At 71.5% G+C, this 55337-nt stretch carries 58 protein-coding genes and 2 pseudogenes (2 of these 60 running past the window's edge); 38 read left to right on the forward strand and 22 right to left on the reverse strand.

Annotation, left to right across the window (positions count from 1 at the left end):
- Positions 1–278, reverse strand: partial view of a thioredoxin family protein gene (locus IEX31_RS07760; RefSeq protein ID WP_188742858.1) — the 5' portion only. The gene continues 121 nt to the left of window position 1, outside the view; the window shows 278 of its 399 coding nt (coding positions 1–278); it begins with the start codon at positions 276–278; its stop codon lies beyond the left edge, outside the window.
- A 152-nt stretch (positions 279–430) separates the two neighbouring features.
- On the opposite strand from IEX31_RS07760, the gene IEX31_RS07765 reads away from it, so the two are divergent.
- Positions 431–1288, forward strand: a complete 858-nt coding sequence (locus IEX31_RS07765) for an alpha/beta fold hydrolase (protein WP_229662200.1) — start codon at positions 431–433, stop codon at positions 1286–1288.
- A gap of 33 nt (positions 1289–1321) precedes the next feature.
- Here IEX31_RS07765 and IEX31_RS07770 read toward each other — a convergent pair whose 3' ends face one another.
- Positions 1322–2113, reverse strand: coding sequence for a glycosyltransferase family 2 protein (locus IEX31_RS07770; protein WP_188742859.1), 792 nt, complete (start codon positions 2111–2113; stop codon positions 1322–1324).
- A gap of 66 nt (positions 2114–2179) precedes the next feature.
- On the opposite strand from IEX31_RS07770, the gene IEX31_RS07775 reads away from it, so the two are divergent.
- From IEX31_RS07775 to IEX31_RS07785, 3 genes are all read left to right on the forward strand, one after another.
- Positions 2180–2947: a fructosamine kinase family protein gene (locus IEX31_RS07775; protein ID WP_188742957.1), complete on the forward strand. Its 768-nt coding sequence runs from the start codon at positions 2180–2182 to the stop codon at positions 2945–2947.
- 73 nt (positions 2948–3020) lie between these two features.
- Complete coding sequence (locus tag IEX31_RS07780; protein WP_188742860.1) at positions 3021–4241, forward strand: LLM class flavin-dependent oxidoreductase; 1221 nt, start codon at positions 3021–3023, stop codon at positions 4239–4241.
- Positions 4238–4867 (forward strand): FMN reductase, encoded by a 630-nt coding sequence (locus IEX31_RS07785; protein WP_188742861.1) that lies wholly within the window; start codon positions 4238–4240, stop codon positions 4865–4867. The genes IEX31_RS07780 and IEX31_RS07785 overlap by 4 nt, the downstream gene beginning before the upstream one ends.
- 33 nt (positions 4868–4900) lie before the next feature.
- Here the strand turns inward: IEX31_RS07785 and IEX31_RS07790 are convergent, their stop codons facing one another.
- Positions 4901–5503, reverse strand: a complete 603-nt coding sequence (locus IEX31_RS07790) for a DedA family protein (protein ID WP_188742862.1) — start codon at positions 5501–5503, stop codon at positions 4901–4903.
- Positions 5504–5546: 43 nt separating this feature from the next.
- Complete coding sequence (locus IEX31_RS07795) at positions 5547–5753, reverse strand: dodecin family protein (RefSeq protein ID WP_188742863.1); 207 nt, start codon at positions 5751–5753, stop codon at positions 5547–5549.
- A gap of 204 nt (positions 5754–5957) precedes the next feature.
- Between IEX31_RS07795 and IEX31_RS07800 the strand changes: the two genes are divergently transcribed.
- Positions 5958–7958, forward strand: coding sequence for a glycosyltransferase (locus IEX31_RS07800; RefSeq protein WP_188742864.1), 2001 nt, complete (start codon positions 5958–5960; stop codon positions 7956–7958).
- Positions 7959–7967: 9 nt separating this feature from the next.
- Here the strand turns inward: IEX31_RS07800 and IEX31_RS07805 are convergent, their stop codons facing one another.
- Positions 7968–8159, reverse strand: a complete 192-nt coding sequence (locus tag IEX31_RS07805; RefSeq protein WP_188742865.1) for a DUF5302 domain-containing protein — start codon at positions 8157–8159, stop codon at positions 7968–7970.
- Between the two features lie 397 nt (positions 8160–8556).
- On the opposite strand from IEX31_RS07805, the gene IEX31_RS07810 reads away from it, so the two are divergent.
- The gene (locus IEX31_RS07810) at positions 8557–10839 is read left to right on the forward strand and encodes a polyribonucleotide nucleotidyltransferase (RefSeq protein WP_188742866.1); all 2283 of its coding nucleotides are present in this window, start codon (positions 8557–8559) and stop codon (positions 10837–10839) included.
- Positions 10840–11079: 240 nt separating this feature from the next.
- On the opposite strand, the gene IEX31_RS07815 is transcribed toward IEX31_RS07810, so the two are convergent.
- The 3 genes from IEX31_RS07815 to IEX31_RS07825 all read right to left on the reverse strand — a co-directional run bounded on the left by IEX31_RS07815 (position 11080) and on the right by IEX31_RS07825 (position 13176).
- Positions 11080–11748: an ArsR/SmtB family transcription factor gene (locus IEX31_RS07815; protein ID WP_188742867.1), complete on the reverse strand. Its 669-nt coding sequence runs from the start codon at positions 11746–11748 to the stop codon at positions 11080–11082.
- Positions 11749–11815: 67 nt separating this feature from the next.
- Positions 11816–12706, reverse strand: coding sequence for an ATP-grasp domain-containing protein (locus tag IEX31_RS07820; RefSeq protein WP_188742868.1), 891 nt, complete (start codon positions 12704–12706; stop codon positions 11816–11818).
- Positions 12707–12711: 5 nt separating this feature from the next.
- Positions 12712–13176, reverse strand: a complete 465-nt coding sequence (locus IEX31_RS07825; protein ID WP_188742869.1) for an Lrp/AsnC family transcriptional regulator — start codon at positions 13174–13176, stop codon at positions 12712–12714.
- 166 nt (positions 13177–13342) lie between these two features.
- Between IEX31_RS07825 and pdhA the strand changes: the two genes are divergently transcribed.
- From pdhA to IEX31_RS07845, 4 genes are read left to right on the forward strand one after another with little or no spacing between them, the layout of a single operon-like run.
- Positions 13343–14491: a pyruvate dehydrogenase (acetyl-transferring) E1 component subunit alpha gene (gene pdhA / locus IEX31_RS07830; protein WP_188742870.1), complete on the forward strand. Its 1149-nt coding sequence runs from the start codon at positions 13343–13345 to the stop codon at positions 14489–14491.
- Positions 14488–15507, forward strand: a complete 1020-nt coding sequence (locus IEX31_RS07835; RefSeq protein ID WP_188742871.1) for an alpha-ketoacid dehydrogenase subunit beta — start codon at positions 14488–14490, stop codon at positions 15505–15507. The genes pdhA and IEX31_RS07835 overlap by 4 nt, the downstream gene beginning before the upstream one ends.
- Positions 15504–16904: a dihydrolipoamide acetyltransferase family protein gene (locus IEX31_RS07840; protein ID WP_188742872.1), complete on the forward strand. Its 1401-nt coding sequence runs from the start codon at positions 15504–15506 to the stop codon at positions 16902–16904. The genes IEX31_RS07835 and IEX31_RS07840 overlap by 4 nt, the downstream gene beginning before the upstream one ends.
- 28 nt (positions 16905–16932) lie before the next feature.
- Positions 16933–17241 carry a 4a-hydroxytetrahydrobiopterin dehydratase gene (locus tag IEX31_RS07845; protein ID WP_188742873.1) on the forward strand — a complete coding sequence of 103 codons (309 nt, stop codon included), beginning with the start codon at positions 16933–16935 and terminating at the stop codon, positions 17239–17241.
- 92 nt (positions 17242–17333) lie between these two features.
- On the opposite strand, the gene IEX31_RS18795 is transcribed toward IEX31_RS07845, so the two are convergent.
- From IEX31_RS18795 to IEX31_RS07855, 3 genes and pseudogenes are all read right to left on the reverse strand, one after another.
- A complete protein-coding gene (locus IEX31_RS18795) occupies positions 17334–17462 on the reverse strand; it encodes a GNAT family N-acetyltransferase (protein ID WP_229662189.1) in 129 nt (42 codons plus the stop codon).
- Between the two features lie 73 nt (positions 17463–17535).
- A pseudogene (locus IEX31_RS19540) lies at positions 17536–17814 on the reverse strand (GNAT family N-acetyltransferase); the annotation flags it as partial.
- The gene (locus IEX31_RS07855) at positions 17793–18428 is read right to left on the reverse strand and encodes a TetR/AcrR family transcriptional regulator (RefSeq protein ID WP_188742874.1); all 636 of its coding nucleotides are present in this window, start codon (positions 18426–18428) and stop codon (positions 17793–17795) included. The pseudogene IEX31_RS19540 and the gene IEX31_RS07855, both read right to left, overlap by 22 nt.
- 102 nt (positions 18429–18530) lie before the next feature.
- Here IEX31_RS07855 and IEX31_RS07860 point away from each other — a divergent pair, with 102 nt between their 5' ends.
- Positions 18531–20138: a carboxyl transferase domain-containing protein gene (locus IEX31_RS07860; protein ID WP_188742875.1), complete on the forward strand. Its 1608-nt coding sequence runs from the start codon at positions 18531–18533 to the stop codon at positions 20136–20138.
- Between the two features lie 7 nt (positions 20139–20145).
- Here IEX31_RS07860 and IEX31_RS07865 read toward each other — a convergent pair whose 3' ends face one another.
- Positions 20146–20874 carry an MBL fold metallo-hydrolase gene (locus tag IEX31_RS07865; RefSeq protein WP_229662190.1) on the reverse strand — a complete coding sequence of 243 codons (729 nt, stop codon included), beginning with the start codon at positions 20872–20874 and terminating at the stop codon, positions 20146–20148.
- Between the two features lie 124 nt (positions 20875–20998).
- Here IEX31_RS07865 and IEX31_RS07870 point away from each other — a divergent pair, with 124 nt between their 5' ends.
- The 5 genes from IEX31_RS07870 to IEX31_RS07890 all read left to right on the forward strand — a co-directional run bounded on the left by IEX31_RS07870 (position 20999) and on the right by IEX31_RS07890 (position 26255).
- Positions 20999–21583 (forward strand): TetR/AcrR family transcriptional regulator, encoded by a 585-nt coding sequence (locus IEX31_RS07870; protein ID WP_188742876.1) that lies wholly within the window; start codon positions 20999–21001, stop codon positions 21581–21583.
- 92 nt (positions 21584–21675) lie between these two features.
- Entirely contained in the window at positions 21676–23718 is a 2043-nt protein-coding gene (locus IEX31_RS07875; RefSeq protein ID WP_188742877.1) for an acetyl/propionyl/methylcrotonyl-CoA carboxylase subunit alpha, read from the forward strand.
- Between the two features lie 10 nt (positions 23719–23728).
- Positions 23729–24892 carry an acyl-CoA dehydrogenase family protein gene (locus tag IEX31_RS07880; protein WP_188742878.1) on the forward strand — a complete coding sequence of 388 codons (1164 nt, stop codon included), beginning with the start codon at positions 23729–23731 and terminating at the stop codon, positions 24890–24892.
- 11 nt (positions 24893–24903) lie between these two features.
- A complete protein-coding gene (locus IEX31_RS07885; RefSeq protein ID WP_229662191.1) occupies positions 24904–25443 on the forward strand; it encodes a MaoC family dehydratase in 540 nt (179 codons plus the stop codon).
- Positions 25440–26255 carry an HpcH/HpaI aldolase/citrate lyase family protein gene (locus IEX31_RS07890; protein ID WP_188742879.1) on the forward strand — a complete coding sequence of 272 codons (816 nt, stop codon included), beginning with the start codon at positions 25440–25442 and terminating at the stop codon, positions 26253–26255. Before IEX31_RS07885 ends, IEX31_RS07890 begins: the two co-directional genes overlap by 4 nt.
- 62 nt (positions 26256–26317) lie before the next feature.
- On the opposite strand, the gene IEX31_RS07895 is transcribed toward IEX31_RS07890, so the two are convergent.
- From IEX31_RS07895 to IEX31_RS07905, 3 genes are read right to left on the reverse strand one after another with little or no spacing between them, the layout of a single operon-like run.
- Positions 26318–27115, reverse strand: a complete 798-nt coding sequence (locus IEX31_RS07895) for an efflux permease Rv1217c-related protein (RefSeq protein WP_188742880.1) — start codon at positions 27113–27115, stop codon at positions 26318–26320.
- Positions 27112–28056 carry an ABC transporter ATP-binding protein gene (locus IEX31_RS07900; protein WP_188742881.1) on the reverse strand — a complete coding sequence of 315 codons (945 nt, stop codon included), beginning with the start codon at positions 28054–28056 and terminating at the stop codon, positions 27112–27114. Before IEX31_RS07900 ends, IEX31_RS07895 begins: the two co-directional genes overlap by 4 nt.
- 50 nt (positions 28057–28106) lie before the next feature.
- Complete coding sequence (locus tag IEX31_RS07905; RefSeq protein ID WP_373285511.1) at positions 28107–28835, reverse strand: TetR/AcrR family transcriptional regulator; 729 nt, start codon at positions 28833–28835, stop codon at positions 28107–28109.
- Between the two features lie 191 nt (positions 28836–29026).
- On the opposite strand from IEX31_RS07905, the gene IEX31_RS07910 reads away from it, so the two are divergent.
- The 3 genes from IEX31_RS07910 to IEX31_RS07920 are packed head-to-tail and all read left to right on the forward strand — an operon-like array spanning position 29027 to position 32213.
- The gene (locus tag IEX31_RS07910; RefSeq protein WP_229662192.1) at positions 29027–30130 is read left to right on the forward strand and encodes an aldo/keto reductase; all 1104 of its coding nucleotides are present in this window, start codon (positions 29027–29029) and stop codon (positions 30128–30130) included.
- A gap of 60 nt (positions 30131–30190) precedes the next feature.
- A complete protein-coding gene (locus tag IEX31_RS07915; RefSeq protein WP_188742883.1) occupies positions 30191–31576 on the forward strand; it encodes a M16 family metallopeptidase in 1386 nt (461 codons plus the stop codon).
- Between the two features lie 34 nt (positions 31577–31610).
- Entirely contained in the window at positions 31611–32213 is a 603-nt protein-coding gene (locus tag IEX31_RS07920) for a histidine phosphatase family protein (protein ID WP_188742884.1), read from the forward strand.
- Here the strand turns inward: IEX31_RS07920 and IEX31_RS07925 are convergent.
- Complete coding sequence (locus tag IEX31_RS07925) at positions 32201–32689, reverse strand: GNAT family N-acetyltransferase (RefSeq protein WP_188742885.1); 489 nt, start codon at positions 32687–32689, stop codon at positions 32201–32203. The two genes, IEX31_RS07920 and IEX31_RS07925, sit on opposite strands and share 13 nt — an antisense overlap.
- 68 nt (positions 32690–32757) lie before the next feature.
- On the opposite strand from IEX31_RS07925, the gene dapB reads away from it, so the two are divergent.
- The gene (gene dapB / locus IEX31_RS07930) at positions 32758–33510 is read left to right on the forward strand and encodes a 4-hydroxy-tetrahydrodipicolinate reductase (RefSeq protein WP_188742886.1); all 753 of its coding nucleotides are present in this window, start codon (positions 32758–32760) and stop codon (positions 33508–33510) included.
- Entirely contained in the window at positions 33507–33956 is a 450-nt protein-coding gene (locus tag IEX31_RS07935; RefSeq protein ID WP_188742887.1) for a hypothetical protein, read from the forward strand. The genes dapB and IEX31_RS07935 overlap by 4 nt, the downstream gene beginning before the upstream one ends.
- Here the strand turns inward: IEX31_RS07935 and IEX31_RS07940 are convergent.
- The 4 genes from IEX31_RS07940 to IEX31_RS07955 are packed head-to-tail and all read right to left on the reverse strand — an operon-like array spanning position 33922 to position 36215.
- The gene (locus IEX31_RS07940) at positions 33922–34833 is read right to left on the reverse strand and encodes a TIGR01777 family oxidoreductase (RefSeq protein WP_188742888.1); all 912 of its coding nucleotides are present in this window, start codon (positions 34831–34833) and stop codon (positions 33922–33924) included. The genes IEX31_RS07935 and IEX31_RS07940 overlap by 35 nt on opposite strands.
- Before the next feature lies 1 nt (position 34834).
- Positions 34835–35257, reverse strand: a complete 423-nt coding sequence (locus IEX31_RS07945; protein WP_188742889.1) for an OsmC family peroxiredoxin — start codon at positions 35255–35257, stop codon at positions 34835–34837.
- Positions 35258–35314: 57 nt separating this feature from the next.
- Positions 35315–35773, reverse strand: a complete 459-nt coding sequence (locus IEX31_RS07950) for a DUF4395 domain-containing protein (RefSeq protein ID WP_188742890.1) — start codon at positions 35771–35773, stop codon at positions 35315–35317.
- A complete protein-coding gene (locus IEX31_RS07955; protein ID WP_229662193.1) occupies positions 35760–36215 on the reverse strand; it encodes a TlpA family protein disulfide reductase in 456 nt (151 codons plus the stop codon). Before IEX31_RS07955 ends, IEX31_RS07950 begins: the two co-directional genes overlap by 14 nt.
- 115 nt (positions 36216–36330) lie before the next feature.
- On the opposite strand from IEX31_RS07955, the gene IEX31_RS07960 reads away from it, so the two are divergent.
- From IEX31_RS07960 to IEX31_RS08000, 9 genes are all read left to right on the forward strand, one after another.
- A complete protein-coding gene (locus IEX31_RS07960) occupies positions 36331–37140 on the forward strand; it encodes a thymidylate synthase (protein WP_188742891.1) in 810 nt (269 codons plus the stop codon).
- On the forward strand, positions 37137–37679 hold the full coding sequence (locus IEX31_RS07965) for a dihydrofolate reductase (protein ID WP_188742892.1): 543 nt from the start codon (positions 37137–37139) through the stop codon (positions 37677–37679). Before IEX31_RS07960 ends, IEX31_RS07965 begins: the two co-directional genes overlap by 4 nt.
- 217 nt (positions 37680–37896) lie before the next feature.
- Positions 37897–38769, forward strand: a complete 873-nt coding sequence (locus IEX31_RS07970; RefSeq protein WP_188742893.1) for a type IV toxin-antitoxin system AbiEi family antitoxin domain-containing protein — start codon at positions 37897–37899, stop codon at positions 38767–38769.
- A gap of 163 nt (positions 38770–38932) precedes the next feature.
- Positions 38933–39907 (forward strand): 4-hydroxy-tetrahydrodipicolinate synthase, encoded by a 975-nt coding sequence (gene dapA / locus IEX31_RS07975; protein ID WP_268236970.1) that lies wholly within the window; start codon positions 38933–38935, stop codon positions 39905–39907.
- A gap of 68 nt (positions 39908–39975) precedes the next feature.
- Positions 39976–41652 (forward strand): ribonuclease J, encoded by a 1677-nt coding sequence (locus IEX31_RS07980; RefSeq protein WP_188742895.1) that lies wholly within the window; start codon positions 39976–39978, stop codon positions 41650–41652.
- A 59-nt stretch (positions 41653–41711) separates the two neighbouring features.
- Positions 41712–42203, forward strand: a complete 492-nt coding sequence (locus IEX31_RS07985; RefSeq protein WP_188742896.1) for a GNAT family N-acetyltransferase — start codon at positions 41712–41714, stop codon at positions 42201–42203.
- 60 nt (positions 42204–42263) lie between these two features.
- The gene (locus IEX31_RS07990) at positions 42264–45137 is read left to right on the forward strand and encodes an FtsK/SpoIIIE family DNA translocase (protein ID WP_188742897.1); all 2874 of its coding nucleotides are present in this window, start codon (positions 42264–42266) and stop codon (positions 45135–45137) included.
- 128 nt (positions 45138–45265) lie between these two features.
- Positions 45266–45865, forward strand: a complete 600-nt coding sequence (gene pgsA, locus IEX31_RS07995) for a CDP-diacylglycerol--glycerol-3-phosphate 3-phosphatidyltransferase (protein WP_188742898.1) — start codon at positions 45266–45268, stop codon at positions 45863–45865.
- A gap of 1 nt (position 45866) precedes the next feature.
- A complete protein-coding gene (locus tag IEX31_RS08000) occupies positions 45867–46367 on the forward strand; it encodes a CinA family protein (RefSeq protein ID WP_373285512.1) in 501 nt (166 codons plus the stop codon).
- Between the two features lie 301 nt (positions 46368–46668).
- On the opposite strand, the pseudogene IEX31_RS19545 reads toward IEX31_RS08000, so the two are convergent.
- Positions 46669–46797: pseudogene (locus IEX31_RS19545) on the reverse strand (response regulator); the annotation flags it as partial.
- A gap of 667 nt (positions 46798–47464) precedes the next feature.
- Between IEX31_RS19545 and IEX31_RS08010 the strand changes: the two are divergent.
- The 7 genes from IEX31_RS08010 to dapF all read left to right on the forward strand — a co-directional run bounded on the left by IEX31_RS08010 (position 47465) and on the right by dapF (position 53656).
- Complete coding sequence (locus IEX31_RS08010) at positions 47465–47773, forward strand: helix-turn-helix domain-containing protein (RefSeq protein ID WP_188742899.1); 309 nt, start codon at positions 47465–47467, stop codon at positions 47771–47773.
- A gap of 65 nt (positions 47774–47838) precedes the next feature.
- Positions 47839–48084, forward strand: coding sequence for a DUF3046 domain-containing protein (locus IEX31_RS08015; protein ID WP_188742900.1), 246 nt, complete (start codon positions 47839–47841; stop codon positions 48082–48084).
- A gap of 298 nt (positions 48085–48382) precedes the next feature.
- On the forward strand, positions 48383–49450 hold the full coding sequence (gene recA, locus IEX31_RS08020) for a recombinase RecA (protein WP_188742901.1): 1068 nt from the start codon (positions 48383–48385) through the stop codon (positions 49448–49450).
- 34 nt (positions 49451–49484) lie between these two features.
- Positions 49485–50243, forward strand: a complete 759-nt coding sequence (locus IEX31_RS08025) for a regulatory protein RecX (RefSeq protein ID WP_188742902.1) — start codon at positions 49485–49487, stop codon at positions 50241–50243.
- Positions 50244–50255: 12 nt separating this feature from the next.
- Positions 50256–51848: a tRNA (N6-isopentenyl adenosine(37)-C2)-methylthiotransferase MiaB gene (gene miaB, locus IEX31_RS08030; RefSeq protein ID WP_188742903.1), complete on the forward strand. Its 1593-nt coding sequence runs from the start codon at positions 50256–50258 to the stop codon at positions 51846–51848.
- A 1-nt stretch (position 51849) separates the two neighbouring features.
- On the forward strand, positions 51850–52770 hold the full coding sequence (gene miaA, locus IEX31_RS08035) for a tRNA (adenosine(37)-N6)-dimethylallyltransferase MiaA (RefSeq protein ID WP_188742904.1): 921 nt from the start codon (positions 51850–51852) through the stop codon (positions 52768–52770).
- 4 nt (positions 52771–52774) lie between these two features.
- A complete protein-coding gene (dapF, locus tag IEX31_RS08040; RefSeq protein WP_188742905.1) occupies positions 52775–53656 on the forward strand; it encodes a diaminopimelate epimerase in 882 nt (293 codons plus the stop codon).
- Positions 53657–53671: 15 nt separating this feature from the next.
- On the opposite strand, the gene IEX31_RS08045 is transcribed toward dapF, so the two are convergent.
- Positions 53672–54283 (reverse strand): class I SAM-dependent methyltransferase, encoded by a 612-nt coding sequence (locus IEX31_RS08045; protein WP_188742906.1) that lies wholly within the window; start codon positions 54281–54283, stop codon positions 53672–53674.
- 42 nt (positions 54284–54325) lie between these two features.
- Between IEX31_RS08045 and hflX the strand changes: the two genes are divergently transcribed.
- A protein-coding gene (gene hflX / locus IEX31_RS08050) for a GTPase HflX (RefSeq protein ID WP_188742907.1) crosses the window boundary here: on the forward strand, positions 54326–55337 show its 5' portion. Its footprint extends 518 nt past the window's final position; only the first 1012 of its 1530 coding nucleotides appear in the window; its start codon is at positions 54326–54328; its stop codon lies off the right edge, out of view.

The raw sequence follows: 55337 nt of genomic DNA on the forward strand, positions 1-55337 counted from the left end.
CGGGGGAGCGCTCCGGCCTGTGCGAAGACGCCGATTCCGTCCTTGAAGGCCATGATCGTCGGGATCGACGTGATGTTCATCGCGGCGGCCAGCTGCTGCTGGGCCTCCGTGTCGACCTTCGCGAACACGAGGTCGGGGTTCGCCTCCGACGCCGCCTCGTAGTTCGGGGCGAACTGCAGGCACGGGCCGCACCATGCGGCCCAGAAGTCGACGAACACGGTTCCGCCGTCGAGGATGGTCGTCTCGAAGTCGTCGAGGGTCAGCGCAACGGTAGCCATGCCACCAGCCTACGTGCGGTTCCGATGGCGGGATCCGCCGGTATCGTGAAGAAGTGGTCGCTTTCGGTGGGGCATTGGGATCCTTCCGCCGCCGCGGTGCGCCCGAGGCGGCGTACGCGGAGGCCGACGAGGCGCGCGCGCTCGACTCGGCCATCCCCGACCTCGACTGGCGCGCGTTCCCGCGCGGCACCGAGACCACGCGCTTCGACGCGCCGAGCGGCGCACTCGCCCGGGTGGCGCTCGGGCCGGCCTCCGGTCCCCGGGTCGTGCTCGTGCCGGGCGCCACCGGCTCGAAGGAGGATTTCGTGCTGATGATGCCGCTCTTCGCGGCATCCGGGTACCGGGTCGAGTCCTTCGACCTCGCGGGGCAGTACGAATCCGCCGACGCGGGCCCGTGGAACCTCGAGCCGCCGCGGGCGGGTTACGACGAGCGCCTGTTCCTCGACGACCTCCTCGCCGTGCTCGACGACGGCCCCGGCCCGGCCCACGTGCTCGGCTACAGCTTCGCCGGCACCCTGGCCCAGTTGGCGCTCCTCGAGCGACCCGACCGGTTCGCGAGCCTCACGCTGCTGAGCGCCCCGCCCGAGCCCGGGCAGGCGTTCCGCTCCATCAAGCGCATCGGGCCGATCAGCGGCATCACGTCAGCGCGCCGGGCAGCGGCGCTCATGCTGTGGGGCATCCGCAACAACCTCAATCGCGTGCCGCCGGGCCGGCTCGCGTTCGTGCGCGACCGGTTCGCGCTCACTCGACGCGAGAGCGTCGACGACATCATCGGGCTGATGATGCGCACCCCCGATGTCCGCGCGGCCGTCGCCGCCTCGCCCGTGCCGAAGCTCGTCGCGGTGGGAGAGCACGACCTGTGGCCGCGCGAGTTGCACGCGCGGTTCGCGGTCGAGATCGGCGCCCGCTTCGCCGTGTATCCGACCGGGCACAGCCCATGCGAGACGGCGCCGCACCAGCTCGTGCGCGACATGGAGGCGCTGTTCGCCGAGACCGACGTCACGCCCTGACGCTCGCGGCCTGAGTGACGATGCTGCGCGCCGTTAGGCGGGCACCGGCTCCTCGCCGTCGGCGGACCCATCGGCCTCGTCGGCCGCGCCCCAGTGCTCATGCGCGCGCCGATGCGCCGCGCGACGCTCGAGCGGCGACCACGCCCGGAACTCGATGGCCAGCGTGTGGAACGCGATCCGCACCCGCCGCCAGAGCCCCTCGATGCTGTCGAAGGGTCGTGCCGACACCCCGACGATCAGGAGGTCGTCGCGGACCACCGTCATGCCGGGCCGGATCCACCACGACAGGTCGAGGTCGTCGTGCACGTCGGCGCGATCGCGGTGCACGAGGTCGCGCAGCTCCAGCCAGGCGTCGCGACGCATGGCGTAGTTGGAGCCGAAGATCGGCGGGTGTCCGAGCAGCGGGCCGATGACGCCGAAGTACCCGCCGATGTACACGTTGCGGGCGATCCACCGCACCAGCGCGTTGCCGCCGTAGAAGACGCCGGAACCGGTGACGACCGTCGGGCGGTCGGTCCGGGACATCCGGTGCTCGACCTCCGCGAGCCAGCCGGGCCCCGGCACGGAGTCGGCGTCGAGGCGGGCGAGCACGTCGCCGGTCGCGGCGTCGAAGCCGGCCGCGGTCGCCGGCCAGATGCCGCGCAGCGGTTCGGCGATGAGCCGCGCCCCAGCTGCGAGCGCCACCTCGGCCGTGGCATCCGTCGAGCCGTTGTCCACCACGATGACCTCGTCGGCGTGCCGCGTCTGCTGTGCGAGCGCATCGAGGCAGGAGGCGAGGAATCCCGCATCGTTGTAGCTCGGAACGATGACCGAAATCGTGCCCATCACGGGGAGTCTAGCGAGCGGCAGCCCCCGCCACCGCCGGTGCGGCACACTGGGCGGGTGGAGACGATCGTCAAGCGCTGGGCCGACGCCCCCGAACACTTCTTCGAGGCCGAGGTGGCGGGCCTCGCGTGGCTCGCTGCGGCCGGCGGCGCGCGCACCGTCGGGGTCGTGGCGGTCTCGCCGGGCCGGATCGAGCTCGAGCGGGTCGACGAGTTGCGACCGGATGCCGCGGCGGCCGCGGCCTTCGGCGCAGCGCTCGCCCGGACGCACGCCGCCCGTGCGGCTGCCTTCGGTGCCCCGCCCGACGGATGGTACGGGCCGCTCTTCATCGGCCGACGGCAGATGCCGGCCGCCGCCGAGTCCTCGTGGGGCGCGTTCTACGCGCGCGACCGGGTTCTTCCGTTCCTGCCGATCGCCGAGGACGCGGGGAACGTCACGCCCGCGGAGGCGGACCTCGTCCGCCGGGCGGCGGCGATCACGGCCGCCGGCGCCTTCGACGACGACGAGCCCCCGGCCCGGATCCATGGCGACCTCTGGAACGGCAACGTGCTGTGGTCCGCCGGCGGGGTCGTGCTGATCGACCCCGCGGCCCACGGCGGCCATCGTGAGACCGACCTCGCCATGCTCGCGCTGTTCGGCTGCCCGTTCCTGCGCGACATCCTCGAGTCGTACGACCGGGCGGCGCCGCTGCGCTCCGGCTGGCGTGAGCGCGTGCCGGTGCACCAGTTGCACCCGCTGGCGGTGCACGCGGCGGGGCACGGCCGGGGCTACGGCGTGGCCCTGGCCGACGCCGCGGAGGCGGTGCTGGGACTCGCGCGCCGGATGCGGGAATAGTTCAGGCGGGTCATCCGTCCGATACACTTGCATGCAAACGCATGGAACAGGAAGAACAGCCCAGGAGGGCGAGATGCAGTTCGGAATCTTCACCGTCAGCGACATCACGCAGGACCCGACCACCGGCCATACGCCGAGCGAGGCCGAGCGCATCCAGGCGACGCTGACGATCGCCAAGCACGCGGAGGAGGTCGGCCTCGAGGTCTTCGCGCTCGGCGAGCACCACAACCCGCCGTTCTGGTCGTCCTCGCCGACCACGACGCTCGCCTACATCGCCGGGCAGACGTCGACGCTGCAGCTCTCGACCGCCACGACCCTCATCACGACCAACGACCCGGTGAAGCTCGCCGAGGAGTATGCGATGCTCCAGCACGTCTCGGGCGGTCGCGTCGACCTCATGCTGGGCCGCGGGAACACCGGTCCGGTCTACCCGTGGTTCGGCAAGGACATCCGTCAGGGGCTGCCGATCAGCATCGAGAGCTACGAGCTGCTCCACCGCCTCTGGCGCGAGGACGTCGTCGACTGGGAGGGCGAGTTCCGCACTCCGTTGCAGGGCTTCACCGCAACGCCCCGGCCGCTGGACGGCGTGCCGCCGTTCGTGTGGCACGGATCGATCCGCACCCCAGAGATCGCCGAGCAGGCCGCGTTCTACGGCGACGGCTTCTTCGCGAACCACATCTTCTGGCCGGCCTCGCACACGCAGCGCATGATCGCGCTGTACCGCCAGCGCTACGAGCACCACGGCCACGGCACCGCCGCGCAGGCGATCGTCGGCCTCGGCGGGCAGGTGTTCATGCGCAAGAACTCGCAGGACGCGGTCAGGGACTTCCGCCCCTACTTCGACAACGCCCCCGTGTACGGTCTCGGCCCGAGCCTCGAGGAGTTCACCCAGCAGACCCCGCTCACGGTCGGCAGCCCGCAAGAGGTCATCGACAAGACGCTCGGCTTCCGCGACTACGTGGGCGACTACCAGCGGCAGCTGTGGCTCACGGACCACGCGGGCCTGCCGCTGAAGACGGTGCTCGAGCAGCTGGACCTGCTCGGCGAAGAGGTCGTGCCGGTGCTCCGCAGGGAGTTCGCGAAGAACCGCCCGGCCGACGTGCCCGACGCCCCGACCCACGCGAGCCTCGTGACGGCGAAGTACGGCGACCGGCCGCCCCGCCAGGCCACGCCGAATGCGAACCGCGGCGACAACCTGACGGTCGGCTCGCCCTACCTGGACACCGAGGCGGCCACCACGACATCCGGCGCGGCCTTCGGACCCGCCGCCACCCGGAAGGCGGTCGTGCGATGACCACCAAGCGCATCGTCGTGATCTCATCCGGCCTCTCGACGCCGAGCTCGACCCGCCAGCTGGCGGACCGGCTCGCCGCCGACGCCGATGGGATCCTCCGGGAGCGCGGCTTCGACGTGGAGGTGCGGACGTATGAACTGCGCGACCTCGCGCACGACATCACGAACCACCTGCTCATGGGCTTCGCCCCGCCGAAGCTGGAGGAGGTGCTCGACGCCGTGTCGAAGGCCGACGGGCTCATCGCCGTCACGCCGATCTTCACGACGAGCTACGCCGGCCTCTTCAAGTCGTTCATCGACGTGGTCGACACGCAGGCGCTCACCGACCTGCCCGTGCTCATCGGCGCGACGGGCGGCACGCCCCGCCACTCGCTCGCGATCGATTACGCGATCCGTCCGCTGTTCACCTACCTGCACGCGATCCCCGTCACGACCGGTGTCTATGCCGCCACGAGCGACTGGGGCGACGGCGGCGACGGCGTGCGCTCCCTGCCCGACCGCATCTTCCGCGGTGCGAAGGAGTTCGCCGACCTCGTCGAGCGCACGGACCGGTCCGAGCTCGTCAACGACCCGTTCGCGCTCGACCGACCCGCCGGTCACCTCATCGGCGGGCTGACGGGGGAGTAATCCCGAAGCCGGGCGCGGCTCGGCCCGGCCGGGTCAGGGGCTCGGCGTCCGACGGGCGTCGAGCCCCGCCACGATCCGGTCCACCACGAGGCCGAGCGTGATCGCGACGGGGATCGAGATCACGACGGCCGCCAACGGTGCCTCGTCGAGGGCGGTGCCCACGACGGCGCCGATCGCGACGTTGTACGCCGCCCAGGCGACGCCGGCGCTGAGCGAGAGCGGCAGGTAGCGCCGGAGCGGCACGCGTCCCGCTCCCGCGGCGAGGTTCACCGCGATGCGCGCGAACGGCACGTACCGCGCCGTGAACACGAGCACCGCCGTGCGGCGGTGCACACCGGCGCGGGCGCGATGGAGCGCGGCGCCGACCCGGCCCTCGCGCTGCCAACGCCAGCGCTCGAGTCCGATGCCGCGGCCGATGAGGTAGCAGAGCCCGTCGCCGACGACGGCGCCCGCCGCGGCGACGGGGATGACCGCGACCGGGTCGGGCGCCCCTGTCGAGGCCGCGAGGGCGCCGAAGGCGACGACGACGGTCTCGCTCGGCAGCACGACGAGGAAGGCGTCGGCCACGACGAGCCCGAAGAGCGCGGGCAGGAGCCATGGCGACGCCGCGAGCGTCGAGAGCCACGCGTCATCCACCCGGCCGTTCTACCCGGCCCGGGTGAACGGCCGGCGACGAGGCTCAGTCGTCCAGGACGAACGTGACCTCGAGCGTGACCGACCACTCGATGACGTGATCGCCCTCGACCTTGACCTTCTGCTCCTTCACCCAGGCGCCTTTCACGCCACGCAGCGTGGCCGCCGCGCGCGCGATGCCGACGGTGACGGCGTCATCGAAGCTCGTCTCGGAGAAGGCGGTGATGGTGGTGACCCTTGCGACGGATGACATGGTGTTCCTCCTCGAACCCTGGGGTGTTCCATTCGGCCCCATCCTCCGCCCATACGCTCGGGATTGCGAGGGGTTGACGGTCGGATGCCGCGCGCCGACCCTGCGGCGACGCGTCGGCAAACGGCATCCGACGATTCGATGAATCCTCGGTGGACGGGCCGAGATCCGTCGCCGACTCCGCCCGGCTGCGCCCACGCTGGAGTCGTGAAGGTCGCCCTCCTCGCAGAATCGTTCCTCCCGCACATGAACGGCGTGACGCATTCGCTCCTGCAGGCGCTGCGCCACCTCGAGCGCCGCGGCCACGAGGCGCTCGTCATCGCCCCCCGCTCGGGGCCCATCGAACAGCCCCTGCACGGCGCGCGTACCGTGCTCCTGCCATCGGTGCCGCTGCCGAGCTACCCCGACGTCCGCGTGGTGCTGTCGGGCGCGCACCGGCTCGCCGCGATCATGCGCGGACACGGCGCCGACGTGCTGCACCTCGCCTCGCCGTTCGTGCTCGGCTGGCGGGGACTCGTGGCCGCCGAGCCGCTGGGGATCCCGTCGGTCGCGGTGTACCAGACCGACATCCCCTCGTATGCCGAGCGCTACGGCGTTCCGGGCGCGGCGCCCGCGCTCGCGAGGCACCTCGCCCGGCTCCACCGCCGCGCCACGCTCACGCTCGCGCCGTCGACCTCAGCCCTCCACCGGCTCGGCGAGCTCGGCGTCGATGCCGACCGGCTTCGACTCTGGCGGCGCGGCGTCGACACCGAGCGCTTCGCTCCGAGCCGGCGCAGCGAACGCTGGCGGCGCGGCATCGCACGCGACGGCGAGGTGCTCGTCGGCTACGTCGGTCGGCTCGCGCCCGAGAAGCAGGTGGAGGACCTGCTGGCGATCGCCGACCTGCCCCGCACGCGCCTCGTCGTCATCGGCGATGGGCCGTCGCGGCCGGCGCTCGAGCGGCTGCTTCCCGAGGCGCATTTCACCGGCTTCCTCGGCGGCGACGCGCTCGCCGAGGCGATGGCGAGCCTCGACGTGTTCGTGCATCCCGGTGAGAGCGAGACGTTCTGCCAGACCATCCAGGAGTCGCTCGCGAGCGGCGTGCCGGTGGTGGCCACCGGACGAGGAGGCCCACTCGACCTCGTGCACTCGAGCGTCGACGGCTGGCTGTACCGGCCGGGCGATCTCGCCGAGCTCCGCGAGCGCGTGCGCGACCTCGTCGGCGACCACGCCAAGCGTCGCGCGTTCGGCGCGCGAGCGCGACACGCCGTTCGCGGACGCGGCTGGGACGTGCTGGGCGACGAGCTCATCGCCCACTACGAGGACGCCGTCGCGACGCGGGCCACGGACCGACGCACGACGCTCGACCTCGCGGACCGGCCGCCGCAGGCACCCGAGCCGTCGCATGCGAACGCACTCCCGGCGCCGCCGTGGCGGCGCTACGTGGCCGTCGGCGACTCGCTCACCGAGGGCCTGTGCGACACGTCCCGGATGCCGGCGGGCCGGTATCGCGGCTGGGCCGACCGGCTCGCGATGCTCCTCGCGCTGACCGCACCGGCGACCGATCCGGTCGCGTACGCGAACGTGGCGGTGCGCAGTCGCAAGGTCGCCGACGCCGTCGACGTGCAACTGCCGGCGGCGGCTCGGCTCGGAGCCGACCTGGTCACCGTGCTCATCGGTGCGAACGACCTGGTCGGGCCTCGCATCGATCCCGGTCGCCTCGCGGCCTCGCTCGACGCGGCGGTCGGCCGGGTCCGGGATGCCGGAAGCGACGTGCTTCTCATCACGCCGTTCCTGCCTCGGCGGCCGGCGTCGAGGTGGTTCGAGTCGCGCTTCGCAGCCTTCGCAGATCGCCTCGACGTGATCGCGCGGGATCGGGGCGCCATGCTCCTCGACGTGCGTGAGCTCGACGAACTCGTCGATCCGGCCGTCTGGGCCGAGGACCGCGTGCACCTCAACTCGGCCGGGCATCGCGTGCTCGCCTACCGGGCCGCGGAGGTGCTCGGGGTGCGCGACGCGGGCGAACTCGGCCTCCTCGAGCAGGCGATGCACGACGACGACAGCGTCGACCGGCACCTTCGCGACGGCGCATGGCTCGTCCGGCACGCCGCGCCGTGGGTTCTCCGCCGCGCGCGGGGCAGGACCGCGGGCGACGGCATGCACCCGAAGCATGCCGAGCTCACGCGCGTGCTCGACGACCCGGGGCTCCACGGCGTGCGAGTGGGTTAGCCCACGGCCTCAGCCGCTCTTGCGCCGGAACTCGCGCTTGTGCTCGGCGGGGCCCTGGCTGTGCTGGGCGCCGCCGCCGCCGTCGAGGTGGGACTCGCCCTCGCGCTGCTTGGCCGCATCGTTCTTGCGGTCGAGTGCTTCGCGGAACTTGCGCTTCGTCTCCTCGGAGGGGCCCGTGGTGCTCTGCTCGTCGGACGTCATGCCTCCGAGTCTGGCACGGATGCCGCGGTCACGGCGCCGGCGCGACATCCGACATCCGCGAGGTGGAGAATGCGGCACCTGCTAGAGTTGACACGGTTGTCCGATGGACGCCGTCGTCTGATGTGCCGCGAAGCGGTACGACATCCCTTCGGATGCAGGCCACAACCGAACATCGAGCACCCATGGAGCAGGCCGGCAGGAAGCTGGTCCCCTGTGGTGGATCACCGAATCGAGGGTCTCCAGACGCGCTTCGCGCTCCTCGACCAGCGAATGCGGTGGACTTCTACTGGTGGCCAGCGTGAGCGTGTCGACTGATGCGTTTCGTAATGCCTGTTCCTGCTCCCGACGTTGAGTCGCGCCCACACGGGGTGCGACGGTAAACAAAGGAGACGACCTCTTGGAAGGTCCTGAAATCACATTCGCCGAAACCGTGATCGACAACGGTCGCTTCGGCACCCGCACTGTCCGCTTCGAGACCGGGCGCCTCGCCCAGCAGGCGCAGGGCTCCGCCGTCGCCTACCTCGACGAGGAGACCATGCTGCTCTCGGCCACCTCGGTCTCGAAGCAGCCGAAGGAGCACTTCGACTTCTTCCCGCTCACGATCGACGTCGAAGAGCGGATGTACGCCGCCGGCCGCATCCCCGGTTCGTTCTTCCGTCGCGAGGGCCGCCCCTCCACCGAGGCGATCCTCACCTGCCGTCTCATCGACCGCCCGCTGCGTCCCTCGTTCGTCGAGGGCCTCCGCAACGAGGTGCAGGTCGTCGTCACGGTGCTCGCCATCGAGCCCGACGAGTACTACGACGTCCTCGCGATCAACGCGGCGTCGCTCTCGACGCAGCTCTCGGGGCTGCCGTTCTCGGGTCCGGTCGGAGGCGTGCGCGTCGCCCTCATCGACGGCCAGTGGGTCGGCTTCCCGAAGTACTCGCAGATCGAGGAGGCCGTGTTCAGCATGGTCGTCGCCGGCCGCGTGGTGACCGAGGCCGACGGCTCGCAGGATGTCGCGATCATGATGATCGAGGCCGAGGCCCCCGACAACGCGTGGAACCTCATCCGGGCCGGCGCGGTGAAGCCCGACGAGGCGATCATCGCGCAGGGCATCGAGGCGTCCAAGCCGTTCATCAAGCAGCTCGTCGAGGCGCAGCAGCAGGTCGCCGCCACCGCGGCGAAGGAGACCGTCGACTACCCGACCTTCCCGCCGTACCAGCAGTCGACGTACGACGTCGTCGCCGCGTACGCGTACGAGGAGCTCAAGGGCATCTACCAGATCGCCGGCAAGACCGAGCGGCAGGACGCCGACGACGCGCTCAAGGCCCGGGTCAGGGAGGAGGTCGCCGCGAAGGTCGCCGGCGGCGAGCTTCCCGAGTCCGCCAACGCCGAGGTCTCGGCCGCCTACAAGTCGGTCACCAAGCTCGTGGTGCGCTCGCGCGTGCTCGACGACGGCGTGCGCATCGACGGTCGTGGCCTGCGCGACATCCGTCCGCTCGACGCCGAGGTGCAGGTCGTGCCCCGCGTGCACGGCTCGGCCATCTTCCAGCGCGGCGAGACGCAGATCCTCGGCGTCACGACGCTGAACATGCTGAAGCTCGAGCAGCAGATCGACTCGCTGAGCCCGGTCACCAAGAAGCGCTACATGCACAACTACAACTTCCCGCCGTACTCGACGGGTGAGACGGGTCGTGTCGGTTCGCCGAAGCGTCGCGAGATCGGCCACGGTGCGCTCGCCGAGCGCGCCCTCGTGCCCGTGCTGCCCACGCGTGAGGAGTTCCCGTACGCGATCCGCCAGGTGTCCGAGGCGCTCGGCTCGAACGGCTCGACGTCGATGGGCTCGGTCTGCGCATCCACGCTGTCGCTGCTGAACGCGGGCGTGCCGCTGCGCGCGCCGGTCGCCGGCATCGCGATGGGCCTCATCTCCGACACGGTGAACGGTGAGACGCGCTATGCGGCGCTCACCGACATCCTCGGCGCGGAGGACGCGCTCGGCGACATGGACTTCAAGGTCGCCGGCACCTCCGAGTTCGTCACTGCGATCCAGCTCGACACGAAGCTCGACGGCATCCCCGCCTCGGTGCTCGCCGGCGCGCTGACGCAGGCGAAGGAGGCGCGCACGACGATCCTCGCCGTGCTGAACGCCGCGATCGAGGGTCCCGACGAGATGGCCCCGACGGCGCCGCGCGTCATCAGCGTGCAGATCCCGGTCGACAAGATCGGCGAGCTCATCGGCCCGAAGGGCAAGACGATCAACGCCATCCAGGACGAGACCGGCGCCGAGATCTCCATCGAGGAGGACGGCACCGTCTACATCGGCGCGACCGACGGTCCGTCGGCCGAGGCCGCACGCGCCCAGGTCAACGCGATCGCCAACCCCACCAACCCCGAGGTCGGCGAGCAGTTCCTCGGCACCGTCGTGAAGATCGCCGCCTTCGGCGCGTTCATCTCGCTGCTGCCCGGCAAGGACGGCCTGCTGCACATCTCCGAGGTGCGCAAGCTCGCGGGTGGCAAGCGCGTCGAGAACGTCGAGGACGTGCTGGCGGTGGGCCAGAAGCTCCTGGTCGAGATCACCAAGATCGACGACCGCGGCAAGCTCTCGCTCGCCCCGGTGCTGGCCGAGGACGCCGACACCAACGGTCGCGACGCCTCCGGCACGCACGCCGAGGCGCCCGTGGAGGGCGTCGAGGTCTAGGTATTCGCCGCATCGCACGGATGCCCCGCCTCGGTCCCTGAGCTCGTCGAAGGGTCGAGGCGGGGCATCCGTCGTTCTCGGCGCCGTCGGCGGCCGCGCCTACAAGAGGCCGGAGGTCGTCGCCCGGTAGGCGGCGTCGCGCTCGGCGAGCGCGGCGGCGGCCCCAACGGGCGAGGGCGAGGCCGCCGCGCACGGCCCATCCGGAGAGCCGGCCGGAAGCGGGGGAGAGGGTTGCGGAGTTCATCGGTGCTCCTTCGACGGAGGTTCGCTCGCGGGTTCGCCCGTGGGCTCGCCGCGCACGAGCGGGAACGCGTTGATCTGGATCTGCACCGGGCGCGAGCCCGGTGACGGCGTGCGCTTGTACGCGTCGATGTACTGCTTGAGCACGACGTCGATGTCGGTCACGAGGCCGTGCAGCTGATCGGGCGTGAGGCGCAGGTTGATGGTGTCCCAGGTGGCCACATCGAGCCACTCGGGCCCGAACACCTGCTCTGCCTCGGCGGCGTACTCGCGGAAGTTCTGCTCGCGCGCGCGGTTCCACTCGTCTTCGACGAGCTTCACGGCGAGGCGCTCGGCGCTGCCCGGCGGCAGGTTGCGGGCGTCGGGGATGGCGATCGAGCCGGGACGGCGCTCCCACCACCGTTCGCGGCCCTTGCCGCGCGACTCGTCCTCGCGCACGAGGCCCGCCCGCTCCAGCTGGCGCAGGTGATAACTCGTCGCGCCGCTCGACTCGCCGAGGCGTTCGGCGAGACCGCTCGCGGTCAGGGGACCGTAGGCCGAGAGCTCATCGTAGATGCGCACGCGCAACGGGTGGGCGAGGCTCTTGAGGCTCGCGCTCGTGAGCACGTGGTCGACGACGTGTCTGGTGCTACTGGGCTGGGCCTCGAGGTCCTCGGGCGTGGCGTCCATATTGCAAAGACAACGCCGCAAAGTTTGCTTTGCAAATGTTTGTTTGCAACAGTTTCTTTGCGTGCCGTCATGCCATCGAGTGGCGTGTCACGATCGCCCGCGCCAGGCGATCGGCGCTGCCGGGCGCGCGATCGAGGTAGAGCATCGGCTCGATCGCCTCGAGCTCCAGCACCGCGAGCCGGCCGTCGACGCGCAGCAGGTCGAACCGCGCGTACAACAGCTCGAACGGGATGCACGCGAGCATGGCATCGACGTCGGCCAGGTCCTCGGCGGGCAGGCGATCGGGCGCGACCGAGCCGCCGTAGATGCCGTGCGCGCGGAAGTCGCCCGACGCCGGCGTCTTGCGGAGCACATGGCTGCGGCGGCCGTCGATGAAGATCACGGACCATTCGCCCTCGGTCATGACGGCACCAGCGAGGGGCTGCACGAGGAGTTCCCGTCCGGGCTCCAGTACCTCGAACGCGCGCGCGAGTTCGGCCGCCGGGAGACGCCGAACGTCCATGGCGCCAGCACCGATCACGGGTTTCAGCACGAGGTCCCGCCATCCGGCTCGCGCGACCGCCTCGAGCACTTCGGCGCGCGCCGCCGCCGAGGCCCGCAGGGTGGGCACGATGGGCACGCCCCATCGCTCGAGGTCGAGCAGGTAGCCCTTCTCGGCGTTCCACCGAGCCACGGCGGCGGAATTGAACAGGGCGCACGAGGATGCCTCGATGGCCGCGAGGATGTCGAGGAACTCCCCGGTCTCGTCGATGTAGTCCCAGGTGCTCCTGATGACGGCGACGTCGAAGTCGTCCCAGTCGACGTCGGCGTCGGCCCACGCGACGGACTCGGCGTCGACGCCGAGCGCCTCGAACGCCGCGATGAGGAGCCGGTCGTCGCTGAACAGCGCATCGACGTCGTGGATCTCCCAGGTGACGAATCGTGGGAGCCGCCGGCACCGGAGCACTGCGACCCGCATCCGGTTCATCCCCTCCGGTCGAGCAGCGGCCGCAGCCGGAACGGGATGAGCTCGCCCATCGCGAGCGACGTCTCGGTGCGTTCGACGCCGTCGATCGCCAGGATGTCGCGGTCGATGCGGAACAGGTCGTGCGCGTCGCGGCAGACCACGCGCACGAGCAGGTCGACCGACCCCGAGAGGCCGTGCGCCTGGATGACCTCGGGGATCTCGGCGATCTCGTCGACCACGTCGGCGAGCCGCTTCTGCTGCACGTGCACCGAGATGAACGCCTCGAGCGGGAAGCCGAGCGGCACCGGATCGATGCTGCGCTCGAACGAGAGGAAGGCGCCGGATGCCTCCAGCCGTGACATCCGTGCCTGCACCGTGTTCCGCGACAGCTCGAGCCGGTCGGCGAGCGCCACGACGGTCGCGCGCGGGTCGGCGGCGAGCGCGGTCAAGAGCGATCGGTCGACGGCGTCGTAGCCCCTCATAACGCCACACGATAGCACTCGATCTCGACGAGGACTGGGCAACATGCTCAATCGTCCACCGCATGCTTGAGCTAGGTGATCGATCGACGTACGCTCGCAGTATCCGGCTGAGTCGCCGGGCGCGGGCAGCTCACGAGGCGCGCCCGCCGAAACGCGAGGATCGACGATGACCCCATCCGACCGAGACGCCACTGGGCTCCTCACCCGACCAGACCACTTCGTGCAGCTCGTCAGCCCCACGGGCGAGCGGCGCGCCGACCCTGAGTACGACCCGTGGGTCGCCGACATCGATGCCGACGCGCTCGCGCGCCTCTATCGGGACATGGCGATCGTGCGTCGGCTCGACGCCGAGGCCACCGCGCTCCAGCGCCAGGGCGAGCTCGGGCTGTGGCCACCCCTCGCCGGCCAGGAGGCCGCCCAGATCGGCTCCGCCCGCGCACTCCGCGACGACGACTTCGTGTTCTCGAGCTATCGCGAGCACGCCGTGGCATGGTGCCGCGGTGTCGGCCCGGCCGAGCTCCTCACCGTGTGGCGCGGCTCCGCGGCATCCGGCTGGAACCCCTTCGAGCACGCCGTGGCGGTGCCGCAGATCATCATCGGCGCGCAGGCCCTGCATGCGACCGGCTATGCCATGGGCCTGACCTGGGATGGGTCGGATGCCGCGTCGATCGCCTACTTCGGCGACGGCGCCACGAGCGAGGGCGACGTGAACGAGGCGTTCGTGTTCGCGTCGAGCTTCGACGCTCCCGTCGTCTTCTTCTGCCAGAACAACCAGTGGGCGATCTCCGAGCCCGTGGGCCTGCAGTCGAAGCAGCACCTCGCGCGCCGCGCCGACGGCTTCGGGATGCCGGGCATCCGCGTCGACGGCAACGACGTGCTCGCGGTGCTCGCCGCGACCCGGATCGCCCTCGACCGCGCGCGACGCGGCAAGGGCCCCACGCTCATCGAGGCCGTCACCTACCGGATGGGACCGCACACCACCGCCGACGACCCCAAGCGCTACCGCACCGACGACGAGCTCGCCGACTGGCGCACGCGCGATCCGCTGGCGCGCGTGCTCGCCCTGCTCGCCGCGACGGGCACCGACACCGACGCGCTCGAGCACGAGGTCGCCGAGGAGGCCGCTCGCGCCGCCGCCGAGCTGCGCACCGCCGTCACCACCATCCCCGACCCCGAGCCGATGAGCGTGTTCGACCACGTGTACGCCGAGCCGAACACTCACCTGGCGCGTCAGCGCGACCGCTATGCGCGCTACCTCGCCATGTACGACGAGACGGATGCCGCGGCATCCGGTGCCGGGGGAGGTGCCCGATGACCGCGCTCACGCTCGGAAGGGCCATCAACGAGGGGATGCGGCGTGCGCTCGCGGGCGACGACCGGGTCGTGCTCATGGGCGAGGACATCGGCACGCTCGGGGGAGTGTTCCGCGTGACCGACGGGTTGAAGGCCGAGTTCGGTCCGAACCGCGTCGTCGACACGCCGCTCTCGGAGGCCGGCATCGTGGGCACCGCGGTCGGGCTCGCGTACCGCGGCTTCCGTCCGGTCGTCGAGATCCAGTTCGACGGGTTCATCTACCCGGGCTTCGACCAGCTCGTCGCGCAGGTCGCGAAGCTGCACTACCGCTCGCGCGGCAACGTGCGGATGCCCCTCACAATCCGGGTGCCCTTCGGCGGCGGCATCGGCGCGGCCGAGCACCACTCCGAATCGCCCGAGGCGTACTTCGCGCACACCGCCGGCCTCCGCGTCGTCGCGTGCTCCAACCCGGCCGACGCCTACGTGATGGTCCAGCAGGCTATCGCGAGCGACGATCCCGTGCTCTTCTTCGAGCCGAAGCGCCGGTACCACGTGAAGGGCGAGGTCGACCTCGACGCGAGCCTCGCCGACGCGAAGCCCATGGGGCTCGCGACGTCCGTCGCCACGGGCGACGACGTCACGCTCGTGACCTACGGCGCGCTCGTGCAGACCGCGCGCGACGCCGCCATCGCGGCCGCGGAGGACGGCATCTCGATCGAGGTCATCGACCTGCGATCGCTCGCCCCGATCGACTACGAATCGGTCGCGGAATCCGTGCGGCGCACCGGGCGCCTCGTCGTCGCGCACGAGGCCGGCGAGCAGGGCGGCCTCGGCGGCGAACTCATCGCGGGCATCACCGAGCGGTGCTTCGACTACCTCGAGGCCGCGCCCGTGCGGGTCACGGGACACGACATCCCGTATCCGCCAGCGAAGCTCGAGCGGCACCACCTGCCCGACCTCGACCGGATCCTCGACGGGGTCGACCGGGTGCTCGGCCGGCCCAACTCGCTGAGCGGAGTGGAGGCGGGCGCTCGATGATCAAGGAATTCCCACTGCCCGACCTCGGTGAGGGTCTCACCGAATCCGAGATCGTCGCCTGGCGGGTCGCCGTCGGCGACCACGTCGAACTCAACCAGATCATCGCCGATGTCGAGACGGCGAAGGCCGTCGTCGAGCTGCCGTCGCCCTACGAGGGCGTCATCACCGCGCTGCACGCGAAGGAGGGCGAGGTCGTCAACGTCGGCGAGCCGCTCTTCTCCTGCGACACGAATGGGGGAGCGGCGACCCAGCAGGCCGGGGTCGCCGAGCCTGCCGAAGCGGCCGCCCCTTCGACGGGCTCAGCGAGCGAGGCACTGGATGCCGCGCCGGAGCCGAACCTCGTGGGCTACGGGGCCCGCGACGAGGGCGGCCCGAAGCGGAGGCCGCGCCGCACGGCGCTCGCGGCCGACTTCGTTCCCGAGGCGCCGGCGCAGGAGGACGTCGCGGCCGTCGGCCCGGTGGAGACCCGGCTGGAGCCGCCGATGCGTCCCGAGCGTCCGCGCTCGACGCCGCCCGTGCGCAAGCTCGCACGCGACCTGGGCATCGACCTGGTCGGACTCACGGGCACGGGCGAGGGCGGGCTCATCACGCGCGCCGACGTGGAGGCGGCGGCATCCGTCACACAAGCGCCGGTCCCTGAGCCCACCGAAGGGAGCGTTCCCGCAGCGGCCGCTTCGACAGGCTCAGCGACCGCGCCCGCCGAGACCCGCATTCCCATCAGGGGCATTCGCAGGCACACGGCCGCGGCGATGGTGGCGAGCGCGTTCACCGCTCCGCACGTGACGGAGTTCCTCACGGTCGACGTGACCGCAACCATGGAGCTCCTGCGGAGCATCCGGGACGACCGTGCCTTCGCGGGGCACAAGGTGACGCCGCTCACGGTCGCCGCCAAAGCCGTGTGCATTGCGGCGGCACGCACGCCCGAGGTCAACTCGCGCTGGGACGACGCGGCGCAGGAGATCGTGCAGTTCGGCGGCGTGAACCTCGGGATCGCCGCGGCGACCGATCGGGGACTCGTGGTGCCGAACGTCAAGGGCGCCGAGCGGATGACCCTCATCGAGCTCGCAGACGCGATCGCCGCGCTCGCCGAAACCGCGCGGGCAGGCAAGACGAGCCCCGCCGACCTGTCGGGTGGCACGATCTCGATCACGAACATCGGCGTCTTCGGCATCGACGCGGGCACGCCGATCCTGAACCCGGGGGAGGCGGCCATCCTCGCGATGGGCGCCGTGCGTCGCCAGCCGTGGGAGCACCGGGGCGAGATCGCGTTGCGCGAGGTCATGACGCTGTCGCTGTCGTTCGACCATCGCCTCGTCGACGGAGCGCAGGGCTCGCGCTTCCTCGCCGACATCGGCGCGATCCTCCGCGAACCGGGTCTCGCCCTGACCATGGCGTGAGTCCGCGATCGGCGAGAGGATGGGCCGTATGGACGAACGCAACATCCTCTCGCCGGCGGACACGGCCGACGAGCTCGACGGCACGGCGTTCCGGCATACGCAGGACCACCTGGTGGCCGCCTTCGCGACGGCGGACTTCCGGAGTGCCGTGCGCCTGCTCGACGCGGTGGCGGTCGTCGCCGACGAGCTGAACCACCACCCCGACGTTCGGCTCGGCTGGGGCCGGGTGGAGTTCGCGCTCACCTCGCACGATGTGGGCGGCGTCACGCTGCGCGACGTGAAGCTCGCCCGTCGCGTCGGCGAGATCGCCGCGAAGCACGGGGCGAAGCCGGCCTGACCGGCCGGACATGCCGCTGCGAACCTGCCTGCTGCGATGCCGCCGGGTGCGAACGAGTCGGAACCCGGAGACCGCCGGCCGGATGGATGCGGTCAGTCGAGTCGGTAGCTGAGCTCCTCGATCTCGGTGCCGCGCGCATTCGCGTAGCCCGTCGTGCTGCCCGTCCGCCGGAAGCCGAGCTTCTCGAGCACCGCGATCGACGCCGCATTGTCGGCCGCCACACGGGCGCGCGGGCCGGTCGCGCACGACGCCGAGGAAGAGGCGCATCGTCCGCGTCGCGATGCCCCCGTGCCAGTGCGCCGGGTCGATCCAAGTGGTGACCTCGGCCTCGTCGTCTTCGAACCAGCGGGCGACGCTGCCCACGATCTCGCCGTCGGCGCGCGCGGTGCGGGCATCGACGTCGGGGTCGCCGAGCAGGCGCCGCCAGTGCGCGTCGAACGTCGCGCGGTCGGTGGGGTTGGGCGCCGTGAACGCGGCCATGCGCACGGCCTCGGCGTGCTGCTCGAACGCGAACAGTGCATCGAGATCCCCGTCGCGGGTGACGCGCAGGGTCACGACATGAGGCTTGCCCATGTCATCTCCTCCAGGATGCCGCGGATGGTGCCGTCGGCGGGTCGGCGCCCAGGGATGCGGGCGCTGTGCGGAGTGGAGTTCAGCAGTCCGAAGGCGGCGTGTGCCCGGAACCTGAGCTCCGCCTCGGCCCGGTCGGGCCGGAGTCGGGAGAGGATGTCGACCCAGTGCTCCACGTAGCGTCGCTGCAGCGAGCGCACCTCGTGCCGTGCCTCGCGGTCGAGGCGGTCGAGCTCGCGATCCTGCACGACGATGACATCGGCGTCGCCGAGCGCGAAGTCGACGTGGAAGCGGATGAGCGAGCGAAGCGCGCCGGCGGGGTCGGGCGACGACGCGAGCACGCGCTCGGCTCCGTCGACCAGGGTGCGGCTCGCACCCTGCAGGATGGCGGCGAGCACGGCGGCCTTGCCAGGGAAGTGCCGGTAGACGGCCGGGCCCCTGACGCCGACCGCGGTGCCGAGGTCCTCGATGGTGACGCCAGCGTACCCGCGCTCCGCGAAGAGGGTCGCGGCGGCCGTGAGGATCGCGGCGCGGCGATCGGCCTTCTGGCGACCGCGCTCGGTGCGCGGCAGGTCGCCATCGGCGACGGAGCCGTGCGCGTCGAGGGGGCTTGCCATGTCGGTGGGTGCTCGCTAACATCGGGAATCGAGTTAGTGCACACTAACCGAAATCGCGTGCCCCGCACAAGGGGCGCGCCGTCGACGGAGACAGGTGGACGGATGACGACCCTCACGACGGCCATCGACCCGGCGAGCGAGCCGTCGCGTCGGAACGCGACCGGACACGCCGAGCTCGTCGAGGAGCTTCGTGAGAAGCTCGCCGCCGCCGCGCTCGGTGGGCCCGAGGGATCCCGCGTACGCCATGTCGCCCGCGGGAAGCTGTTGCCGCGCGACCGCGTCGACCGACTGCTCGACGAGGGCAGCCCGTTCCTGGAGCTCTCGCCGCTCGCCGCCGACGGCCTCTACGACGGCGACTCGCCGGGCGCCGGCATCATCACGGGCGTCGGGCTCGTGAACGGCCGACCGGTCATGGTGGTCTGCAACGACGCGACCGTCAAGGGCGGCACGTACTACCCGATGACGGTCAAGAAGCACCTCCGCGCCCAGGAGGTCGCCCGCGAGCACCGGCTGCCATGCGTCTACCTCGTCGACTCGGGCGGGGCGTTCCTGCCCCTGCAGGACGAGGTGTTCCCCGACCGCGACCACTTCGGCCGCATCTTCTACAACCAGGCCCAGCTGTCGTCGCTGCGCATCCCGCAGCTCGCCGCGGTGCTCGGGTCGTGCACGGCGGGCGGCGCCTACGTGCCGGCCATGAGCGACGAGACCGTCATCGTGCGGAACCAGGGCACGATCTTCCTCGGCGGCCCGCCGCTCGTGAAGGCCGCGATCGGCGAGGTGGTCACCCCAGAGGAGCTCGGCGGCGGTGACCTCCATTCGCGCGTCTCGGGCGTCACCGACCACCTCGCCGACGACGACGAGCACGCGCTCGAACTGGTGCGGGACATGGTCGCGACCCTCCCCGAGCCGGCTCCGCGAGCGTGGGCGGTGCGCGAGTCGCGCCCACCCGCCGTCGATCCCGCCGGCCTCACCGCGGCCGTGCCGGTCGACGTGCAGCGGCCCTACGACGTGCGCGAGATCATCGCCCGGCTCGTCGACGGCAGCGAGTTCGCCGAGTTCAAGCCCGAGTACGGCGACACCCTCGTCACGGGGTTCGCGCACCTCGACGGGCATCCGGTCGGCATCGTCGCGAACAACGGCGTGCTGTTCAGCGAGTCCGCCATGAAGGGCGCGCACTTCATCGAGCTGTGCGACCAGCGCGGCATCCCGCTGCTTTTCCTGCAGAACATCTCGGGCTTCATGGTCGGCCGGGACGCCGAGGCCGGCGGCATCGCCAAGCACGGCGCCAAGATGGTCACCGCGGTCGCGACGACTCGCGTGCCGAAGCTCACGGTCGTCATCGGCGGTTCGTTCGGCGCGGGCAACTACTCCATGTGCGGGCGCGCCTACTCGCCCCGGTTCCTCTGGATGTGGCCGAACGCGCGCATCTCGGTCATGGGCGGTGAGCAGGCGGCATCCGTGCTCTCGACCGTGAAACGCGACCAGCTCGCGGTGCGCGGCGAGGAGTGGCCGGAGGCTGCGGAGCAGGCGTTCCGCGAACCGATCCGCGCGCAGTACGAGCAGCAGGGCAGCCCCTACCATTCGACGGCGCGAATGTGGGACGACGGCATCATCGACCCCGCCGACACCCGCACGGTGCTCGGCCTCGCCATCGAGCTCGCGAGCCGCACGCCGCTGCCCGAGCCGGCATTCGGCCTGTTCCGGATGTGACCCGGCCTCACTGGGCGGATGCCGCGGCAGCCCGCCGCACCTCGCGCACGGCCTCGTCGACGCCGCGGTTCCACGGCGTGCCGTGTCCGGGCAGCACCCACGTCGCCCCGAGTCCCTCGAGGCGAGCGAGCGACGCGACGGCGCCGCCGGGGTCGTCGGTGAACGGTGCGGGCTGCGGGCCGGCGGACCCCGTGAGCACGTGTCGCGTGGTGAGGGCGTCGCCCACGAACACGGCGTCGGCCACGGGCACGTGGATCGCGATCGAGCCGGGGGAGTGCCCGGGAACTCCGATGATGCGCGGCGAACCGGGCAGGTCGAGCACCTCGCCGTCGCGCACGGTGACGACCTCGGCGAGCGGCGTCGTCTTCAGGCCGTTCTTGCGCATCGCGTACCAGAGGAACCGCGCTGTGGCCCCGATCCTCATGGGTCCCCACGCCGGCCTGGTCGACTCCTCGCCGCGGGCGCGTGCCGCGTCGGCCTCGTGTACGTACACCGGCACCCCGTGGTCTCGGCGGAGCCGCTCGGCGAAGCCGATGTGATCGGAGTCGCCATGGGTGAGCACCACGCCGCGCACGTCGTCGAGCGTGCGGCCTATGGCGGCGAGCTCCGCCAGGAGATCCTTCCACTGGCCGGCGAGGCCGGCGTCGATGATCGTGACGCCCTCGGGCGTGTCGACGAGGTAGACGGCGATGATGTCGTTGCCGATGCGGTGGAGGGCGGGCGCGAACTGCATCATGCGACCTCGATTCAGGATGTCGTGGGGATCATGGCTATGATACATAGCTATGATGGCTACGGTCAATAGCTATGATGTTTGCGAAGCGACGAGTCCAGGAGGACGAGTCCAGGAGGGGGCATCGATGCCGACACCGGAGCGTACGTCGCTCGACGAGATCGTCGGGGCGGGGCGCGACCTGCTCGAATCCGGTGGGCTCGACGGGCTCACGATGCAGGCGGTCGCGCACCGGGTGGGCGTGCGCGCGCCGTCGCTCTACAAGCGGGTGCGCAATCGCAACGAGCTCATCGCCCTGATCGCCCACGCGACGGTCCGTGAGCTCGGCGCGCGCGTCGACGCCGCCGCGGGGGATCCCGACGGCGATCCGCGACCAGCGCTCCGCCGCGTCGCCCGCGCCGCTCGCGACTTCGCGCACGAGCGACCCGCCGGATTCCGACTGGTCTTCACGCCGGGCGCGGAACCGCGTCTCGACACCGACGCGCTCGAGGCGTCGATCGCCCCGGTGCTGCGGCTGGCATCGGGTCTCGCGGGGGAGGAGCACGCTCTCGACGCGACGCGCACGTTCACCGCGTGGCTCACCGGGTTCGTGAGCATGGAGCTCGCGGGCGCGTTCCGGCTCGGCGGCGACGTCGAGCGCGCGTTCGAGTTCGGCCTCGCCCGGCTCACGAGCGCCTTCGCCGACGGGCTTCGGGATCGCGGTCTCTTGTGAATTCAGTTAGCGAGCACTAACATCAGGTCCGGTCAGTGTGCGCTAACTGATCCGTGGCGCGCGGTCCTGCAGAGAGGCGGATGGAGACGCTCATGAGCACGCCCGACATCTCCCCGACTGCGGCGACCTCCCCGACCGTCTCCACGCCCGGCGCCCACCGGCCGCGACCGTTCGACCGCGTGCTCGTGGCCAACCGCGGCGAGATCGCCGTGCGCGTCATCCGCACGCTGAAGCGCCTCGGCGTCCGGGCGATCGCCGTGTACTCCGACGCCGACGCCGATGCCCCGCACGTGCGACTCGCCGACGAGGCCGTGCACCTCGGCCCGGCGCCCGCCACCGAGAGTTACCTCGATCCCGACCGCATCGTGGCCGCCGCGGTCGCCACGGGCGCCGAGGCCGTGCACCCCGGCTACGGCTTCCTCTCCGAGCACGCCGGCTTCGCCCGGGCCTGCCGTGAGGCGGGCATCGTGTTCGTCGGCCCCGGCGACGAGGCGCTCGAGATCATGGGTGACAAGATCCGGGCCAAGCTGCACGTCGCGGCCTCGGGCGTGCCCATCGTGCCCGGCGTCTCCGACCCCGAGCTCGACGATGCGGCGCTCGTCGCTGCAGGCGAGGGCGTCGGCTTCCCGCTCCTCGTGAAGCCCTCGGCGGGCGGGGGCGGCAAGGGCATGCAGGTGGCGCGCGACGCGTCCGAGCTCGCGGCCGCGATCGGCGCCGCGCGCCGGGTCGCCACGGCGGCGTTCGGCGACGACACGCTGCTGCTCGAGCGCCTCATCGAGCGTCCCCGGCACATCGAGGTGCAGGTCCTCGCGGATGCCGCGGGCACCGTGATCCACCTCGGCGAGCGCGAGTGCTCGCTGCAGCGCCGCCACCAGAAGGTGGTCGAGGAGGCGCCATCGCCGCTTCTCGACGCGGCGACGCGCGAGCACATCGGCCGGGCCGCCTGCGATGCCGCCCGCAGCGTCGGCTACCTCGGCGCCGGCACGGTCGAGTTCCTGGTGTCGGATGTCGCCCCCGACGAGTTCTTCTTCATCGAGATGAACACCCGCCTGCAGGTGGAGCACCCCGTCACCGAGGTCGTCACGGGCGTCGACCTCGTCGAACAGCAGCTCCGCATCGCCGCGGGCGAGTCGCTCGCGATCGCGCAGTCCGACGTGCGGTTCGAGGGCCACGCGATCGAGGCGCGAGTGTACGCGGAGACGCCGCACCGCGGGTTCCTCCCGTCGACCGGAGCGGTACTCGCGTGGCGCCCGGCCGCGGGCGAGGGCGTCCGCGTCGACGCGGGCATCGCCGAGGGCCAGGAGATCACGGCCCACTACGACCCGATGATCGCGAAGGTCATCGCGTACGGCACCGATCGCGTGCAGGCGATCGAGCGACTCGACCGGGCACTCGCCGACACGGTCGTGCTCGGCGTCGACACCAACGTCGGGTTCCTCAGGCGCCTCATCGCCGAGCCCGACGTGCGCGCCGGTCGCCTCGACACGGGCCTCATCGACCGCATGCCCGAGGCCGGTGCCGGCGTCGTGGACCCGTCGCCCGCGCTCGTCGAGGCGGCGGCCCGGCGATTCGCCGACGACGAGGCGCGCGAACGACTCATGGTGGATGCCGCGGGCCCCACCGCCTGGCGAACGGCCACTGGCTGGCGCCCGGGCGTCGTGCGCGCACCCGAGGTGCTGCTCGCGCCCCGCGACCACCCGCACGACGTCCGCACGGCTGCCGTGGCATCCGCGGCGGACGAGGCCGCGACCGAAGCCATCGTGCGCGTCGGCGACGACGGCGTCGTCTGGGTGCACCACGACGGCGAAGCGGCCGCGTTCGTGCGCCTCGACCGTCGCACCCACGCGCAGCGACGCCGTGATGCCGCCGAGCGCGGCGGCCTCGCCGCCGAGCCCGAGCTCCGCGCGCCCATGCCGGGCACGGTGACCGCCGTGTTCGCCGCCGACGGCGACACCGTCGAGGAGGGCGACGCGGTCGTCGCGATCGAGGCGATGAAGATGGAGCACCGCGTCGTCGCGGGGCTCGACGGGGTGGTCCGCATCGCCGTCGCGGTCGGCGACCTCGTGGCCCGCGACCAGGCGGTCGCCCGCATCGAGCCGCACGCCGAGCCGCACGCAGCATCCGACCAGGAATGAGGAGCACCCCATGCAGTACCAGCTGAGCGACGAGGAGCAGGAGCTCTACGACACGGTCTGCGACTTCGCCGACACGGTGGTCGCCCCGCAGTCGTACGAGGCCGACCGCACCCACTCGCTGTCCATGGAGGTCGTCGGGCAGATGGGCGAGATGGGCCTGTTCGGCCTGCCCTTCCCCGAGGAGGTCGGCGGCCAGGGCGGCGATTACCTGGCGCTGTGCCTCGCCATCGAGGCACTCGGTCGCGTCGACCAGTCGATCGCGATCACGCTCGAGGCGGCCGTGGGCCTGGGTGCGATGCCGGTCTACCGGCACGGCACCGACGAGCAGAAGGCCGAGTACCTGCCCGACCTCCTGGCCGGGCGCGCCCTGGCCGGGTTCGGCCTGACCGAGCCCGAGGCCGGCTCCGACGCGGGCGCCACGCGCACGACCGCCGTGCTCGACCGCGACGAGTGGGTCGTCAACGGCTCGAAGCAGTTCATCACCAACTCGGGCACGCCCATCACGCGATTCGTCACGGTCGCGGCCGTCACCGGTGAGCGGACCCGCCACGACGGTTCCACCGACAAGGAGCTGTCGACCATCATCGTGCCGAACGGCACGCCGGGGTTCACGGTCGGGCCCGGCTACGACAAGTCGGGCTGGCGCGCCTCCGACACGCATCCGCTGACCTTCGACGGCGTCCGGGTGCCGTCAGCCAACCTGCTCGGCGAGCGCGGCCGCGGCTTCGCCAACTTCCTGCGCACCCTCGATGAGGGCCGCATCGCGATCGCGGCCCTCGCCACGGGCGCCGCACAGGGATGCCTCGATGAGGCCGTCGCCTACGCGAAGACGCGCAACGTGTTCGGCGTCCCCATCGCGTCTCATCAGTACATCGCCTTCACCATCGCGCAGATGCAGGCGCGCGTGCACACCGCCCGCCTCGCCTGGCACGACGCCGCCCGTCGCGCCGACGCAGGCCTGCCCTTCAAGAAGGAGGCTGCGATGGCGAAGCTCGTCTCGAGCGACGCGGCCATGCTCAACGCCCGCGACGCCACCCAGATCTTCGGCGGCATGGGGTTCATGAACGAGACGCTCGTCGCCAGGCACTACCGTGATTCGAAGATCCTCGAGATCGGCGAGGGCACGAACGAGGTGCAGCTCATGGTCATCGCGCGCGAGCTGGGCATCGGCTAGGAGGTCCCGACATGTCGGACGTCCCGATGCGCGAGATCGTGGAGCGCGGACTCTGGTTCGAGGAGTTCGAGGAGGGCGTGCGCTACCTGCATCGCCCCGGCCGCACCGTGACCGAGGCCGACAACGTGCTCTTCACGACCCTCACGATGAACCCGCAGCCCCTGCACCTCGATGCGGCGTGGTCGGCCGGCCAGCCGTTCGGACAGCCGCTCGTGAACTCGCTGTTCACGCTGTCGACGCTCGTGGGCCAGTCCGTGAGCCAGCTCACCCGCGGCACCCTCGTGGCGAACCTGGGCTTCGGCGCCGTCGCGTTCCCGCACCCGGTGTTCGTCGGCGACACCCTCTACGGCGAGAGCGTCGTGGAGTCGAAGCGGCTCTCGTCGTCGCGGCCGGGCGAAGGCATCGTGGTGCTCGCGCACACGGCGCGGAACCAGGACGGCGTGGTCGTGGCCACGGCGTCGCGCACCATGCTCGTGTGGACGCGCGAGGCCGGCGAGCAGGCATCAGGCGCAGCCGGGGCATCCGGAGCCGAAGGCGGGGCGAACGGATGAGGCACCCGCCGTTCCGGTTCGGGCCCGCGCTGCTGTTCTGCCCCGCCGACCGGCCCGATCGGTACGAGAAGGCCGCGGGGCGGGCCGACGCGGTGATCCTCGACCTCGAGGACGCCGTCGCCGAGGACGCCAAGCACGAGGCGCGACTCGCCCTTGTCGAGTCGACGCTCGATCCCGAGCGCGTGATCGTGCGGGTCAATCCCGCTTCCACGCCGCACCTCGCCGACGACCTCGCCGCGCTCCGGGCCACCGACTACCGCACCGTCATGCTCGCCAAGTGCGAGGGCACCCCCGATCTCGTCGAACTGGCGGAGCTCGAGGTCATCGCCCTCTGCGAGACCGCCCGCGGCGTCGTGGCGGCCGACGAGGTTGCGCAGCTGCCGAACGTGTCGGGCCTCATGTGGGGCGCCGAGGACCTGGTGGCGTCGCTCGGCGGCTCCTCGAGCCGTCACGCCGACGGCCGGTACCGCGACGTCGCCGTGCACGCCCGCTCGCGGGTGCTCCTCGCGGCGGGAGCGAACGGCATCGCCGCAATCGACGCCGTGCACCTCGGCATCGGCGACACCTTGGGCCTCGCGTCCGAGGCGGAGGATGCCGCGGCGCTCGGATTCGCCGCGACGGCGTGCATCCATCCGGCCCAGGTGGCGGTCGTGCGCGACGCGTACCGGCCGAGCTCCGAGCGCCTCGCGTGGGCCCGCGACGTGCTCGCCGCGGCCGAGGGCGGTCCCGGCGTATTCGCGTTCCGGGGCGGCATGGTCGACGCGCCCGTGCTGCGCCAGGCCGAGGCGATCGTGCGGCGCGCGGGGCGCTGAGCCCCGCGGGCGACGGCGAACGCAGCGGATGCCGCGACACGAGGCCGCGCCATCCCCCCGTCTCACACCGCCACGTCGCGCCGCCGGAACACGAGCCAGCCGATCAGGAGCAGTGCCGCCGCCACCGCGAAGAGCAGCCAGATCAGGCCGACCCAGCCCTCGGAGATCGGGTCCTCGGCGTACGCCCAGCTGTACGGCGACCAGTCGTGCAGCCAGGCGAGGTCCTCGTTCTGGTTGCCGAGCGCGTTGACGGCGTACCCGTAGACCGCGACGCCGGTGCCCGCGCCGAGCGCCCAGGTGCGGCGCCCGGTCATGCCGCCGACCGCGATCGCGGCCACGGCACTGAGCGAGACGAGCCCGAAGAAGGCCGTGGCCGTTGCGAGGAGGCCGTCGAGGGCGATGTCGAGCTCGGCGGGCTCGTTCAGGACGAGCACCGCCGCGACGCCGACGAGCGTGAGCCACAGGAGCTTCGCCAGCACCGCCGCCGTGCGCTCCGCGTACAGCTGCCCCCTCGTGACGCCGTGCGCGAGCGTGAGCTCGAGCTGGCCGTTCTCCTCGTCGTTCGCGATGGCGCTCGTTCCCCAGCCGACCGCGGCGATCGTGACGAGCACGAAGCCGATGAGGCCGAAGAAGGTCGCCTGGGTGTACCCGGGACCGGAGGTGATCTCGTCGTAGCCGAGGGTCTGCACGAGCTCGGGCGGCAACGATTCCAGGATGTCCTTCATCTGCCCGTTGCCGCCGATCGACGGATACAGCGGCAGATAGAGGAACAGCGCGGCGAGGATGCCGGCCGTCCAGCCGACGAGGCCGCGCCAGGTGTCCGCGAGGCTGCGACGGAACAGCGGAAGCACGCGCCTCATCGCTCCCCGTCCGTTGCGGTCTCGTCGGTGCCGTAGAAGCCGAGCACGGTCTCCTCGAGGTCGGGTTCCTCGATCGTGAGGTCGACGAGGTCGAATCGGGCGATGGCCTTCACGAACGCGTCGACGTGCGAGTTGATGGTCGTCTGCAGGGCTCGGGTCGCACCGTCGTCGCCGGTTTCGGCGAGCTCGCCGATCCCGGGCACCGCGATGAGCGCGGAGCGCGCGGCCGCGAAATCCGCCTCGGCCACGACCACGTGCACGTGGCGCACCGCACTCTCGCGGAGCGCCCCGACGGTCGACAGCTTCACGATGCGCCCCGAGCGCAGGATCGCGATGTCGTCGGCCGTCTGCTGCACCTCGCTCAGCACATGCGAGCTCAGGAACACCGTCTGGCCCTTGTCCTTCGCCTCGCGGAGCATGGCGTGGAACTCCTGTTGCACGAGCGGGTCGAGCCCGCTCGTCGGCTCGTCGAGCACGAGCAGTTCGGGCTCGTGCATGAAGGCCTGGATGAGTCCGACCTTCTGCTTGTTGCCCTTGGAGAGGCTCCGCACCGGGCGGCTGAGATCGAGGCCGAGCCGGTCGGCGAGCGACTCGACCGTACCTGCGCGCACGGTGCCCGAGATCTCGGCGTAGTGCGCGAACAGTTCGCGCCCGCGCACGCGCGCCTGGAGGTGGAGCTCGCCTGGCAGGTAGCCCACGCGCCGGCGCAGGCTCGAGCCGCCCGTGCGGGGGTCCTCGCCGAGCACCTGCAGCTGGCCGCCCGAGGGGCGGATGATGTCGAGGAGCAGGCGCATGGTCGTGGTCTTGCCCGCGCCGTTGGGTCCGATCATCCCGAACACGCGGCCGCGCGGGATGTCGAGGTCGATGCCGTGGAGCGCGGTGTGCGATCCGTAGCGCTTGATGAGGCCGCGCGTCGTGACGGCGGCGGAGCGTTCTGTCATGCCGGTCCTTCCGAGTGAGAGGTGGGCGACGGATGCCGCGGCGCGGTCCGTCAGGCTGGGGAGCTCTCCGGTCTCGTGGGGTCGGGGTTCCGATTCGGGTTGCCCGGTCCCTTGTCGGACGGCGCCGGCGTGCCGGTGGACGGCTCGCCCTGGAGGGCGGCGCGTGCGGCGTCGAGGATGCGGCTGTCGGTGTAGAGCCCGTGGGTGTAGAGCTCGAGGATCGGCAGCGTCATGCGCCGCGCCGCCGAGCTCGTGACCGGTACGCCGAGCACCCGTGCGAGCTGGTCGCGCAGGAGGAGGGGCGCGAGTCCGTTGAGCGTGATCAAGACGGCACGCATCTCGAGGTCGGCCGACGGATGCATCGTGCCATCGGCGACGCCTCTCTCGATCATGGCGACGGTCTCGCCGAGCATCCGGTCGAACAGCCGGTTCCCACCGTCGCTCCCGTCGGCGAGCATCGTGGCGAAGTAGTCGATGTAGGCGCCGAACCGCTCGGGGCGGTCGAGCCATTCGCGAATGGTCGCACCGATCGCGGGTGCCTCGGTCCTCGCCTTCTCCGCCATCAACTGGCGCACGAGGGACTCGTCGCACGCGGCGCGCAGGCCCTCCTTCGAACCGAAGTGGTGGATGACGAGGGCGGGCGACACCCCGGCGTCGGCGGCGATCTGACGGACACTCGTGCGTTCGAACCCCTGGCGACCGAAGCGCACGATGGCGACCTCGCGGATGCGGGCTGCCGCGGTGGCATCTTCGAGCGGAACTGAACGCACGTTTATCATCCTAAACGCGCGTTCAGGAATCCGGCAAGTTCCGGTCCCCCGTTGAGGGGACCATTACCCCAGGACGCCGCCAATTCGGGGGACACGACACGCGGGATTCGCATACGATTCGGTAACGGTTCACGCGTGGTTCCGGGGGACACGTACCCCGAGCCCGTATTGTCGGAATCAATCCTGGGGAGGAGGGGCGCGTGGCACGACGGCACAGCTTCCGAGCACATCCGGTGAGCGTCGCGGGGGCGACGGTCACCGGGGCGATGCTCGTCGACGACGCGCACGATGACGCGCCGGCGACCGACGCGCCTGGAGTGGCGCCGGCACCGACGGCGCGGGTCGAGACGGTCGAGTCGAACACGCTGTCCGGCCCCATCACCGTGCCCGTGCGCCGTGGCCTCGGTGGCACCGGCATCGCGACGCACCCGCTCGCGCTCGGCGGCAGCACGTTCGGCTGGACCCTCGGTCCCGACGCCGCCTTCGACGTGCTCGATCGGTTCGCGGGCACGGGCGGCGACCTCATCGACACGGCCGACAGCTACGCCGCCGGGCGCAGCGAGTCCATCATCGGGTCGTGGATGGCGTCGCGGCGCAGCCGCGATCGTGTGCACGTCATGACCAAGGTCGGTCGTCACGCCGACCACCCCGGCCTCGCACCTGCGGAGCTGCGGGCCGCCGTCGACGATTCGCTCATGCGCCTGCGCACCGATCGGATCGACATCCTGTTCTTCCACGGCGACGACCCCGCCGTCCCGCTCGAGGAGAGCCTCGGGGCCGTCGGTGCGCTCGTCGCCGAGGGCAAGGTGCGCTCGATCGGCGCCTCCGACTTCCCACCCGAACGACTCATCGAGGCGCGGGTGCTCGCCGCGAACGGCCTGCCCCGGTTCGAGGCGCTCACGACCGCCTACAACCTCATGCAGCGTCGGCCGTTCGAGGGCGCCGCCGAGCTCGTCGCGCACGCCCAGGGCCTTGCGGTGCTGCCGTACTTCGCGCTCGCGAACGGCTTCCTCGGCGGGCAGGTCAGGCGGCGTTCCGACGTGCGACGCGACATCCGCGGCGAGCGGGCCGCGCGTCACCTCGGCCGCCGCGGTCACCGCGTGCTCGCCGCACTCGACGAGATCGCCTTCGCGCACGGCGTGCAGCCCGCCACCGTCGCGCTCGCGTGGCTCCTCGTGAAGCCCACCGTCTCGGCGCCCGTCGCGAGTGCGACGAGGCCCGATCAGGTCGAGGCGCTGCTGGCCGCGGCATCCGTCGAACTGCACCGCTCGGAGATCGTCGAGCTCGACCGCGCGTCCGCCTGAGCCGGCGCGCGAACGGCATCGCCGGTGGGATTGCGCCCGCCGTGACGTAGGCTGGGTGCGATGAACGGTGCCGTCGACCTCCCACTCGGCCAGTCCGAACTCGGCTTCACGGCGGCGGGCGACGCCCGAGTCCGGCGCAGCGTCCTCCCGTCGGGTGTGCGGGTGCTCAGCGAGCAGGTGCCGGGCAGCCGCAGCGTCACGGTCGGGTTCTGGGTTGCCGTGGGCTCGCGCGACGAGCATCACGCCGACGGCGCACTGCCCGCCACCTACGGCTCGACGCACTTCCTCGAGCACCTGCTCTTCAAAGGCACGGCCGAGCGAACGGCGCTCGACATTGCCATCTCCTTCGACTCGGTCGGCGGCGAGCACAATGCGCTCACGGCGAAGGAGTACACCTGCTACTACGCCAGGGTGCAGGACCGCGATCTCCCCATGGCGATCGGCGCGCTCGCCGACATGTTCACGTCGTCGCTGCTCGACCCGCTCGAGTTCGACAATGAGCGCGGCGTCATCCTCGAGGAGCTCTCGATGGCGGGCGACGATCCCGCCGATGTCGCGAACGAGCGGTTCTTCGAGGCCGTGCTGGGGGAGCATCCGCTGGGCCGTCCCATCGGCGGCGATCCCGAGACCATCCGGGCCGCGACCCGCGACGCGGTGTGGGCGCACTTCCAGGCGAATTACCGGCCGCAGGACCTGGTCGTCACGGTCGCGGGCGCGGTCGACCACGACCGGCTCGTCGGCGACCTGGAACGGGCGCTCACGCGAGCCGGATGGGACCTGACCGCCCAGGCGCCACCGGTCGAGCGCCGGTCGACCGAACCGGCCTACCTCGAGACCGGTGCGGCCGTCACCGTCGTGTCGCGCCCCATCGAGCAGGTCAACCTGCTCATGGGCGTTCCCGGCCTCGTCGCGACCGATGAGCGTCGCTCCACCATGAGCGTGCTCAACACGGCCTTCGGTTCGGGCATGTCGTCGCGGCTCTTCCAGCAGGTGCGGGAGCGACGCGGGCTCGCCTACTCGGTGTACTCGTTCGCTCAGGCGTACTCGGATGCGGGCATCTTCGGCATGTACGCCGGCTGCGCGCCCGCGAAGGCCGGCACGGTCGCCGCGCTCATGCGCACCGAGCTCGAGCGCGTCGCCGAGCACGGCATCACCCCCGACGAGCTCCACCGGGCCGCCGGTCAGCTCGGCGGGGCATCCGCCCTCGCCCTCGAGGACTCCGACACCCGGATGTCGCGGCTCGGACGCGCCGAGCTCACGCTCGGCGAGTTCGTGGACCTCGACGAGGCCCTCCGGCGCACGGCGCTCGTCACCGTTGACGACGTGCAGTCGCTCGCGCAGGACCTCGTCTCCCGGCCGTTCTCGCTGGTCGCCGTGGGTGCGACCGACGAGTCGGCCTTCCACTATGCGATCGAACCGGCCGCATCGACCCTCGACGTCGGCTGACGCCGGCACCGACGCCGCACAAGGAAGCAGGACCGTGCCCCATCACCTCTACCTCGTCCGCCACGGCGAGCAGCTCGACGCCGAGCACGGCATGCCCGACGGCCCCCTCTCCCCGCGGGGGCGGCGGCAGGCGGAGTTCCTCGCCGAACGGCTCGGCGGCGTGCCGTTCGATCACGCATGGCACTCGCCGCTCCAGCGCGCGGCCGAGACCGCGGCGATCATCGCGGCGAAGATGCCGGCGCTGAAGCCCGAGCCGTCCGCGCTCCTGTTCGACTGCATCCCATCGGGGCCCGCCCCCGAGACGCCCAAGGTGTACGACCCGTTCTTCGGGTCCGTCACGGAGGCCGAGATCGAGGCGGGCAGTGCGCAGATGGCGGATGCCGCGGCCGAGTTCCTGCGCTCGCATCGCGAAGATCGGCACGACCTGCTCATCACGCACAACTTCGTGATCGCGTGGCTCGTGCGGGAGGCGCTCGGCGCGCCCGACTGGCGCTGGCTCTCGATCAACCAGGCGAACTGCGGGCTCACGGTGCTCACGCAGAAGTCGGGGCGCCCATGGAGCCTGCTCACCCACAACGACGTCGCGCACCTGCCGCCCGAACTACGGACGGGATTGCCCGAGCCCTACCTGATCTGAGGCTGCAGGCGCTTGCCGTACCAGTGCGTCGCGTTCGGGTTGTCGTTGTACGGCTCGATCGTCGAGTAGCCGCTCGAGCGGTAGAGGCCGCCAGCGGCCGCCAGGCTCGCGTTGGTGTCGAGCACGAGCTCCTCGGCGCCGAACGCCGTCGCGCGGCGCTCGAGCTCCTCGAGCAGACGCCGACCCGCGCCGCGCCCGCGCGCTGCCGGCCGGAGCCACAGGTGCTTGATCTCATATCGCGCCGCGCCCGTCTCCAGTCGGGGGTCGATGCGCCGCACACCGCCGCAGCCGATGAGTCCGTCATCGTCCTCGACGAGGAGGAACACGCCGGCCGGAGGCGTGAAGGAGGGGGAGTCGGGGTAGGTGGGCCGGTACACGCCCTGCTCGGCCGGGAATCCCGCCGCACGCTCGGCGAAGTAGGCGTCGAGCTCCGCCACCGCCTCGGGACTCGTCACGTCGACCGCTCGGAACCGCATGTCCCCAGCCTATGACTGCTCCACCGACGGAGTCGGCCCCCTTCGTTCGCCTTGCTAGTGTGAGGCGGGTGACGATACGGGTCGCCGTGGCCGGGGCCACGGGTAGGATGGGACGGTTGGCGATTCGGCTCATCGAGGAGGCCGACGACCTCGAGCTCCACGCGGCGCTCACCTCCCGGTCGGACCTCGACGAGATGCTCGGTGCGGATGTCGCGCTCGACGTCACCCACCCCGCCGCCAGTGCCGCCATCGTCGAGTTCGCGACCGGCGCGGGCATCCCCATCGTCGTCGGCACGTCGGGCTGGTCGAGCGAGCGCATCACCGAGATCGCCCAGTTCGTGCGCGGGCACGACGATGCCGGCGCCGTGCTGTTCGTCCCCAACTTCTCGATCGGCAGCGTGCTCGGCAGCGCCTTCGCCGCGCTCGCCGCCCCGTACTTCGACTCGATCGAGATCGTCGAGGCGCACCACGCGGGCAAGGTCGACTCACCATCGGGCACCGCCGTGCGCACGGCCGAGCTCATCGGCGAGGCGCGCGGCGACGCGGGCCCGGTGGCCGCGCCGCACGCCGACCAGCGTGCGCGCGGGCAGCTGGTCTCGGGGGTGCCCGTGCACAGCCTGCGCCTGTCAGGCGTCACCGCCGAGCAGCGGGTCATCATGGGCGGCGAGGGCGAGACGCTCACGATCTCGCACTCCACCGGGTCGCAATCGGCGTACGAACAGGGCATCCTCCTGGCGCTCCGCCGGGCACCCGAGGCGACGGGCGTCGTCGTCGGCCTCGACGCGCTGCTCGACCTGGGACTTCCCGGCACCGTGGCATGAGCGCCAGGGTCGGGGCCATCCTGATGGCGGCGCTGCTTTCGCTGTACATCGCGCTCGTGGGCTGGCGGGCGGTGCAGTTCCTCGCCACCGGCGAACCCGTTGCGATCGCCATGGGCCTCGCGCTCATCGTGCTGCCGTTCATCGCGGCATGGGCGCTCTGGCGCGAGATCACGTTCGGCGTGCGCTCGCAGGCGCTCGTGCGCCGTCTCGATGCGGAGGGCGGCCTCGACCTCGGCCTCCCCGTGCTGCCGAGCGGCCGGCCCGAGCGCGCGGCGGCGGATGCCGCGTTCGACGGCTTCCGGGCCGCGGCGGAGGCGGCGCCCGAGTCGTGGCGGGCGTGGTTGCGCCTCGGTCTCGCCTACGACGCGGCGGGTGACCGTCGTCGGGCGCGAGCCGCCGTGCGCCGGGCGATCACGCTCGAGCGCTCGGAGCGCTCGGAGCGCTGAGCATCGCGTCGAGGGCGGACTCGACCTTCACGTGCGTGAAGCGGAATCCGTCGTCGATCAGGCGTTGCGGACGCACCTTCTGGCTCGAGAGCAGCAACTCGTCGGCGGCCCGCCCCAGGGCGAGCCCGAGCATGCGCTCGGGCACTGCCAACGTGTACGGCCGGCGCATCCGCTCGGCCATCGCATTCATGACACGGTCGGCCGTGGCGGGCGTCGGGCCGGCGAGGTTCACGGGACCCGAGAGTCTCGACTCGAGCAGGTGCGCGATCGCCGCCACCTCGTCGTCCAGCGAGATCCACGGCCAGTGCTGTCCACCCGTGCCCAGCCGACTCGAGAGGCCCAGGCGTGTGAGCGTGTTCACCCGCTGCAGGGCGCCGCCGTGCCCGACCACGATCCCGGTGCGGAAGACGGCGGTGCGGGTCTCCGGCGGGGCGAGCATCGCGGCGGCCTCCCAGCGCTGCACGACCTCGGAGAGGAAGCCGGAGCCGGCGCTGGAGAACTCGGTCAGCAGTTCGCCCGGACGGTCGCCGTAGTAGCCGACGGCCGATGCGCTGAGGAACACCGGCGGCGGTCGCTTCGCCCTGCGCATCGCGTCGGCGAGCGTGCGCGTGGCGGTGACCCGTGAGTCGACGATCTCGCCGCGATAGCCCTTCGTCCACGGCAGGCGCCCCAGCGACGCGCCCGAGAGGTTCACGACCGCGTCGATCCGGTCCATCACGGTGAAGTCGATGATGCCGGATCCGGGCGACCACGAAGCTTCGTCGATCCCCTGGGCGCGGCGACGCACGAGGCGCACCACCTCGTGGCCCTCGGCCCCGAGTCGCTTGACGAGCGCGGTCCCGATGAAGCCGGACGCGCCGGCGATGAGCACTCGCACGTCAGGCGAGCTCGGCTTCGATCGTGATCGGGATGGCGAGGGCCTGCGAGATCGGACAGTTCTGCTTGGCCCCGTCGGCGAACGCCTCGAACTCCTCCTCCGTGATGCCCGGCACCCGCGCGCTCACGAGCAGGTGGCTGCCGAGCACGCCCTTGCCGGCCTCGAACGTCACGGCCGCGGTCGTCTGGATGCTCTCGGCCGGGTGCCCCGCCTGCGCGAGCGCGAGCGAGAGCGCCATCGAGAAGCACGACGAGTGCGCGGCCGCGAGCATTTCCTCGGGGTTCGTCATGTTCGCGACACCCTCCGAGCGAGCCTTCCAGTTCACCGGGAACGTGGCGAGCCCCGAGGAGTCCAGGGTCACGTCGCCCGATCCCTCGAAGAGCGTTCCCTTCCAGATCGTCGTCGCCTCACTCGTCAGTGCCATGGGTGATCCTCCTCCTCGAGCCGGGTTCCCAGCCTATCCGGGAGGATGCCGCAACGGTCAGGTCCTGGGGATGACTCGTGCGCGCACGAGCACCAGGTACAGCTGGCAGCCGAGGCAGTACCCGAACACGGCGTTCAGGAACGCCGCGATGAACGCGAGTGACGCGGCGATCGGCACCGCCGCCGCCACGCCCAGCGCGCCCAGGACGACGCCCGCGATCGTGACCGCGAAGCCGACGCCCTGCGCGAACGTCGGCGGGCGCGGGTCCTCGAGCTCGGCCGGCGGGCGGAGTCGCGGGCGCACGATCGTGCGGAAGACGACCGAGAACGGGTTCCGGCGGATGCCGGCCACGGCGCTCCACGCGAAGACGAGGCAGATCGCCGTGAGCAGGATCCAGGCGGCGACGCTGGCCCCGCCCACCCCGAGCACGACCGTGACGAGCAGCAGCACCGCCGTGACGCCGGCCGTGAAGCGGGGGCCGCGGGGGTCGATGCCGGCGGGTTCAGGATGCGACATGAGTCCTCCGGGTGAGTCGGTCGAGGTGCTCCTGCACGGCGTCGAGTCGAGGGACGCCGCCGATGCGGGCGCTCGCGTGTCCCCGCGCGTCGAGGATGAGCGTCGTCGGCGTCTGCAGCACGTGGAACCGGCCGGCGAGGTCGGCGCGATGAGTGACGTCGACCTCGACGTGACGCACGCCGTCGTACCGTGCCGCGACGCGCGCGAGCTGCCTGGCTGTCGCCGGGCACCGGCTGCAGTACTCGGTCGAGAACTGCACGAGCGTCGCAGACGAGCCGAGCGCGCCGGGGGAGAGGTCGAGCGCCGCGGCATCCGTCTCGGCGCGGAGCTCCCCGGCCGGCGTCTCGCGCAGGCGTCCGGTGCGGGCGCGCCAGGCCACGCCGATCGCGGTCGCAACCGCGGGCAGGCCGAGGCCCGCCATGAGCGTCGGGAGCCAGTCCATGTCGCGATGCTACGTCGCGGCGGGTCGGCGCGCGCCCCGTGTGACGATGCGTGACGCGCACGGCGCGCCCGCGGCATCCGCCCACCCGCCGCCTCGCGCGAGTACCATCGACGCGATGGCCGAGACGATTCCCACGCCCTACGAGGACCTCCTGCGCGACGTGCTCGAGCACGGCACCCCCAAGTCCGACCGCACCGGCACGGGCACCCGGAGCGTCTTCGGACGCCAGTTGCGGTTCGACCTCTCTCAGGGCTTCCCGCTCGTCACGACGAAGCGGGTGCACTTCCCGTCGATCGCGTACGAGCTGCTCTGGTTCCTCCGCGGCGAGTCGAACGTGCGCTGGCTGCAGGAGCACGGCGTCACCATCTGGGACGAATGGGCGGATGCCACGGGCGAGCTCGGCCCCGTGTACGGCGTGCAGTGGCGCTCCTGGCCGACGCCGTCGGGCGAGACCATCGACCAGATCACGGAGGTCGTCGACGAGATCCGGCGCAATCCCGATTCGCGCCGTCTCATCGTCTCGGCGTGGAACCCGGCCGACATCCCGCGCATGGCGCTCGCGCCGTGCCACGCGTTCTTCCAGTTCTACGTCGCCGACGGGCGCCTCTCGTGCCAGCTGTACCAGCGCAGCGCCGACCTGTTCCTCGGGGTGCCGTTCAACATCGCCTCGTACGCGCTGCTCACCCACATGGTCGCGCAGCAGACCGGGCTCGGGGCCGGCGACTTCGTGTGGACCGGCGGCGACTGCCACATCTACGACAACCACGTCGAGCAGGTGACCGAGCAGCTGTCGCGCTCGCCGTATCCGGCGCCGACGCTGCGGTTCGCGCGCACGCCCGACTCGATCCTCGACTACGTATTCGAGGACTTCGTGGTCGAGGACTACCGGCACCACCCGGCGATCCGCGCGGCCGTCGCGGTATGAGCGGCGGGGGAGCGGAGGCCGCGGATGCCGCCGGGCCTGCGATCGGGATGATCTGGGCCGAGGCGCGTGGCGGCGTGATCGGCGCGGGCGGCGGCATGCCGTGGCACGTGCCGGAGGACCTCGCGCACTTCAAGGAGCTCACGGGCGGCGGACCCGTCGTGATGGGCCGCAAGACCTGGGAATCGCTGCCGCCGCGGTTCCGGCCCTTGTCCGAGCGGCGGAACATCGTGGTGACGCGGCGGCCCGACTGGTCGGCCGAGGGCGCCGAGCTGGCGGCTTCCGTCGAGGACGCGCTCGCGCTCGCGGGCGGCGGCGACCCCGACCGGATCTGGGTGATCGGCGGGGCCGAGATCTTCAGTGCCGTCATCGGCCGCGCCGACCGGCTCGAGGTCACCGAGCTCGACCTCGCGGTCGAGGGTGACACGTTCGGCCCCGAGGTGGACGGCTCGTGGCAGGTCGCCGACGTCGACCCGGCCGAGGGCTGGCACACGTCGACGAGCGGCATCCGCTACCGCTTCCTGCGCTGCGTCCGCGGCTGAGCCGCGCCTCGCACGGCCCACCCTTCGGCCGCCTTTTCCGAGTCGCAGGCCGATCCACACGACACGCCGACGGCGCTCGGCGTGTCGAGCAGAAGCGCCTTCGACTGGCGAAACTGCTCCCGGCCACTCGTCCTCCACACCAACCCCTGCGTGGGCGGCGTCCACGGTGCGCAGGCTCGTGTCCGCCGTCACGTCGTCGGGCGGGCAGGTTCTGCGCATGCCACTCGACGCATTCACCGTGCATAGCCACTGCGCCGACCTCGGCGGAGTGGCCCGAACGCACGAACTCGCCGCCGCAGGCGTCGACCCGTACTCCCTTCGACTCGCCGTTCGCGACGGAGTGCTCGTACGGCTTCGCGAGGGCGTGTACGCGACCGCGGAGACATCCGAGGCGGTGCGGGCGGCGGTGCGGCACGGCGGCGTACTCGGATGCCTCAGCCGGGTCGCCGCGGCCGGGCTCTGGATCCTCGTCGAACCCGCAGCCGTCCACGTGGCGATGCCGCGCACCGGGCGCCGTCGCGGACACGACGGATGCGACTGCGTGGTGCACTGGGCGCCGGCCGTCGGTCGCGGCGGGACAGCGTCGTTGGTCGACGCGCTCGCCCAGGTGCTCGGATGCCGCGGCGAGGAGGAGTTCTTCGTCGCCCTCGAATCCGCGATGCGCAAGCGGCTGGTGCGTCGCGGCGCCCTCGCCCGGCTTCGGGCACGCATCCCGGCCGGGCGGCGCTGGCTCGTCGACTTCGCACGGTGGGACGCCGACAGCGGCCTCGAGTCGCTCCTCCGGCTGCGGCTCCGCCCCAATGGCATCGCGCTCGCCTCCCAGGTGGAGATCCCCGGCGTCGGACGCGTCGACTTCGTGCTGGGCGACCGACTCATCCTCGAGGTCGACGGCAAGCCCAACCACATCGGCCCGTCGAAGCGTCACAAGGATCTCGTTCGCGACGTCGTCGCGGCCGCGCACGGGTTCGACTCGCTACGGTTCGACTACGCACTCGTGGGGCACGACTGGCCGATCGTGGAGGCGGCGATCCTCGCGAAGGTGGAGCGTGGGCTGCATCTGGATCGCCGAGTCGCAGGACGACCGCGATGACGCGCCGCCCGTGGCCGGCGTGTCGCGCGAATCGTCCTGCGACTGGGTAAACGAGTGGGCGGGCCACGGACGATGGCATGCGATGCCCGTCGCGACGTGCACGGGCGGGCGCCGTCCGGGTGCGCGGGCCGCGGCATCCGCCCGAACCGATACGCTGGAGGGCGTGGCTCAGGACAACCCCTTCGGACAGGTGCTCGTCGCGCTCGTCACGCCGATGACGGCGGACGGCGAGGTCGATTGGCCCGGGGTCGAGAAGCACATCGACGACGTCATCCAGGCAGGAGCCGATGGCATCGTCGTCACGGGAACCACGGGTGAGACCTCGACCCTCACCGACCCCGAGAAGATCAAGCTCGTCGAGGTCGGCAAGGACGTTGCGGCAGGGCGCGCGAAGATCATCACGGGCGGCGGCTCCAACGAGACCGCCCATGCCATCGAGCTGTACCGCCACTCCGCCGAGGCGGGCGCCGACGGCATCATGATCGTGACGCCGTACTACAACAAGCCGACCCAGGCCGGCATCCTCACGCACTTCCGGCTCGTGGCCGACGCCACCGACCTGCCGGTCATCCTCTACGACATCCCGGGCCGCACGGGCGTGCCGATCAGGTACGAGACGATACTGCGCCTCGCCAAGCATCCGAACATCCTCGCCATCAAGGACGCCAAGGGCGACTTCTCCGAGGTCAGCCGCGTGCTCAACCAGACCGACCTGATGTACTTCTCGGGCGACGACGCGAACGTGCTGCCGCACCTCTCGATCGGGGCCACCGGCCTCATCGGCGTCACGGCGAACATCGCGCCCGCCCCGTACCGCACCATGGTCGACGCCGTGAACCGCGGCGACCTGAAGGCCGCCACAGCCGCGCACATGCAGCTCGAGCCGCTCGTGCGCGCCGTCATGACGCACGTGCCGGGCACGGTCGCGACGAAGTACATCCTGCACGGCCTCGGCCGCATCTCGAGCCCGCGCGTGCGCCTGCCGCTCGTCGGGCCCGAGGAGTGGGAGGCCGCCCTCATCGAGGACGAGATCGACCTCGTGCAGGGCATCCCCGGCGTCGACTTCCACTACTTCCGTCCCGACCGCAACGCCGCCGCCGGCGGCGCGCTGCCCAAGGTCGCGGGCACTACGCGCTGAGGCGCGCCCCCACGCATCCGCGAGGCCGAGCCTCGCACGAACTGAACACCACTACCTGAGGAGGGCCCATGCCCGACGTCGTAATCGATCCCGCCCCGCTCGAACCCGGGACGCTCCGCGTCATCCCCATCGGAGGGCTCGGCGAGGTCGGCCGCAACATGACGAGCTACGAGATCGACGGCAAGATCCTCATCGTCGACTGCGGCGTGCTCTTCCCCGAGGAGCACCAGCCGGGGGTCGACCTGATCCTGCCCGACTTCGGGTTCCTGCGCGAGCGCCTCGACGACATCGTCGGCCTCGTGCTGACGCACGGCCACGAGGACCACATCGGCTCGGTGCCGTACCTCCTGCGCCTGCGCTCCGACATCCCGCTGATCGGCTCGACCCTGACGCTCGCGCTCGTCGAGGCGAAGCTCAAGGAGCACCGCATCCAGCCATACAGCCTCACGGTCAGCGAAGGGCAGCGCGAGCGCATCGGCCCGTTCGACCTCGAGTTCGTCGCGGTGAACCACTCCATCCCCGACGCGCTCGCCGTCGCCATCAAGACCGGTGCCGGCACGGTGCTCGCGACGGGCGACTTCAAGATGGACCAGCTCCCGCTCGACGGCCGTCTCACCGACCTGCGCGAGTTCGCGCGCCTCGGCGAGGAGGGCGTCGACCTCTTCATGGTCGACTCCACGAACGCGGATGTCCCGGGCTTCACGCCGCTCGAGCGCTCGATCGGCCCCGTGCTCGACGAGGTCATCGCCCGCGCTCCCCGGCGGGTCATCGTGGCGAGCTTCTCGAGCCACGTCCACCGCGTCCAGCAGGTGCTGCACGCCGCCCACCAGAACGGCCGCCGGGTGGCGCTCCTCGGTCGCAGCATGGTGCGCAACATGACCATCGCGGCCGACCTCGGCTACCTCCGGGTGCCCGAGGGCGTGCTCATCGACTACAAGAAGGCGCGCGACATCCCCGACGACCGAATCGTCTACATGTCGACGGGCTCTCAGGGCGAGCCGATGGCCGTGCTCAGTCGCATGGCGAATCGCGACCACGAGATCGAGATCGGCGACGGCGACACCGTCATCCTCGCGTCGAGCCTGATTCCGGGCAACGAGAACGCGGTCTACCGGGTGATCGACGGGCTGACCAAGCTCGGCGCGAACGTCGTGCACAAGGGCAACGCGAAGGTGCACGTCTCGGGCCACGCCGCGGCGGGGGAGCTGCTGTACTGCTACAACATCCTCAAGCCGAAGAACGTGCTGCCGATCCACGGCGAGTACCGGCACCTGTTCGCGAACGCGAAGCTCGCCCAGGACACGGGCATCCCCGAGCGCAATACCTTCATCGGCGAGAACGGCACGGTGTACGACCTGCGCGAGGGCCGGGTGCGCGTCGCGGGCCAGCTCGACCTCGGCTTCGTGTACGTCGACGGGTCGACGGTCGGCGAGATCACCGACGCCGACCTGAAGGATCGGCGCATCCTCGGCGAGGAGGGCTTCATCTCGGTCATCATCGTGGTGGATGCCTCGACCGGCCGTATCATCGTCGGCCCCGAGATCCACGCCCGCGGCTTCGCCGAGGACGACGCGGTCTTCGAGGAGGTCAAGCCGAAGATCTCGGCGGCGCTCCTCGAGGCGGCCCAGAACGGCGTTCGCGACCAGCACGGCCTGCAGCAGATCGTGCGCCGCACGATGGGCACGTGGGTGAGCCGGCGCCTGCGCCGCCGCCCGATGCTCGTGCCGCTCGTCATCGAGGCGTAATCGGCGCCGCGAAACACAGCGGAAACGCAGCGGAAACGCAGCGCGCGTAACATCCGGGCATGGCGGACTTCGCGATCCGCCCGGCCCTCCCGGCGGACGGCTCGTTCCTCGCCGACATGGTGGTCGAGGCGGCGAACTGGCGGGCGGGCAGCACCCGGCCGAGGCCTGCGGTGCTCGCCGACCCGATCTTTCGCGGCCACATCGCCGGCTGGCAGCGCCCGGCCGACCGTGGCGTGGTCGCGCTCGACGGCGAAGGGCGACCGGTCGGCGCCGCGTGGTACCGACTGTTCGCCTTCGACGAGCCCGCGCGCGGGTTCGTGGCCACGGGGGTGCCCGAGCTCATCATCGGCGTGCTCCCGCTCTGGCGCGCGCAGGGCGTCGGGCGTGCGCTCCTGCAGTCGCTGACGGACGCCGCGCGCTCGGCCGGCTTCGCCAGGATCGCGCTGAGCGTGGAGCACGACAACTTCGCGCGCGCCCTCTACCGGTCCGAGGGCTTCACGATCGTGGCGACGGCGCAGGGCCGCGACACCATGGTGCGCCTGCTCGCCTGATCGGAGACACTCGCCCCGTCCTGTCGCCGGGAGTCGGTGCTCGGCCGTAACGTTGTGGGCATGGCTGCGCGCACCAGGTCGAACGGGCGTGCCTCCGGCACGCCCGCGCGCGGCTCGAGCGGAAAGGCGACGTCGAAGACGGCCCCCACGAAGAAGCTCCCGGCGGCGAACGCGCGGGGATCCGCGGCGCCGAGACGTCAGCCCGCGGCATCCGATCGCCCCGGCCTGCTCGTGCGCGCCTGGATGGGGCTCGCGCACCTCACCGGTGGCGCGGCCCGCGCGCTCGGACCCGAGACGCTCGCGAAGGAGGAGCGCCGCGACGGACTGCCGTTCTTCATCGTGCTGCTGGCCATCGCCGGCACCGTCGTCGAGTGGTTCTTCATCAACGACCCCGTCGCGCAGGCGCTCGACTCGTGGACCTTCGGCGGCCTGTCCGGCCGGCTGGCGTTCGCCCTCCCGGTGGTCATGCTCATCTTCGCCGTGTGGCTCTTCCGGCACCCGAGCTCCGTGCACGACAACACGCGCATCGGCATCGGCATGGGGCTGCTGCTGCTGGCCGTGTCGGGGCTCAGCCACCTGTTCGGCGGCCAGCCCGAGCCGCGCGAGGGCATGGCCGTGCTCGCGCGTGCGGGCGGCATCCTCGGCTGGATGCTGGCCCAGCCGCTCAACCTGCTGATCACCGAGGCGGGCGCCGCGGTCGTCCTCATCGTGCTCCTCGCCCTGTCGCTGCTCATCATCACGAAGACGCCGCCGACCCGCATCCCGGCGCGGTTCCGCGAGCTGTACGAGTGGCTGTTCGGCGCGCCGGAGCCCGACGAGCAGGCGAAGGATGCCGCGGCGAAGCCGTCCCGGCGCGAGCGCGGCAGGTCCGTCCCCACCGAGCTCGACGGCATCGACGCGCCTGGCGACGAGGACTCCGGGCGCAGCGGCCTCGTGCCGTGGTGGCGGCGGAACGCGTCGAACCGCGAGGAGGAGCCCGAGTACCAGGCGCCCGGCGTCGAGGGCATCACCGAGGTGTTCGGTGCGGGCTCCGCGGCGGGCAGCTTCGAGTCGCCCATCGAGGGCGTGGTGACGTCCTACGGCAGCGAGGTGATCGGCGACCTCGAACGCGCCGAGACGGCGCTGCAGCGGTTCACGGGCGACGTGCCGCACGGCGGCACGGGGCTCCGCGGCGACGACGGCGGCGCCACGAACGTGCTCTCGGTGTTCGACGAGCCCGGCGAGGGCGAGCCAGGCGGCAGCGGCGCGTCGGGCGCGGTCGGCGCGAGCCGCGCGGGCGGCGACGACGCAGCGGCATCCGAGCCCGAACGGCCGTACCACCTGCCGGCCGCGTCGACCCTCGCGGCAGGCGCGCCTGCGAAGGCCCGGTCGACCGTGAACGACGACGTGGTGCGGCAGATCACGGCGGTGCTCGACCAGTTCCAGGTCGACGCGAAGGTCACGGGCTTCTCGCGCGGCCCCACAGTGACGCAATACGAGATCGAGCTCGGCCCGGGAGTGAAGGTCGAGCGCGTCACGGCCCTGTCGAAGAACCTGGCGTACGCGGTCGCGTCGAACGAGGTGCGCATCCTCTCGCCGATCCCCGGCAAGAGCGCCATCGGCGTCGAGATCCCCAACGCCGACCGCGAGACCGTGACGCTCGGTGACGTGCTGCGCTCGGGCGCTGCGGTGAACGCGAAGCACCCGATGACGATCGGCGTCGGCAAGGACGTCGGCGGCGGCTACGTGGTGGCCAACCTCGCGAAGATGCCGCACCTGCTCGTCGCGGGTTCCACCGGCTCGGGCAAGTCGAGCTTCGTGAACTCGATGATCACGAGCCTGCTCATGCGGGCGAAGCCCGGTGACGTGCGGATGGTGCTCGTCGACCCGAAGCGCGTCGAGCTCGCGCCGTACGCGGGGGTCCCGCACCTCATCACGCCCATCATCACGAACCCGAAGAAGGCGGCCGAGGCGCTGCAGTGGGTCGTGAAGGAGATGGACATGCGGTACGACGACCTCGCGTCGTTCGGCTTCCGCCACATCGACGACTTCAACAAGGCCGTCGTGAACGACGAGATCGTGTTGCCGGCCGGCTCCGAGCGCCGGCTCAGGCCGTACCCGTACCTGCTCGTCGTCGTCGACGAGCTCGCCGACCTCATGATGGTCGCCCCGCGCGACGTCGAGGACTCGATCGTGCGCATCACGCAGCTCGCGCGCGCCTCCGGCATCCACCTCGTGCTCGCGACGCAGCGCCCGTCGGTCGACGTCGTCACGGGTCTCATCAAGGCGAACGTGCCCAGCCGGCTCGCGTTCGCGGTCACGAGCGTCACCGACTCCCGTGTCATCCTCGACCAGCCCGGCGCCGACAAGCTCATCGGGCAGGGCGACGCGCTGTTCCTGCCGATGGGCGCCTCGAAGCCCATCCGGGTCCAGGGCGCGTGGGTGACCGAGGCCGAGATCGAGCGCGTCGTGAAGCATGTCACGCGGCAGGCGCGACCCGAGTACCGGCAGGATGTCGCGGCCGCCGTCGAGCGGAAGGAGATCGACTCGGACATCGGCGGCGACCTCGAGCTCTTGCTCGCGGCCGCCGAGCTCGTCGTGTCGACGCAGTTCGGGTCGACGTCGATGCTCCAGCGCAAGCTGCGCGTGGGCTTCGCGAAGGCGGGCCGGCTCATGGACCTCCTCGAGTCCCGCGAGATCGTCGGACCGTCAGAGGGGTCGAAGGCGCGCGACGTGCTCGTGACGCCCGAGCAGCTGCCCGGCGTGCTCGCGCGCCTTCGCGGCGAGGAGCCTGCGTCCCCGGGCGGTGCCTCCACCGCACCTGCGCCGCGGAGCGTACCGGCCGCCGCCGACGATCGGTACGACGACGACCCCGTCGAGCGGCAGACGCACGGGCTTCCCGAGGTCGAGGCGGACTCCGACGAGGACGCGTGGGGGCTCACCGGCCGCGAGTGACGCGACCTCCATCTCGCTGGTCGAGTAGCGGGCGCAGCGAGCGTATCGAGGCCCGGGTCTCGATACGGGCCTGACGGCCCCACTCGACCGCCGCACTGCGGCATCCGGTGCCCGCTATCCTTGGTCGCATGACCTCTCCCGCCGGCGGCTCCGAGCGATCGGCGAACTGGAACCTTCCGAACGCCGTCACCGTCGTCCGCATCCTCATCGCCCCGCTCTTCTTCTGGATGCTGCTCGCCGACGGCGGCCAGGACGGCTGGCTCAGGTGGGCCGCCGCGGCGGTCTTCATCGTGGGCATCTCGACCGACAGCCTCGACGGGTACCTCGCCCGTTCGCGCGGGCTCGTGACCGACCTCGGCAAGCTGCTCGACCCGATCGCCGACAAGCTCCTCACGAGCGGCGCGCTCGTGTGCCTCTCGATCCTCGGCGAGCTGCCGTGGTGGGTCACGGCCATCATCGTCGTACGCGAGGTGGGCATCACGGTCTGGCGGTTCTGGGAGCTCGGGCGTGGCAACGTCGTGCCCGCGTCGTCGGGCGGCAAGCTCAAGACCCTGGTGCAGTCGTTCGCGATCTCGTTCGCGCTCGCGCCGCTGTGGACCCTGTTCGGCGACTGGATCCACTGGGTGAACGGCGTGCTCATGACGGCCGCCGTGATCCTCACGGTCTGGTCGGGCCTGCTCTACGTGCGCGACGCCGTGCAGCTCGCCCGGGCACGTCACGAGGGCTGACGTGGGCGAACGGATGCCGCAGCCGGCCGACCCGGCGGAGGCCGTCATCGCCGAGCTCACGCGCCGCGGGCTCCGGATCGCCGTCGCCGAGTCGCTCACCGGCGGCCTTGTGATGGCCGAGCTGACGCGGATCCCCGGAGCCTCGGTCGTGGTGAACGGCGGCGTTGTCGCGTACGACACCGACGTGAAGCGCTCGCTCCTCGGCGTGTCGGCCGGGCTGCTGGAGCGCGAGGGCGCCGTGCACCCCGAGGTGGCCAGGCAGATGGCCGACCGGGTGCGGCACGTGCTCGCCGTCGACGGCCGCCCGGCCGACCTCGGCATCGCGACGACGGGCGTCGCCGGCCCGACCGACCAGGACGGCAAGCCCGCAGGCACGGTGTACCTCGGCGTGGCGATCGGCGACGACGTCGAGGCGATCGCGCTCGACCTGCACGGAGACCGCGCGGAGATCCGTGCAGCGACGGTGCGCGCCGCGATCGGGGCGCTGCTCGAGCGTCTCTGAGGCCGACAGTCCCTTGGGCAGCAGCGTCGCCCGGCGGGACGCGGCCGCGCCGAGCGCCTGGTCGACGGCGCGCTGGTCGAGCGTCGTGCCGGGTGCCAGTCGGTCGGCGGCGATGCCGCGGCGCACGTCCTCGGCCCGCTCGCCGAGGCTCGCGCCCGAGAACGGCTTCACGAGGTAGTGCCGTACGCCGAGGAGCCTCGCGCGCCGCATGGTGTCGAGGTCCGGGCGGCCGTGACCGCGATACCTCGATGTCGTCGCCGATGGCCCGCAGGCGCCGCAGCACGTCGAGGCCGCCGAGGTCGGGCAGGTAGACGTCGAGCAGCACGAGCTGCGGGCGGTGGAGCTCGATGGCGGCGCGGGCGTCGGCGCCCGTGTGCGCCTCGGCGACAAGGGTGAAGCCCGGTTGTGCGTCGACGAACGCCCGGTTCACGTGCGCGACGGCGAAGTCGTCGTCGACGATCCCGGCGATGATGTCGCTCCTCGGCGCACCCCGATGGGCGGGGTGCCCTCGTCACGGCCCGCCGTGGGCGCCCACGGCAGCACGACCGTGAAGCTCGCATCGCCCGCTGGGGAGTCGCCGACGGCGGCCGTGCCGCCGAGCCGGGCGGCGACGTTGCTGAGCGCGCTCGACCTGCCCCTCGTGGGCATGTGGGTGAAGGTGCTGCAGATTCCTCGGCCGTATCTTCACGCGGGCATCCTCGCGTTCGCGGGCCTCGGCGCCTGCGCGCTGCGCTTCAACATCGTCGACATCCTGTACCTGGTGCACAGCCCGTTCGCGATCGTCGCCTGTGGTGCGCTCGCGGTCATCATCGCGACCTGCCTCCGGCTGAAACGCCGGAAGGCGAAGGTCGAGGCGTCGCCGAAGCTCGTGCCGCCATCGGCGATCTCCGCGATCGAGGAGCCGCGGCACGGCCGACGCTGACGTGCCGCACACGTGACGGACGTGGAATAGCGATCGTGAACACCCTGTTACAAGTGGCAGGTTCACACGAAAGCCCCAGTGTGCAACGCTAGATTGGAAGCACCGAGAGTCAGCTGCGCTGGCGCTCCCGTTTCCGGCTCCGGCGGAGTCGCAGGCAGATTGAAGGAGGTTCCCGATGGTTCTGGTTCGACAGGAGATCGGCGACGTTCTGAGGGACTTCCGTCTGCAGAAGGGGCGCACCCTTCGTCAGGTGGCGTCCAAGGCGAGCGTGGCCCTCGGCTACCTGAGCGAGGTGGAGCGCGGTCAGAAGGAGGCCTCGTCCGAGATCCTCGCCTCCGTCGCCGAGGCGCTCGACACGCCCATCTCGGTGATCATGCACGAGGTCGGCGACCGCATCGCGGTGCTCGAGGGCATGACCGTGGTGCCCGAGAGCGTGCCCGACGAGCTCGTCGCGGAGTTCGACGCGGACATGATGGTCCGCTGACCCAAGTACGTCGTTGTGCATCGGCCGGTCTTCTGACCGGCCGATGTCATGTCCGGAGACGATCGATGAAGCTGAGCGAGTTCCAGGTCGCCGTCGACGAGGAGTTCGGCGCCGGCTACGGCAGCGTGGTGGTGAACGACCTCGTGCTCGCCGCCGTTGGCGACCGCACCGCCCGTGAGGCGCTCGCAGCGGGCGTGCCGGCCCGCGACGTCTGGCTCGCCCTGTGCGAGGCGACGGATGTCCCGGCCGCGCGCCGGCACGGCGCGGGGCGCCGCGAGCCGGGGCGGCGCGGGCCCGCCGACGCGCGCTGACGTCGGCGCCGGTTCTCGTGCCATGCCCCGAAGACGTGTTCGACACGCGGGCGCCGCTTCGAACATCCGTTCGGATGCTCGGCTAGGCTCGTCCTCGACAGCAGGAGGAACGGCGCATCCCTCCACATCCGACCTCATCGGGATCCGGATGTCGGTGGTCGGCCATACGGTCGACGCGTCGGAACACACCGCAACCGCCTTGTCGCGAGACGCCGCGGGTCAGCCCCGAAGAGTCGGGGGCCCGCAACGTGGAACGACAGCCTAGAGGCAGCAGCATCGAGCATCCAAGGAGCCAGCAATGCCATCACCCGCAGATCGCGAGAAGGCACTCGAGACGGCACTCGCCCAGATCGACCGACAGTTCGGCAAGGGGTCGGTCATGCGGCTCGGCAGTGAAGAACGCGCTCCGGTCGAAGTCATTCCCACGGGCTCCATCGCGCTCGATGTCGCGCTCGGCGTCGGCGGGCTTCCCCGCGGGCGCATCATCGAGATCTACGGTCCCGAGTCGTCGGGCAAGACCACGCTCACGCTGCACGCCATCGCGAACGCGCAGCGAGCCGGCGGCATCGCCGCGTTCATCGACGCCGAGCACGCGCTCGACCCCGACTACGCGAAGAAGCTCGGCGTCGACATCGACTCGCTGCTCGTGTCGCAGCCCGACACGGGTGAGCAGGCGCTCGAGATCGCCGACATGCTGATCCGCTCGGGATCCATCGACCTCGTCGTGATCGACTCGGTCGCGGCCCTCGTGCCCCGCGCCGAGATCGAGGGCGAGATGGGCGACTCGCACGTCGGCCTCCAGGCGCGCCTCATGTCGCAGGCGCTCCGCAAGCTCACCGGCGGGCTCAACCAGACGAAGACCACCGCGATCTTCATCAACCAGCTCCGCGAGAAGATCGGCGTGTTCTTCGGCAGCCCCGAGACCACCGCGGGCGGCAAGGCGCTCAAGTTCTACGCGTCGGTCCGCCTCGACATCCGCCGCATCGAGACCCTGAAAGACGGCACCGAGGCGGTGGGCAACCGCACGCGCGTGAAGGTCGTGAAGAACAAGATGGCGCCGCCCTTCAAGCAGGCCGAGTTCGACATCCTCTACGGGATCGGCATCTCGCGTGAGGGCAGCCTCATCGACTACGGCGTCGACCAGGGCATCGTGAAGAAGTCGGGCGCCTGGTACACCTACGACGGCGACCAGCTCGGGCAGGGCAAGGAGAACGCCCGCAACTTCCTCATCCAGAACCCCGACATCGCCGCCGAAATCGAGAAGAAGATCCTCGTGAAGCTCGGCATCGGTCAGCCCGCGGGCGCCGCGCCGGTGCCGTCGAACGTCGAGTCGATCGAGCCCAAGCTCGGGCGCAAGGGCGCCTGAGCCGATGCAGCGACGAGACCGGGAGGGGAGTGAGATGACCGACGCAGCCGAACACCTCGCCCCGGTCTCGTACCTGCCGTGGGTGGCGCCGACCGAGTCCGCCGCCGAGGCGGTGCTCCCGTCGGAGGCTGCCGTCACGTCCGAACCCGAGCCCGAGCCCGAGCCCGAGCCCGAACCCGAGCCCGAGCCCGAGCCCGAACGCGCGTCCCGTTCCGTGGCGTGGCAGCGCGGCGACCGTGGCGCCATCGGCCGCCATCCGGCGGGTTCCCTACGCCGGCGCGGCCGATTCACGATCGTCGACGACGATCCCGACGAGACGGGGCCCGCGCGCGACGCGCGCATCGACCGGCTCGTGGTCACGCGGCTTCGCCGCTCGGCCCTGTCGGTCGCCGAGGTCAGGGCGGTGCTCGCCGAGCACCGACTCGACGAGGCGGAGATCGAGGAGTGGATCGAGCGTTACGAGCGGCTCGGCTACCTCGACGACGCCCGTCTCGCCGAGCAGCTCGTGCACGTGAGCGGTTCGCGCCGCGGGCGGGGGAGTGGTGCGATCCTCCAAGAGCTGAGTCGGCGGGGTGTCGACGATTCCGCCGCCCGCTCGGCGATCGAGTCGCTCGACCCCGACCTCGAACGCCAGAACGCGCTGGCCGTCGCCGAGCGTCGGGCACGCCAGCTCACCGGGCTCGACCGGCAGACCGCCGAACGGCGCCTGTCGGCGTTCCTGCAGCGCCGCGGGTACCCGTCCGACGTCGTGCGCGAGGCGGTGACGGCCGCGCTCCCAGCCGCAGGCTCGTAAACTGGTGCAATCATGAGCACCCTTCACGAGGTCTCGCCCGTCGAGGCCACCGAGATCGCGCCCGCACCGCGGACCTACGAGGTCCGCACCTTCGGGTGCCAGATGAACGTGCACGACTCCGAGCGCCTGAGCGGCTCGCTCGAGGCAGCCGGTTACATCCCGGCGGACGGGGCCGAACCCGACGTCGTCGTCATCAACACCTGCGCCGTGCGCGAGAACGCCGACAACAAGCTCTACGGCAACCTCGGTCATCTCGCCGGCGTCAAGCGCCGCCACGCGGGCATGCAGATCGCCGTCGGCGGCTGCCTCGCCCAGAAGGACAAGAAGGTCATCCTCGAGAAGGCGCCCTGGGTCGACGTGGTGTTCGGCACCCACAACATGGGTTCGCTGCCGAGCCTGCTTGAACGCGCCCGCCACAACGACGAGGCGCAACTCGAGATCCTCGACGCGCTCGAGGTGTTCCCGTCCACGCTGCCGACCAAGCGCGATTCAACCTACAGCGGCTGGGTCTCGATCTCGGTCGGCTGCAACAACACCTGCACGTTCTGCATCGTGCCCGCCCTCCGCGGCAAGGAGAAGGACCGGCGCCCCGGCGAGATCCTCGCCGAGATCCAGGCGCTCGTCGACGACGGAGCCGTCGAGGTGACCCTCCTCGGCCAGAACGTGAACTCCTACGGCGTCGAATTCGGCGACCGTCAGGCGTTCGGCAAGCTGCTGCGCGCCGCCGGCGGGATCCCGGGGCTCGAGCGCATCCGCTTCACGAGCCCCCACCCGGCGGCCTTCACCGACGACGTCATCGACGCGATGGCCGAGACGCCCGCGGTCATGCCGCAGCTGCACATGCCGCTGCAGTCGGGCTCCGACCGCATCCTCCGGGCGATGCGCCGTTCGTACCGCTCCGAGAAGTTCCTCGGCATCCTCGACCGGGTTCGGGCGCGCATCCCGAACGCCGCCATCTCGACCGACATCATCGTCGGATTCCCGGGTGAGACAGAGGAGGACTTCCAGGAGACCCTCCGGGTGGTCGAGGCCGCCCGATTCGCGTCGGCCTTCACGTTCCAGTACTCCATCCGCCCGGGAACGCCCGCCGCCACCATGGAGGAGCAGGTGCCGAAGGAGATCGTGCAGGAGCGCTACGAGCGCCTCATCGCGCTGCAGGAGCGCATCTCCTGGGAGGAGAACCAGCAGCTCGTCGGGCGTTCGGTCGAGGTGCTCGTCTCCACCGGCGAGGGCAAGAAGGACGCCGAGACCCACCGCCTCAGCGGCCGCGCCGAGGACAGCAGGCTCGTGCACTTCGAGGTGCCTGCGGGGTCCGAGCTCCCGCGTCCGGGCGACGTCGTCTCGGTCACGATCACGCAGGCCGCGCCGTTCCACCTGCTCGCCGACTCGCTCGACGACGCCCCGCTGCAGATCCGCCGCACCCGGGCGGGTGATGCATGGGATCGCGCCGAGGCCGAGAGCTGCGCCGTACCGACCGCGCCCGGGACATCCGCCGGCCGGGTCTCGCTCGGGCTCCCGACGCTCCGCGAACGCGGCACCGAACCGCTCGTGGTGCCCGGCGTCGGCACGATGCCGATCTACGACCCGAGCGACGCCCAGCGCTGACGTGACGTTCATCGCGATCGTCGGGGCGACCGGCACCGGCAAATCCGAGTTCGCGCTGGACCTCGCCGAGGCGTTCGACCGGGTCGGCCGCGTGGCCGAGATCGTCAACGCCGACGCCATGCAGCTCTATCGCGGCATGGACATCGGCACGGCGAAGCTCTCGGAGACCGAGCGGCGCGGCGTGCCGCACCACCTCCTCGACGTGCTCGGCGTGACGGAGGTGGCCTCGGTCGCCGCCTACCAGCGCGACGCCCGCGCGGCCGTCGACGACATCCTCGACCGCGAGGCGGTCGCGCTCCTCGTCGGCGGCTCGGGGTTGTACGTATCGAGCGTGATCCACGACTTCCGGTTCCCGGGCACGGATGCCGCGATCCGCGCTCGCCTCGAGGCCGAGCTCGCCGAGATCGGTCCCGGCCTGCTGCACGCCCGCCTGCGAGCCATCGACGGCGAGACGGCCGCGAGTGTCGACCCGCAGAACGGGCGCCGGATCGTGCGCGCGCTCGAGGTCATCGAGCTGACGGGCGAGCCCAAGGCCGCGCGCCTGCCCGATACACCCGTTCCCTGGCGCGAGCATCGCATCGTGCATCTCCGCAGCGAACGGGCCCGCCTCGTCGAGCGACTGGACGCCAGGGTGGCGCGCATGTGGGAGCAGGGTCTCGTCGACGAGGTGCGCTCGCTGGTTCCGCTGGGGCTCGATCGCGGGGTCACCGCCCGCAGGGCGATCGGGTACGCCCAGGCGCTCGCGCAGCTGCAGGGGCGGATGTCGCAGGACGAGGCCATCGCCGAGACGCGGCGGCTCACCCGCACGTACGCCCGGCGTCAGGTCGGCTGGTTCGGCCGCTACCGCGATGCGGGCACGATCGACGTCGATGACGGGGTCGCCAGGGGCGCCGAGCTGGCCCACCAGGCGGCCCTAGACTGAGTCAATGTCCTTCGATCTGCGATTCACCAAGGGGCAGGGCACCGGCAACGACTTCGTGCTCTTCAGCGACCCCGAGGGCGACACCGAGCTCACGCCCACGCAGATCGCCGCCGTCTGCGACCGCCGGTTCGGGGTGGGCGCCGATGGCATCATCCGGGCCGTGCGTTCCTCGAACCTCGATGACGGTGCGGCCGCCCTCGCCGAGGATCCGAGGGCGACGTGGTTCATGGACTACTGGAACGCCGACGGCAACGTCGCCGAGATGTGCGGCAATGGCATCCGCGTCTTCACGAAGTACCTCCTCGACCAGGGTCTCGCCGAACTGCACCCCGGCGAGTCGATGGCGGTCGGCACCCGGGCGGGGGTGCGCACGGTCACCCGGAACGGCGAAGGCTTCCGGGCCGACCTCGGAGCGTGGCGGCTCGCCGGCGGCGAACCGCTCGTACGCGCCAAGAACCTGCCCGTCGCACGCCCCGGTCTCGGCATCGACGTCGGCAACCCGCACGTCGTCGTCGCCCTCGCCGACGACGACGAGCTCGACGGCCTCGACCTCGCGTACCTGCCGATCCTCGACCCCGCGCCCGAGGCGGGCGCGAACGTCGAGTTCGTGGTGCCGGCCGAGCCGCTCGTCGAGGACGGCGTGGGCCGCATCCGCATGCGCGTGCACGAGCGCGGCTCCGGTGAGACGCTGTCGTGCGGCACGGGCGCCGTCGCCGCCGCGCTCGCCGTGCGGTACTGGGCGGGGGCCGGCGCTCCCGACGACTGGCGCGTGCAGGTGCCGGGCGGCGTGCTCGGCGTGCGGGTCTTCCAGGCCGAGCACGGCGAGCACGTCATGCTCTCCGGACCGGCCGAGCTCGTGTTCGACGGGGTCCTCAGTCTCGCCTGAGTCCGCGGCGGCAGGTCACGCGTGCGCCGTGCGCCGCGCGGCCAGCACGCGGAACCCCGTTGAGTTCGCGGCCCGCTCGACCTCGAGGTGCAGCTCGTCGCCGAGCCACCGCTGCAACGACTCGGCACCGAGATGCTTGGCCACCACGAGCCACGCCACGGCGTCGTCGTCGAGCCGTGGAAGCCAATGCGAGAGCATGGCGTGCAGTTCCTGCTTGCCGACGCGGATCGGCGGATTCGACCAGATCGTGGCGAACCGGACATCGGGGGGAACATCGGCGGGCAGCACGGCGTTGACATTGGTGATGCCGAGACGGGTGGAGTTGCGACGCACCAGGTCGAGGGCGCGTTCGTTGACATCGACGGCCCATACGGTGGCGTCAGGCGACCGAATGGCCAGGCTCAGTGCGATGGGTCCCCAGCCGGCGCCGAGGTCGAGCAGGTGGCCCGACGAGGGGGGTTCGGGCACGGTGTCGAGCAGGACGCGAGTGCCCTGATCGAGGTGTTCGGGACTGAACACGCCGGCCGCCGTGACGAGCTCGACCTCTCGCCCGGCCAGGCGCAAGCGGATGGTGCGAGCGCCGGGATCGCTGCGAGGCGACGACGAGAAGTAGTGGTCGGAGCTCATGTACGCAAGCTATCGCACGCGAAGAGAAGTAGGGTTGACACGATGAACGAAGCCGAACACCGCCCCGTCGACGACGCCGTCGCGCGGGTGCTGCGCAGCACCGAGTCCAAAGCGGGCGTCGCGCGGTTCGGAGCGACGGGCGCCGCCGCGATCCAGCAGCACGAGTCGGATGCCGCAGGCACGGCCCCGGCCGACGGCGAACAGTACGATCGCGAGGAGCGTGCGGCGCTCCGACGCGTGCGCGGGCTCTCCACCGAGCTCGAGGATGTCACCGAGGTCGAGTACCGGCAGCTCCGCCTGGAGAACGTCGTGCTCATCGGCGTGTACGCGCAGGGTTCCCAAGAGGACGCCGAGAACTCGCTGCGCGAGCTCGCCGCCCTCGCCGAGACGGCGGGTGCACGCGTGCTCGACGGGCTCCTCCAGCGCCGGCCGCACCCCGACCCGAGCACGTACCTCGGCAGCGGCAAGGCGGAGGAGCTCCGGCACATCGTGGCGGCGCTCGGCGCCGACACCGTGGTGGCCGACACTGAGCTCGCGCCCAGCCAGCGGCGTGCCCTGGAAGACGTCGTGAAGGTCAAGGTCATCGACCGGACCGCGGTCATCCTCGATATCTTCAGCCAGCACGCGAAGAGCCGTGAGGGCAAGGCGCAGGTCGAGCTCGCGCAACTCGAGTACCTCCTCCCGCGCCTGCGCGGCTGGGGTGAGTCGATGTCCCGCCAGGCCGGTGGCCAGGTGGGTGGCGCGGGCGCCGGCATGGGCTCGCGTGGCCCAGGTGAGACCAAGATCGAGCTCGATCGCCGTCGCATCCACTCGCGCATGGCGAGGCTCCGCAAGCAGATCGCGGGTATGAAGCCCGCCCGCGAGGCCAAGCGCGCCAATCGGCGACGCAACGCCGTGCCGTCGGTCGCGATCGCCGGGTACACCAATGCCGGCAAGTCGAGCCTGCTGAACCGCATCACGGGTGCCGGCGTGCTGGTCGAGAACGCCCTGTTCGCGACCCTCGACGCGACCGTGCGACGCAACACCACCGAGGACGGCCGCGTCTACACGATCG

The sequence above is a fragment of the Agromyces bauzanensis genome (genome assembly GCF_014645655.1).
Lineage (GTDB): Bacteria > Actinomycetota > Actinomycetes > Actinomycetales > Microbacteriaceae > Agromyces > Agromyces bauzanensis.

Excerpts from the sequence above, each read along its gene's own strand:
- IEX31_RS07965 (WP_188742892.1), top strand. The coding sequence starts at position 37,137 with ATGAGCGGCGGGGGAGCGGAGGCCGCGGATGCCGCCGGGCCTGCGATC.
- IEX31_RS07815 (WP_188742867.1), bottom strand. The coding sequence starts at position 11,748 with ATGGACGCCACGCCCGAGGACCTCGAGGCCCAGCCCAGTAGCACCAGA.
- IEX31_RS07880 (WP_188742878.1), top strand. The coding sequence starts at position 23,729 with ATGCAGTACCAGCTGAGCGACGAGGAGCAGGAGCTCTACGACACGGTC.
- IEX31_RS07845 (WP_188742873.1), top strand. The coding sequence starts at position 16,933 with ATGGACGAACGCAACATCCTCTCGCCGGCGGACACGGCCGACGAGCTC.
- IEX31_RS07860 (WP_188742875.1), top strand. The coding sequence starts at position 18,531 with ATGACGACCCTCACGACGGCCATCGACCCGGCGAGCGAGCCGTCGCGT.
- IEX31_RS08025 (WP_188742902.1), top strand. The coding sequence starts at position 49,485 with ATGACCGACGCAGCCGAACACCTCGCCCCGGTCTCGTACCTGCCGTGG.
- IEX31_RS07795 (WP_188742863.1), bottom strand. The coding sequence starts at position 5,753 with ATGTCATCCGTCGCAAGGGTCACCACCATCACCGCCTTCTCCGAGACG.
- IEX31_RS07820 (WP_188742868.1), bottom strand. The coding sequence starts at position 12,706 with ATGCGGGTCGCAGTGCTCCGGTGCCGGCGGCTCCCACGATTCGTCACC.
- IEX31_RS07955 (WP_229662193.1), bottom strand. The coding sequence starts at position 36,215 with ATGGACTGGCTCCCGACGCTCATGGCGGGCCTCGGCCTGCCCGCGGTT.
- IEX31_RS07925 (WP_188742885.1), bottom strand. The coding sequence starts at position 32,689 with ATGCGGTTCCGAGCGGTCGACGTGACGAGTCCCGAGGCGGTGGCGGAG.
- IEX31_RS07870 (WP_188742876.1), top strand. The coding sequence starts at position 20,999 with ATGCCGACACCGGAGCGTACGTCGCTCGACGAGATCGTCGGGGCGGGG.
- IEX31_RS07835 (WP_188742871.1), top strand. The coding sequence starts at position 14,488 with ATGACCGCGCTCACGCTCGGAAGGGCCATCAACGAGGGGATGCGGCGT.
- IEX31_RS07825 (WP_188742869.1), bottom strand. The coding sequence starts at position 13,176 with ATGAGGGGCTACGACGCCGTCGACCGATCGCTCTTGACCGCGCTCGCC.
- IEX31_RS07905 (WP_373285511.1), bottom strand. The coding sequence starts at position 28,835 with ATGATAAACGTGCGTTCAGTTCCGCTCGAAGATGCCACCGCGGCAGCC.
- IEX31_RS07890 (WP_188742879.1), top strand. The coding sequence starts at position 25,440 with ATGAGGCACCCGCCGTTCCGGTTCGGGCCCGCGCTGCTGTTCTGCCCC.
- IEX31_RS07885 (WP_229662191.1), top strand. The coding sequence starts at position 24,904 with ATGTCGGACGTCCCGATGCGCGAGATCGTGGAGCGCGGACTCTGGTTC.
- IEX31_RS07780 (WP_188742860.1), top strand. The coding sequence starts at position 3,021 with ATGCAGTTCGGAATCTTCACCGTCAGCGACATCACGCAGGACCCGACC.
- IEX31_RS07770 (WP_188742859.1), bottom strand. The coding sequence starts at position 2,113 with ATGGGCACGATTTCGGTCATCGTTCCGAGCTACAACGATGCGGGATTC.
- IEX31_RS07990 (WP_188742897.1), top strand. The coding sequence starts at position 42,264 with ATGGCTGCGCGCACCAGGTCGAACGGGCGTGCCTCCGGCACGCCCGCG.
- dapF (WP_188742905.1), top strand. The coding sequence starts at position 52,775 with ATGTCCTTCGATCTGCGATTCACCAAGGGGCAGGGCACCGGCAACGAC.
- recA (WP_188742901.1), top strand. The coding sequence starts at position 48,383 with ATGCCATCACCCGCAGATCGCGAGAAGGCACTCGAGACGGCACTCGCC.
- IEX31_RS07865 (WP_229662190.1), bottom strand. The coding sequence starts at position 20,874 with ATGATGCAGTTCGCGCCCGCCCTCCACCGCATCGGCAACGACATCATC.
- pgsA (WP_188742898.1), top strand. The coding sequence starts at position 45,266 with ATGACCTCTCCCGCCGGCGGCTCCGAGCGATCGGCGAACTGGAACCTT.
- IEX31_RS07935 (WP_188742887.1), top strand. The coding sequence starts at position 33,507 with ATGAGCGCCAGGGTCGGGGCCATCCTGATGGCGGCGCTGCTTTCGCTG.
- IEX31_RS07875 (WP_188742877.1), top strand. The coding sequence starts at position 21,676 with ATGAGCACGCCCGACATCTCCCCGACTGCGGCGACCTCCCCGACCGTC.
- miaB (WP_188742903.1), top strand. The coding sequence starts at position 50,256 with ATGAGCACCCTTCACGAGGTCTCGCCCGTCGAGGCCACCGAGATCGCG.
- IEX31_RS08045 (WP_188742906.1), bottom strand. The coding sequence starts at position 54,283 with ATGAGCTCCGACCACTACTTCTCGTCGTCGCCTCGCAGCGATCCCGGC.
- IEX31_RS07980 (WP_188742895.1), top strand. The coding sequence starts at position 39,976 with ATGCCCGACGTCGTAATCGATCCCGCCCCGCTCGAACCCGGGACGCTC.
- IEX31_RS07900 (WP_188742881.1), bottom strand. The coding sequence starts at position 28,056 with ATGACAGAACGCTCCGCCGCCGTCACGACGCGCGGCCTCATCAAGCGC.
- IEX31_RS07855 (WP_188742874.1), bottom strand. The coding sequence starts at position 18,428 with ATGGCAAGCCCCCTCGACGCGCACGGCTCCGTCGCCGATGGCGACCTG.
- IEX31_RS07950 (WP_188742890.1), bottom strand. The coding sequence starts at position 35,773 with ATGTCGCATCCTGAACCCGCCGGCATCGACCCCCGCGGCCCCCGCTTC.
- IEX31_RS07805 (WP_188742865.1), bottom strand. The coding sequence starts at position 8,159 with ATGACGTCCGACGAGCAGAGCACCACGGGCCCCTCCGAGGAGACGAAG.
- IEX31_RS07785 (WP_188742861.1), top strand. The coding sequence starts at position 4,238 with ATGACCACCAAGCGCATCGTCGTGATCTCATCCGGCCTCTCGACGCCG.
- IEX31_RS08010 (WP_188742899.1), top strand. The coding sequence starts at position 47,465 with ATGGTTCTGGTTCGACAGGAGATCGGCGACGTTCTGAGGGACTTCCGT.
- IEX31_RS07840 (WP_188742872.1), top strand. The coding sequence starts at position 15,504 with ATGATCAAGGAATTCCCACTGCCCGACCTCGGTGAGGGTCTCACCGAA.
- IEX31_RS07895 (WP_188742880.1), bottom strand. The coding sequence starts at position 27,115 with ATGAGGCGCGTGCTTCCGCTGTTCCGTCGCAGCCTCGCGGACACCTGG.
- pdhA (WP_188742870.1), top strand. The coding sequence starts at position 13,343 with ATGACCCCATCCGACCGAGACGCCACTGGGCTCCTCACCCGACCAGAC.
- IEX31_RS07970 (WP_188742893.1), top strand. The coding sequence starts at position 37,897 with ATGCCACTCGACGCATTCACCGTGCATAGCCACTGCGCCGACCTCGGC.
- IEX31_RS07915 (WP_188742883.1), top strand. The coding sequence starts at position 30,191 with ATGAACGGTGCCGTCGACCTCCCACTCGGCCAGTCCGAACTCGGCTTC.
- IEX31_RS07960 (WP_188742891.1), top strand. The coding sequence starts at position 36,331 with ATGGCCGAGACGATTCCCACGCCCTACGAGGACCTCCTGCGCGACGTG.
- IEX31_RS07985 (WP_188742896.1), top strand. The coding sequence starts at position 41,712 with ATGGCGGACTTCGCGATCCGCCCGGCCCTCCCGGCGGACGGCTCGTTC.
- IEX31_RS08015 (WP_188742900.1), top strand. The coding sequence starts at position 47,839 with ATGAAGCTGAGCGAGTTCCAGGTCGCCGTCGACGAGGAGTTCGGCGCC.
- IEX31_RS07945 (WP_188742889.1), bottom strand. The coding sequence starts at position 35,257 with ATGGCACTGACGAGTGAGGCGACGACGATCTGGAAGGGAACGCTCTTC.